The organism is Thomasclavelia sp., assembly GCF_047249845.1.
Lineage (GTDB): Bacteria > Bacillota_I > Bacilli_A > Erysipelotrichales > Coprobacillaceae > Thomasclavelia.
The window spans coordinates 1-57,671 of the sequence record NZ_JBKTWO010000010.1 but is presented as its reverse complement, the minus strand read 5'-3'; the positions used below and the strand labels follow the sequence as shown (position 1 = coordinate 57,671).

The window sequence follows — 57,671 nt, the reverse complement described above, 5'->3', positions numbered from 1 at the left end:
GGATGTTTGATTTGTGTGGATCGTTGTGGGTTTGTTGGTGCTGATGGTCCTACTCATCATGGAGTATTTGACATGGGTTTTTTAAATCCTTTGCCTAATGTTATTATTTGTACTCCAAGTAATGCAACAGATGCTAAAAGATTTATAAATACATATTTGGTAAATAATGATCATCCTTACATTTTAAGAATTCCTCGCGGTAATATTAAAGATGATAATGTTGGATTTAATGAACTGTTATCAATTGGTAAATGGTCAATTGAAAATATTGAAAACTATGATGTAACAATTATTTGTTATGGACAAAATGTAAATATGATTAGAGATTATTTTACTGACAAAGATATTAAAATTAGATTAGTGGATGCTTTGTTTATAAAACCAATGGATCTTGAGATGCTTGAGCAATTAGTTGATGATAAACCTCTAATTGTTTATGAAACAGAGTTGAAAATAAATTCTTTAGCAAGTAATATTGCGTATTATTATAGTCAAAAAGGGATATTGAAAAAAATTTATAGTTTTGGAGTAGATGATCACTTTTCGGTTCAAGGGAGTATTGAAGAAATTTTAAAAGATGAAGGCTTGGATATGGAATCATTTTATCATAATGTTAAGGAGATAATTGATGAAAAAAGAAAGAATTGATGTTTTATTAGTTGAGCAAGGCTTTTTTGATTCCCGCGAAAAAGCTAAACGAGCTATTATGGCAGGAATCGTTCATGATGATTATGATCGAATTGATAAGCCAGGAACTAAAATTCCAATTGATTCAAATTTATATGTTAAAGGAAATATTATGCCTTATGTATCACGTGGTGGATTGAAGTTAGAACGGGCGTTAAATGAATTTTCTTTAGAATTACATGATAAAATAATGGTTGATATTGGAAGTTCAACTGGTGGTTTTACAGATTGCGCTTTACAAAATGGTGCTAAATTGGTATATGCAGTTGATGTGGGGACTAATCAGCTGGTTTGGAAGCTTCGTAATGACCCGCGCGTTATTGTAAAAGAGCAGACAAATTTCCGTTATGCAACAAAGGAATTATTTGAGTATGGTTTACCTTCCTTTGCTACAATAGATGTATCATTTATTTCTTTAAAACATATTTTTAATGCTCTAAAAGATATTTTAAGCAATAATCATCAAGTTGTTGCTTTAATAAAACCGCAGTTTGAAGCTGGGCGTGAGGATGTTGGAAAGAACGGAATTATAAAAGATAAAGATGTACATTATCGAGTTATTAATAATGTTATAGAATTTGCTAAAGAAGATGGGTTTATTTTAGAAAAACTTACATATTCACCAATTACAGGTGGAGAAGGTAATATCGAGTTTTTAGGATTATTTGTTAAAAATGGTAAAGAAACTATGATTGATATTAACAATGTTGTTGAAGCTGCACATAATTGTTTTAAAGGGTAGGTGATAATATGTTAGAGAGTATTTATATTGAAAACTTTGCAATTATAGATCGTTTAGAAGTAAATTTCCATGATCATATGACGGTTTTAACTGGTGAAACAGGAGCTGGGAAATCTATTATTATTGATGCGATAGGACAATTAATGGGGAATCGTAGCCAAACAACATTAATTAAAAGTGGTTGTAATGAATCTTTTATTGAAGGAGTTTTTACGATTAATGATAATTCAGATGTTTTAAATAAGTTAAAGGAATATCGAATTGAATATGATGATAAACTAGTAGTATCTAAATCTTTTAATCGTGATAATAAAACAACTATCAAGATAAATTATCGTAATGTTTCTAAACTAGTTCTTCAATCTATTATGAGTGAATTAATTGATATTCATTCTCAATTTGAAACTCATAGTTTATTTGATTGTAATAATCATATAAATATTTTAGATAATTATATTGGAACACCAATTAATACTTTAAAACAAAAATATATCTTAATTTATCATGAATACAAAGAAATACTACAAACTTATCAAAAGACGATTAATGAAGAATTAAGTGATGAACAGCTTGAATATTATCAAAGTCAATTAGATGAAATCAATAGTATTGATCTTACATCGATAGATGAAGAACAGCTTGAGCTAGAGAAAAAACAATTATTAGATTATGAAAAAACGAGTGAAACAATTAATAATTATCGTCAATATATGAGTGGTGAGCGCGGTGCATTAACGTTATTAAATAATGCTATAAATGAATTAGAAAATCTCAGCGAACAACCTGACTATCAGCTGATTTATGAAAAAATCTATGATTTATATTACAATTTAATTGATCTAGATAATGAAGTAATTAGTGAATTTAATAGCAGTGATTTTGATGAATATCGTTTAAATGAAATTCAAGATATTTTATTTAAAATAAATCGTTTGAAGCGTAAATATGGCCAATCAATTCATGCTATTATGAATGCTAAAAATGATTTAGAAAATAAGATTTTAGCTTTTACTAATCGTGAATCATATATCGATGATTTAAAAAAACAATTAGATGAAACATTAAATAAAGCAAATATTCTTGCTGATGAGATAACAAAATTACGTAAGCAAAAAGCTGTTGAATTTACTGATAATGTAATGAATCAATTAAAATCTTTATATCTTGAAAAAGTTTGTTTTGAAATTGATTTTAAAACAAATGATTTACAAAAAAATGGTCAAGATATAGTTACATTTTTAATTGCAACTAATCTTGGACAAACTTTAAAACCATTAAATAAAGTTGCTTCTGGTGGTGAAATGTCAAGAATTATGTTAGCAATTAAAACATTATCATTGTCTTCTAGTTCAATTGAAACAATTATTTTTGATGAAGCTGATACTGGCGTGAGTGGTAAAGTTGCTGAAGCAATTGGTGCTAAAATGAAAATGATTGCAAAAAATCGACAAGTTTTATGTATCACACACTTAGCACAAGTTGCTGCATTTGCTAAAAATCATTATTTGATTGAGAAAACAAATATTGAAAATAATACTAATGTACATATTCGTGAGTTAAACGAAAATGATAGTGTTATGGAAATTGCAAAATTGATTTCTGGAAAAGATATTTCTAATGAATCAATTGAACATGCTAAAAAATTAAAAATGAGTTGTGAATAATTATAAGCATAGTGACCAAACTAGATTGTAACAAATGTTACAAGGAGGTTTCTATGCTTTTTAAAAAGCTAATCCTTTCCTTAGCTGTTGTTTTAGCCATTATCATTAATCCAATTGCTCTTTATGCAATATCTTTAGTACCTGGTGGTGATTCAATTGGAATTGATTTAAATTACCAAGGTGTTGTAATAACAGGTGGATATAAGATTAAAGCAGGAAATACAACTTATGATCCACTTGCAAAAGATTTTAAGGCTGGCGACATGATTGTTGAGATAAATGGTCAAAAAGTAGCTAGTATTGATGAATTAACTGAAATTATTAAAGATGGCGGTAGTGAAAAAACTGATTATGATTTAACTATAATCAGAAATGACGAAAAACTACATCGTAATTTACAAGTTGTTTATGAAAATCATGAATTTTCTACTGGCTTATATGTAAAAGATGCCATTAGTGGAGTAGGAACTTTAACATTCTATAACCCTGCGAGTAATACTTTTGGCGCTTTAGGACATGCAATGAGTGATACTAAACTTAGTAGTAGTGAATTAATTCAATCTGGTAATATTTTTGAAAGTAAAGTTACTAGTATAAAAAAAGCTACTTCTAATAGTTCTGGTAATAAAATTGCAGACATTTCTAATGTTGAAATAGGTAGTATAAACAGCCATAATCAATTCGGTATTTATGGAACTTATAATTATGATATTTCTAAAAGAGATGCGCTTGAAACGGCAAATATTGATGAAATCAAATTAGGAAAAGCATATTTTTTAACAGTATTAAATGGTCAAGAAATTCAAAAATGTGAGATTGAAATTACAAAGTTAAATGACCAAGATACAGTTAAAGAAAAGGGAATTGAATTTAAAGTAACTGATCAGAATGTTATTAACAAAGCAAATGGTATTGTTCAAGGGATGAGTGGGTCACCGATTATTCAAGATGATAAAATTATTGGTTGTGTTACCCATGTGTCCGGAAATAATCCCATGACAGGTTTTGGATTGTACATTGAGTGGATGCTTGAAATGGATAAACAAGGATAACAAAGGTGCCCAAAAGGCACCTTTTGTATTTTCATGTAGATGTTTTTTTAGTATAATAGATACATTGGAGGGATATTTGATGAAATTTATGTTAATTAAAAAGGCATTTAAAGAAAGTATTCCTGTGATGATGGGGTATTTGGTATTAGGGTTTGCTTTTGGAGTACTGCTTGTTAGTAAAGGGTATCCTATCTATTATTCATTTATTATGAGTGTTTTTATTTATGCTGGAAGTATGCAGTTTGTTACTATTTCTCTATTAACTGCAAAAAGTACAGTTTTAAATGCTTTTATAATGACATTGATGGTAAATGCAAGACATTTGGTTTATGGATTATCAATGTTAAATAGATTTAGTGGAATGAAAGCATTAAAACCATATATGATTTTTTCATTAACAGATGAGACTTTTTCATTATTAGTTAAAGATGATAAACAAAATAAATATATCAGTTTTTTTATTAGTCTATTTGACCAGTGCTATTGGGTCATTGGTTCCTTAATTGGGGCTAGTCTTGGAACAACAATATCATTTGATAGTAAAGGATTAGAGTTTTCAATGACTGCACTCTTTGTAGTAATTGTTATTGAGCAAATTAAAAATAATAAAAATCATTGGGCAACTATAATTGGGTTTGTTATTACTATAATTTCTTTATTAATCTTTGGTAAAGAAAATTTTGTGATTATATCTTTAATAGGAATAGTTTTGATTTTATTAATTAAAAGAAAAGATTTGGAGAATAAATATGAATAATGATTTGAAAATAATTATAGTTGTTGCTTTAGGTACCATTATAACGAGAGCTTTGCCTTTTATTGTTTTTAATGATCCTAAAAAGAAACCTATTATTGTAGATTATTTAGGTAAAGTATTACCATATTCAATCATGGCAATGCTAGTAGTGTATTGTTTGAAAGAAATTAATTTATTTAACTCAAATCATGGTTTACCAGAAATAATTGCTGTATCAATAACTGTGATCACACATTTATTAAAAGCTAATACATTATTATCTATTATTGTTGGAACAATAAGTTATATGATTTGTGTACAATTGATTTTTGTTTAGGAGGATTAATTAATGCAGATAATCTTTCATATAGATTTAAATGCTTTTTATGCTAGTGCTGAAATTTCACGTAATCCTGAGTTAGAAGGTAAGCCACTTGTTATTTCTGGAAAATCTAAACGGAGTATTATAACTACTGCTTCTTATGAAGCGCGAAAACTTGGAATTCATTCTGCAATGCCTTTGTTTCAGGCATATCAAAAATGTAAAAATTTAATTGTGTTACCAGCTGATTTCGAATTATATCATCGTTTGTCAAATGAATTTTTTAGTATTGTTTCTTCATATAGCGAGATGCTGGAGGTCGCAAGTATTGATGAATGTTATGTTGATGTTACAAAAATAATTCAAGATAAAAACTGTCATCCTGTTGAATTAGCAAGAAAGATACAAAATGATGTTTATGAACAATTAAATTTGAAATGTTCGATTGGAATCTCACCAAATAAATTTTTAGCAAAAATGGCTAGTGATATGAAAAAACCAATGGGAATCACTGTATTGACACGTTCAAATTTAAAAGAGCTAATGTGGCCTTTAGATATTAAAGATATGTTTGGGATTGGTAAAAAGACTCAGCCACGCTTAAGAGAAGTTGGAATTACAACAATTGCTGATATTGCAAATTATGATAACTATAATAAGTTAAGACAAATTATTGGAAAAAATGCTTTATTACTGTATCGCAAGGCTAATGGTATTGATAATAGAGTTGTTGATACTAAACATAATGAATTAAAATCTGTTGGGAATTCTACTACTTTGCCACATGATACATTAGACGAAATTGTTTTACAGGATACTTTAAAACAATTGGCTAGGCAGGTTTCTATGCGGGCAATAAAAAGGAATCTTATCTCTAATTCTATTTCTATTACGATTAAATATACTCGATTTGAAAGTATCAATCGACAAACTACGGTTAATTCTTATATTAATGATTATGAAAATATTCTTTCTACTGCAAAGATGCTTTTTGATGCACATTATGATGGACGTCCAGTACGTCTTTTAGGAATTAGTTTAAATAATACGATTAATAAGAAAAATTATAAAGAACAATTAAATATTTTTGATTCTATTGATAGTACTGAAAAAGATGAAAATTTACAAACTGTTATAGAAAATATTAATAGTAAATATGAAAAAATAATAATTTCTAAAGCTTCAGATATTTCTAAAAAAAATATTCAAAAAAAATACTTAAAATAAATGAATAAAATAATTTCTAGCTCATAAGTTATATAAACGGAGGACTACTTATGGGCATTTTAAATAAAATTTTTAAAAACGAAAAATTACTAATAAATATTTTTTCTTTTATTTTATTAGGATGTGGAATTATTTTTGGAATCATTTATTATTTTTATGGTAGTGAGAGTCTGATAGATATGTGTAAATATATATTTTTCTATAAAGATAACGAAATAACAAATAATTATAATTTATATATGATAATTACCGGTGTATACATATTTTTATCATTGCTAATCTCTACTAGTTTTTTAGGAATCATTTTTAATAGTTTTATTATTTTTTCAAAAGGAATGCAATTTACTTTAGCAACTATTTTTTATTTTACATTAAATGATTTTAATATAAGTATGTTTTTTTTAGGGTATATACCACAGTTATTAATTGAATTGATTCTAACATATGTGATTTCGATAATATCCCTTAGATTGTCTTTGAATTGTCTTACAATAACATTTATTACTAGAGAAGTTTTTAATAGTCGTAAAATTATTAATTATATTTTAGATTATGTTATTATAATTTTAATAATTGTAACTATTTCAATGGCTTTTAAGGTTTATGCACTTTAGTTACCTAATTAATCGTGATATAATAGCAATTAAATGAGGTGATAGTTAAATATGGTAATAATTGAAGCTATAAAAGAATATCGTCAATATTTAATCGTTGAAAAAGGACTTAGTAAAAATACAATTATTGCTTATATTAGAGATTTAGAAAAATTTTCTATTTATTTAAATGATAATTTTCAGATTACTCAAATAGATGATCTTTCTAAAGAACATATTCGTTTATATTTAAAAGAATTAGGGAAGACAAATGCTTCAACCTCTGTAGCAAGGAAGTTAGTTTCATTAAGAATGTTTTTTAATTTTTTAATAAAGGAAAAAATTATTGATATTAATATCATAAACAATTTTGATTTGCCTAAAGTAGATAAAAAATTACCTGTGGTATTAAGTATTACTGAGATGCAAGAAATTCTAGAAACTATAGAGATAAATGATCATATCAGTTGTCGTAATCGTTGTATGCTAGAATTAATGTATGCTACAGGACTACGAGTATCAGAATTAATAAATTTAAATGTTAGTTCTATAAATTTATTTATGGGATATATAAAGGTAATTGGGAAAGGGGATAAAGAGCGAATTGTTCCAATTGGTGAAATTGCTAAAAGAATTTTAGATATATATTTAAATAATTATCGTGATCAATTTATAAAAAAAGAATCTTCTCTACTATTTTTTAATAATCATGGGAATAAATTAAGTAGAGAGGAATTTTATATTATTTTAAGGCAAGTTATTGATAAAACTTCTATCAATAAAAAGATTTCACCACATACTATACGTCATAGTTTTGCAACTCATCTTTTAGAAAATGGAGCTGATTTGCGCTCAATTCAAGAGTTATTAGGGCATAGTGATATAAGTACAACAACTATTTATACACATATATCTAATCAAAAAATCAAAACAGAATATCAACAGTTTCATCCAAGAATGAGTAAAAAAAATGAAGGATGACATGAAATGTATTATTTGTAATAAAAGGAGGAAAAAATGAAATATAAGCGTATTTTTTTAATTGTATGTGATTCTTTAGGAATTGGTAATGCAAAAGATGCAAAATCATTTAATGACGAGGGTGCTAACACCTTACAACATATATGCGATTATTGTAATGGTTTAGACTTACCTAATTTAGAAGGATTAGGTTTAGGAAATTTAGGGAATTTTAAGGGTATTTTTCCATTAAAATCACAGTTAGGCTATACTCTTGCATTAAATGAAGTTTCTAATGGAAAGGATACTATGACTGGTCATTGGGAGATGATGGGGTTAAAAACAGAAAAACCATTTGTAACATTTACAGAAACTGGTTTTCCTAGTGAATTTATTAAATTATTTGAAGAAAAAACAGGGCGAAAGTGTGTTGGCAACAAAGCAGCTAGTGGTACTGAAATTCTTGATGAATATGGTGAACATCAAATAAAAACAGGTGATTGGATTGTATATACTTCAGCTGATTCAGTCTTTCAAATAGCGGCTAATGAAGAGATAATTCCACTTCAAGAATTATATGATGCATGTGAGATAGCACGTGAATTAGCCATGGATGAACGCTGGAAAGTAGGGCGAATAATTGCTCGACCATACATAGGTAAAAAAACAGGAGAATTTAAAAGAACATCTAATCGTCATGATTTAGCATTAGCACCTTTTGGCCCAACAGTTTTGGATACTTTAAAAGAATTTAAATATGATGTAATTGGAGTTGGGAAAATTCCTGATATTTTTGTTGATCAAGGCATTACAATGAAAGTAAAAACAGTAAGCAATCAAGATGGTATGAATAAAACTATTGAGTTGACAAAAAACGATTTTACAGGATTGTGTTTTGTTAATTTAGTTGACTTTGATGCTGTTTATGGACATCGAAGAGATCCTGATGGATATGGTAAAGCGATTAAAGAATTTGATAATCAATTGGAAGAATTAATGAGATATTTAAATCATGATGATCTACTAATGATTACTAGTGATCATGGTAATGATCCTACTTATAAAGGTACAGATCATACTCGTGAACAAGTACCTTTGTTAATTTATTCCAAAGAACTTATTAAGCCAAGGCAATTAGAAGAAATGGAATCTTTTGCAGTTATTGGAGCAACTATTGCTGATAACTTTAATATTCCTTTACCATCAATTGGATGTTCAATTTTAAATAAAATAATATAATGGAGAATTTTATGGAAGAAAATAGTAAACGATTAATAGTTATGTCAATTTTAGCATATGCAGTGGGAACTTTTATTCTCGCTGCAGGTCTGCTAACAAAAGCAACTTTAAGTATAACAATATTTTATCTTATTGCTATGGCACTGATAGTATGTGCGATGTTAGCGTTATTTAATAACTATAAAAAAGATAAGCATATTAAACTATATCTTTATTTATTAATGGTAGGTGTTGTTTTTGTTATTATAAATACTGCTGCTTTTTTTAATAATTTGTTTTTATAAAGGAAGTTTTAAACTTCTTTTTTTATTGTATAATCGAGTTTTAAACGTTCTTGAATCCTAAGATTATCAGCAACTAAAGCAATGAATTCTGAATTAGTAGGTTTAGATTTCTTTTTATTCGAAGTGGTTCTAATGATATTATTTATTTCAATACCTCCATCTTGATTCCAGGCAATTCCAATTGCATGACGAATTGCTTTTTCGACTCTAGAAGCAGTTGTGCTATATTGGCAAGCAATTTCTGGATATAATCTCTTTGTTATCTGTCCCAATAATTCAATATCATAGTATACTAGTAAGATAGCAGTTCTAAGATATAAATAACCTTTTATATGAGCAGGTATTCCGACATCCTTAAGTATTGTAGTTATTTCATTTTCCAACTTTACTTTTTTATATTTCTCGGAAGTTTGTCTAACATCAAGTTCTTTAATATTTATATTCATAATTGAATTAACTGTATAAATAAAAGATTGAATACTTATTGGTGCTTTAATACAATATGTAACATCTAAACTATCTAGCAATTCGTATATAACTGGATTATTAAAATGCGATATACAAATAACCTTTTCATATGCATGTTTATTTATCTCTTTTAATTTCTGTAATACACCAATGCCATCAACTTTAGAAAGCATCAAATCAATTATAAAAAGATTACATTTATTATATGATAAAAAATCTATACAGTTTTTTGCATTATCACTTATCCCTAAAATTTTATAATTCTTTAATAATTCTAAATGTTTGCTAATCAAATTAGCTAATTCTTTATTTTCCTCCAAAATATATACTGTATAGCAGTTTGTTTTAATCATCTTTATCCCTCCAAACACTGACAAAATCTATTATAAAGATACAAAAGTAGAAATAAAAGAAACTTTTTTTAATTAATAATATATTTATAAAATTAGAAAACTGATTTACTGATTATCTAAAATATTTCGTTATTTATAGCCGTTAGATAGCGTTTAATAGCGAATAATGGCGAATTTTATTAATTGTTAATATTTTTATATTGAAAGTTATGTATTAAAAAGATATGTTATTACTAAATAAAGGATAAAACAAAAATAACGAATAAATAAGTTAAGTTTTTTGTTATGGTTTATAACAATTCTGATAAATTTAATATTATTTAAATTAATAAATAAATTACATAATATACATTATGCGAAGTTGAATATGTGATAATAAATAGCAACACCTTATGGTGTTGCTATAGTTTATATCTTACCTTTTTTGATTTTTTCAGTTTCAAATGAATCATATAAATTAGTAACATATTCACCATTAAAGCACGCTAAACACAGGCTGCATTTATGTTCTTCTTTATTATAATGAATAGATTTATCAATTCCTTCTTCACTAATAAAGGCTAAAGAATCTGCCTCGATATATTCACATAGTTCTTCAGTAGATAATTTATTAGATATTAGCTCATCGATTGTTGACATATCCACACCATAGAAGCATGGCCATTTAATTGCAGGTGATGCAATTCTTACATGAACTTCTTTTGCTCCGGCTTCTTTTAACAAACGAACTATACGCTTTGAAGTTGTTCCTCTTACAATTGAATCATCAATCATAACAACCCTTTTATTTTTTACAATTGAAGAAACTGCAGAAAGCTTCATTCGTACACCTTGTTCCCTCATTTCTTGGGTCGGCTGGATAAAAGTTCGCCCTACATATTTATTTTTTATTAATCCCATTTCATAAGGAATACCAGATGCTTCAGAATAACCGATAGCAGCAGAAATTGATGAATCAGGAACACCAATTACTAAATCAGCATCTACTGGAGCCTCATTAAATAATTGTTTTCCAGAGAGTTTTCTAGTTGTATGAACATTAATCCCATCTAAATTACTATCAGGACGTGAAAAATATATATATTCCATAGCACATATTTTATCAACCACATCATTTGTATACAGCATTGATTTTAAATTACCATTTTTAACTCTAACTATTTCACCAGGTTCTAGATCACGTACAAATTTTGCTCCAACTACTTCAAATGCACATGTTTCTGATGAAAAAACATATGCTCCATTAGGTAACTGACCCATTGAGATGGGTCTTAATCCATATTTATCACGAGCTACATATAATGCATTTTCTATTAAAATCAAAAAGGCAAATGCTCCATCTAGACGATTCAAAGAGTTGCAAATTCGGTCAATCATCCTGCCCTCTTCGCGCATAATTAAATGTCCTAAGATTTCTGTATCAGAAGTACTAGAAAAAATACTACCTTTTTTTTCTAATTCGGCTTTTAAAAAATTTGCATTAACAATATTACCATTATGCGCAATTCCTAAAGAACCATTTAGAGTTCTAAATAGTAATGGCTGAACGTTAGCAATTCCGCCTCCACCAGCAGTAGAATAACGGACATGCCCAATTGCATAATCACCTTGCATCTTATTAATCTTTTCTTGATCAAAGACATCAGTGACTAATCCTTCACCTTTTTGAATTGATAAAGCATCTTTATCTTTAACGATAATTCCTGCTGCTTCTTGTCCTCGATGTTGCAAACTGTGTAAACCATAATAACACATCGCGGCAGCATGTTCATAGCCACAAACTGCAAAAACCCCACATTCTTCATGTAATTCTTGATCTTTTAATAACATTAATTGCTAACCTCCTTTAATTCCATTACATTTTATAATGCATTAGAGGTATAGTCAATATTTATAAGCATTCATTTATATAAAAATTATTATCTTGACAATTATTTTTTAAAAAATTTGACATCATTGTACATACAAATGTACAATCCCCTGCAATTATAGCTTTTAAGTCACTTTCGATAATTATTTTTTTATTAAAGGTTATAAAATGACCAATCATCATATCTAAATAATTTTGCTCTAAATATATAATTTCTGATATATTAATTGTTGTATCATCTTCATGATATATTGTATAACCAATTGAGTTGTTATTTAAATAAAATATTTCAATTTTTTCATCAAAAGCAACACTTCTAGGTATCAAATAATTTTGGTAATATTCAATACTTCTTTTTCGATAACCAGTATACATCTTACAAAATTGGTCATAAAGATTTAACAGTTTAGCACAATCATAATTTTTTGTGGTTTTAACTGAAAAATCATTTTCATATGAATCTCTATCAATTTCTGTTATCTTATGATAATAATTTTCAGAAAAACCAAATTGATAATATAATTCTGGATGATATGCTTGTAAGATTATTTTAGCATTTTGATATTTTGGAAGTGATAAGACATAGTTCATTAATTTTTTCATTAAACCTTGTTTTTGGTATGTTTTGTTAGTAGCTACCCCTAAAATAAAGTATATATCTTCCTCTTTTCCATCAAAAATAAGTGTATATGGGACAATTTGAAGCATCGATACTACTAAATCGTTATTCTTTAGCACATAGGTATTTTCTTTTTGATAACGGTTCATAAAATAGAAGTTTGTTGATTTTTCATCTTCGTCTTTAAAACTATTACGCCATAAATCTATAATATTGTATAAATCATTATCACTAGCTTGGGTAATAGTCTGATTATTTAAGATAATAGTATATTTTTTTAACAATTTTACTGGATGTAATGCTTTTTTTGCTTTACGTAATGATTCTAAGCCCATATCTTCTTCACGATTTACAAATTCATATTCTTTATAGTTTTGTTCTAAAAAGAATTTCCCAATTGCAACATATAAACCTCTAATATCTTTATTAGCTTTTTCAACATGTATTTGAACAGTACTATGCTTTAACGGAGAACCGATAATAAAGGCTTCTAATTTATTATCAATATAGATACATCCAGTTTTAATATTCAACTCATGGCGATGTACTAATAAATAAACTATTCCAATATATTCAGAAACTACACTTTCTTCAATTCTTCTAGAAAAATCCCACTTTTTTAGACATTGTAAAACATTATCAATATCTTCATCTTCAATTTCTTTATAAATGTAATTAGAATGTTCTTTAAGAAAAGCATTAAAGTGATTACGTCTTTTTTGCATCTTTTTACCAGATAAGGTTTCTAAAGAAACCTTACTATATATATAATCATCAAAATCTTCATCATGTAAATATAAAAATTTATCACCATATAATTCTTCAATTAATGCTTTAGATTTTTCTACTGCCAAATCAATTCTAAAAGTAAAATTATGTTTATTAGCGTATTCTAGCATATATTCTAAGGCATCCTGATAATACTCTGGTTTACAAAATGGCATAGCAAAAAACTTTTCATTCATATAAGTATGTAACATGATTAGATAGTTTTCTTTAATTTCATAAAAAATTTCATATTCATGATCCCACATCATCATTGTTACAAAATTAGAATTATAGCCCTCGTAGTTAGCATCATCTAAATATGTTTTAATTTTGTTGTAATCTTTCAATAATAATTTTTGCATATAACTCCTATTTATCTTCCTAGCATTGCATTAATAAACTGTTTAGCTGTTCTTCCTGAAAAACCACCATAACGAATTTCCCAGGTTAAAGCTTTTTGATGTAACTCTTCTTGAGAAATTTGAAGATTGTATTGTTTTGCTAAACCATCTACAATCTCAAGATAGTTTTGACGATTTGGATGAGTATATAATATTTTTACCCCAAATCTTGAACTTAATGATGTTTTTTCTTGTTTTGCATCATTTACATTAACTTCATCTTGATCTTGACGATCGCTCCAAGTCTGTTTAACTAAATGACGACGGTTACTAGTTGCATAAATTAAAATATTATCAGGCTTCTTTTCTAGTCCCCCTTCTATCACAGCCTTTAAATATTTATATTCTATTTCAAATTCTTCAAATGATAAATCATCCATAAATAGAATAAATTTATAATTTCGTGACTGTAGCTCCTGTATTATACTAGGTAAATACTTAAATTGATGTTTATAAATTTCTATCATCCGTAATCCATCTTTATAGTATTCGTTTAACAACGCTTTTATACTGCTTGATTTACCAGTTCCACTATCGCCATATAGAAGTACATTATTGGCTTTTTTTCCAGCTAAAAATGCTTCGGTATTTTGGGTAAGTTTTTGTTTTTGACTTTTATATCCAATTAATTGATCTAATCGTCCATTACCTATATGTATTATAGGACGAATTTCATTGTTTTCATAACGAAATGCTTTATTTAATCCAAATTTTCCTACACCATAAGTTATAAAAAACTTTTTTAAAGTATCATAAAATTCATCAACGTCTCTACAATTACTTAAGTTATCTTGTAGAGAGCTTGAAACCTCAAATAATTCTTGATTAATAATAGGTTTTGATGGAACAAAATTAGTAATTAAATTTTGTTGTAATGGCGGTAAACAACTAAAATCAGTATTAAACATTTTAAAGATTATTCTAAAGTCGTTTATAACAATAGCTCTTAAATTTATTGCAATGTCATGTTTTCTTTCTAATGCTAATGTAAAAGAATTTTCATTATTTATTAATAAATTTGTTAATAAACTATTAAACAAATTACCATATAAATTATATTTTTCAGCTAATCTTATTAATAAAGAAACAAAACAATTAGCATTATTTAAATTGTTATTTTTAATAATTTCATCATATAATTCAAAGCATATTTTAATATCCTCATTTTTATACAATGGATTAAAAACAATTAAGTCATTCATAATTATATTCCTTTCTAAATAATTAAAAAGACGAAAATTCGCCTTTTAATTTTTAAAACTATGTATAGGTGCTGGGATTCGTCCACCACGATTAATAAATTCGGCACAACCAAATTTATTTACTGGCATAATTGGCGCATAGCCTAATAATCCACCAAATTCTACTACTTCTCCTACTTCTTTACCTATTACAGGAATGATTCTAACTGCAGTAGTTTTTTGATTAATCATTCCAATAGCCATTTCATCAGCTATGATACCTGAAATAGTACTGGTTTCCACGTTTCCTGGAATTGCAATCATATCAAGACCAACTGAGCAGACACATGTCATAGCTTCTAATTTTTCAAGTGTTAATGCTCCTCTATTAACAGCATCAATCATTCCTTGATCTTCACTAACTGGAATAAATGCTCCACTTAATCCTCCAACATACGAAGAAGCCATAACGCCTCCCTTTTTAACTTGATCGTTTAATATAGCAAGAGCAGCAGTTGTACCAGGAGCACCAACACTATCTAACCCCATTCCCTCAAGACAATCAGCAATACTATCACCGATTGCAGGAGTAGGCGCTAGTGATAAATCAATAATGCCAAATGGGATTCCTAATTTTTCTGATGCTTCCAAAGCAACTAACTGACCAACTCGAGTAATCTTAAATGCTGTTTTTTTAATAATTTCGCATAATTCACCAAAATCTTTACCTTTGGCATTTTCAATAGCATTTTTAACTACACCTGGACCACTAACTCCAACATTAATAACTGCATCTGCTTCACTAACACCATGAAAAGCTCCAGCCATAAATGGATTATCATCAGGGGCATTACATAAAACAACTAGTTTAGCACACCCTATTGAATCATTATCTTTTGTTAAAGCTGCAGTTTCTTTGATTATTTCTCCCATCAATTTAACAGCATCCATATTAATACCTGTTTTGGTTGAACCGACATTAACAGAACTGCACACATTACTAGTTACTTTCATAGCTTCAGGAATAGATCTAATCAATAGTTCTTCTGCTTTCGTCATTCCTTTTGATACAACTGCACTATATCCACCAATAAAATTCACTCCAGTTTCATGAGCACATTTGTCTAAAACTTTAGCAATTTTAACAAAATCATTTGTTGTTTTACAAGCATTTGAACCAACAAAACCAATTGGTGTTACTGAAATTCGTTTATTAACAATAGGTATTCCGTATTTCATCTCAATCTGTTTACCTGTTGACACTAAATCTTTTGCTAAAGTTGTAATCTTTTTATAAATATTTTCGCATAAAACGTCAATATCATGATCCATACAATCTAATAAACTGATACCTAATGTAATAGTTCTTACATCAAGATTTTCTTGTTCAATCATTTTATTTGTTTCTGCTACTTCAAATAAATTAATCATTTTGCTAATTCTCCTTAAATACGATGCATTTTATTAAAAATGTCTTCGTGTTGTAATTTGATATTCACACCAATTTCTGCACCTAATTTATTTAATTCTTCACAGATAGTACCAAATTCATCAGTAATTGAACTTAATTCTACAATCATCATCATATTAAAATATTCCTGAATAATAGTTTGCGAAATATCTAAAATATTAACTTGTTTAGATGCTAAATATGTACATACATTAGCAATAATTCCAACCTGATCTTTACCTACTACTGTAATAATCCCCTTTTGCATACAATAACCTCCTAATTATTTAGGTTATTATAGCATAATTGTATACGACAAAAAAGAGCAAAATTAAATAAATTTCTAACCTAAGATATATTGTACTAAAAAAGAGACTGTAGTTCAGTCTCATATATTAATAGTAGATTGTTTATTCATTAATTTTTTAGCAAAATCGTAAACAGCTTTACCATCCATCATTCCATAATCTTTCATTTCGATTACATCAAAAGGAATTTTTTTACCTGTTTCTTCAATAGCTTTTTCTACTTCTGATTTGGCATATCTTACTTGTGGTCCAAGTAAGATACAGTCAACAGTACTAATAATTTTTTCACCTTCAGTAAAAGGTAAAGCAAAAATCTCTACTTCGTCTCCTAATTCCTGTGCTGCCTTGACCATTTTGGTTACTAATAAACTAGTAGACATTCCAGCTGCACATATTAACATAATTCTTGTTTTCATTCTCTTTTTCTCCTTTATTGCATACATATAAAAAGGGCATTATAAAAAAACGCCCGTTTTCCCATTTTTAGTTTAATTCAGCTTTATTAACCAATCATTTTCATTGCTGTATCGAATACAGCTTTACCATTCATTGTCCCGTAATCTCTCATATCAATAACATCTACAGGAATAGCCCCAGCTTTACGTCCAGCAGCTAGTTTTTCAATAGCAGCTTTTTGAAATCTAACTTGTGGCCCAAGTAAGATACAGTCAACTTCTTCTAATACTCTTGGAGCATCAGAAAAAGGTAAAGCGAAAATTTTACATTCAACACCAGCTTCTTTAGCAGCGCCTTCCATTTTTGTTACTAACAAGCTAGTAGACATACCAGCTGAACACACTAATAAAATAGTTTTCATATTAATATACACTCCTTTTTTCTACTTGTTATAATTTTACAACGAATATTGTTAGATGTAAACACTTTCTTAAATCTTTTTTTCCTTAATCAATTGATTTTAGGCCATCTTTCCACTATAATTTTAATAATATAATTTACTACTTTAGATATTGTTTTTTATTAAATAAAGTAATATATTTTGTTGATGTACTAAAATTATTAACAAAGGAAGTGAAATATATGCAGCTTTTGATCATAAGTGATACCCACTTACAAAATGATCTTTTAAAAAAAATAACTAATCACTATCCTGAGATGGATTATTATATCCACTGTGGGGATTCTTCGCTAGAAAAAAACGATCCGCTTTTAAAAAAGTATCTTGTTGTTAAAGGAAATCATGATAAACCAGGTGCATTTAATACAAATATAATTTTTAAAGTTGAAAATTACAATTGTCTAATTACTCATGGTAATAATTTTAATATTTATTATGGAACTGAAGAATTAGTATCATATATGAAAAAAAATAATCTTGATATTGCTTTTCATGGACATACTCATGTACCAGCTTACAGTATAGTTGATAATAAATTGATTATTAATCCTGGTAGTGTAATGATAAATCGCGGTAGTTATGGCTTTGGAACATATGCAGTTGTTAAAATTATTAGGAATTATGTTGATGTTAAATTTTATCATAGTATTACTTTTGAGGAGTGCGGTGAAGAAATATTAAATGAAGGAATATTGATGTTAGAAGAATTTAAAAAAATAATAAAATAAGGTGAAAAATTTTCACCTTATTTTTCTCTTTCTTCATTACGTTTGCGCTTATATTCAATAATGAACATGACTTCTTTTAAATCCTCATCCGGTAATTCTGTCAAAAGTCGAGCGATATTAGCAATATTATAATAATCATATTTTTTACCACTCATGATTTCTTCAACACTACGACCATACAAATTAGAAAAAATTCTAAGTTCACCAACTGTTATATCTCTTTTTCCATTTTCAATGTCAGAGATAGCAGAATGTGGCACTTTTAAATACTTAGCTACTTCTTTTTGTGTAAGGTGTTTGAAATTTCGATAGGACTTTAATCTGGCTGCTAAATCTTTATCTATCATCTCCATATACCTCCAATAAATAAATTTTAGCATTTTCCTTACTAATCTTCAATAAAATTTTGAATTTTTATAATTTATTTCGACAAAATATAATAATAATTTATAAATTTTGATAATTAATCATTATAATAACCACTTGTATACTTAACAAAAGTGGGTATTTGTCTATTTTTGCCAGATAAGATACATTTAAACTCATTAAAGATCATTCTTGATGTTTTAGCATCTTCATTTAAAAAAGATAAGAGGATATAATCAACTTTCAAATTATCAAGGTTTTTAATATAGATACAATTATTATTATAAATTAAATTATTACATAACTCGTCAGTTAGAATTTCAAATTTTTCACCTTTACGATCAACTAATTTGTAGTCCCCGTTTTTACACATGTTACATCCTATTTTCTTCTTTTTGTAGTAATGGTCACTAATTAAACAATGTTTTAAATGCATATTTATAGTTTTACCATAAGCTACCATAGTTATGTTTTGAGTAATATTAGTTAAATTGTTAATTTGTTTTTTACTCATTTCTAAAGATAAAATGGTATTATAATTTTTGAAATGTTCTAAGGCATAGCTATTATAAAGGTTAAATGTTGTATCTAAAATACAGTTTTTATCATTAAATATTTTTAAAGCACCATAATCACCAATTAAAATTTCATCTACTTCTTGATATATATCACTGTTTTTAAAATTCATTAATTGTTTTTCGTTATTTAAAAAATTAGTGAATGGAATAATTTTTTTCTGATGTTTTTTGGCTAATTGAATTGCTTCATTTAGATATTTTGATAAAGGGAAATAATATCCTATAATATCTTGATCAATTAAAGCCTTTAACTGTATTAGTGAGTGAACTTTGACATATATTCCTTTAATTGTTTTATTGCTAGAGATTTTACTATTTTCTATTATATTGGTATTATGTTTTTTAGCTGAGGTTAGTATAATAATTAAGTTATCAATTGCTTTTCGACGCATTTCATTGATTTCTTTGAGACTGAAAAAAGCATTTTGAGGAAATTCCACATTAATCTTGTCAGCTTTAAAAATTGTGTTTCCAAGTTTTGCTAATTGATTCTTGATACGTTCCTTTGTTAAAGGGGCATTAGTTGCAGCTTCAATTATTTGATTTGATTTAATTTCCACTATTTTATCTTGATAATAGATTTTAAGCGTTGGATAGTTATTTATTTGACCACTGAAATACATTGCAATTGGATTTTTAATCTGTTCTTTTTGATAGCTTATTTGTGCTTTTTCAATCAATTCAATATCAATTATTTTATAAACAGATTCACCTTTTTTTACAGGTGTATTCAATTCTATTTCCACAATACTATTTTTATAAGCTTGATTTACTAATTTTTGATTTAAGAATAGTTTGGTAATTGTTCTAATAAAATCAGTATTTTTAAAACTGATACGATCCCCTTGTTTTACTTTATTTAACAACTTTATTTTGACTATTTTTCTTTTTTTATCATAATCTACTACAGTTCCTAAATCAATCCCGCGATTACCTGGATAGTCTTTAGCCATAAAATCATTGTCATGCAACAAATAACCTTTTGTAAAACCACGATTAAACATTTGTTTCATTTCAATTATTCGATTAGTTACATCATTTAACTTTTGTTTTTTTAAATAAGTATCAATTGCTTCACGATATTGTTTTACAATAATAGCCACATATTCAGGGCGTTTCATTCTACCTTCTATTTTAAAAGATGTAATTCCAGCTTCAATTAAATCACCGATATTGTCTAGCGTGCATAAATCTTTAGGTGATAATAAATAGCTTGGTACATGATCAAGATTTTTTCCATCTTTTTCTAATTTATAAGCTAATCTACATGGTTGGCCACATGTTCCTTTATTACCACTTCTTTTAGCAATCATACTAGACATTAAACATTGACCAGAATATGACATACAAAGAGCGCCATGAACAAATACTTCTATATCTAAATCAGTATTATTACAAATATTTTTTATCTCTTCAATACTGTTTTCACGAGCTAAGACGATTCTATCAACTTCAAGTTCTTCAAAATATTTAACTGCAGGAAGATTGTAAATGCTTGTTTGAGTTGACATATGTATTTCAAAATCAGGAAAATATTTTTTCACAAAATACATTAAACCAATATCTTGAATGATTAGAGCATCAACGTTTATTTCTGCTAAAAACAAAAGATAATCTTTTAAATCTTCAAATTGATTATCTTCATATAGCGTATTAACTGTTACATATATTTTAACATTCCTTAAATGACCATAAATAACAGCTTTTTTTAATTCTTCACGGTTAAAATTAGTAGCGAAAGCTCGAGCGCTAAATTCATTTCCACCTAAATAAATTGCATTGGCACCATTTTGAACTGCTGCAATCAAGGCTTCATAACTACCAGCTGGAGCTAATAATTCTATCTCTTTCATCTATCTAATCCTTAATCAAAGCAACGCACATCATAGCTGAGGCTTTAGCTGCTTTTTTTAAATATTCATCAAATTGAACTGTTGAATCACCTTTACCAAAAATATCACTTAATGAACGAATGACAATAAATTTTGTTTTAAATTTATAACATGTTTGACCAATAGCAGCAGCTTCCATTTCACAACATCTAGCATTCTTAAAATTATCTTTTATATAATTAGCAGTTTTGTTATCAGCAACAAATTTATCTCCAGAAACAATTAAACCAATTTCATAATTAAGCTCTAATTTTTCTAAAAATGTTTTAGCTTTTTTTATTAAATTTTCATCAGCTTTGATTCGAGGTGGTAAACCAGGCACTTCACCTAGTATCCGGTTAGGAAATGCAGTAATATCAAAATCATATTGACACACTTCATTAGAAATAACAATATCACCAACTTCTTGTTCTAAACAAAGTCCTCCAGCAGAACCTATATTTATAACCATGTCAATTTGATAATTAGTTAATAATAAAGTGGTACAGATAGCAGCATTAACTTTTCCAACTCCACCTTGTAATAATACTACTTCCTTGTTTTCAATCATACCTTGATAAAAGATACAGTCAAGAATACTTTTTGTATCAGTAATGTGCATGTATTCTTTGATAGCAGCTACTTCTTCTTCCATTGCACCAATTATTCCAATCATTTACTTACCATCCCTTCTTTTATGACAGATAAAAATAATTCTTTGTGATTCATCGTAATATTTTTCAAATTCACCATAGTATTCAATATCATTAAATCCAACTTCTTTAAGCATTATTAAATATTCTTCAATGCTATAAGTTTGTTGAAGATGAATCTCTTTTATGTGTTCATTATTTTCTTTATCAATTATTTCTACAAAGTGTTCAACTTTTCCAATAGCAATTTTTTTAACTGACCACTTGAAATAAAAGTCATCTGCATCTTCTTCTTCAAAATAACCATCAAGAATATAATCCATTTTATAAAGACTATCCACATCAAAAATGAAAGTACCATTATATTTTAAAGATTCATAAACATTTTTAAAAGTTTGTAATACTTTTTTCTTACTTAAAACGTAATTGATTGAATCACAGAGACACAAGATCAAATCTACTTCTTTATCTGTTTTAAAGTCTGTCATATCAACACGTCCCAACATTAAATTAACATTTGCATCTAATGCTTTTAATCGTGCTACTTCTAACATATCTTTTGAAAGATCAGTTGCATATACCTCTTTATTATTTTTAGCGAGTCGAATGGCGATTTCTCCAGTACCACATCCAAGCTCTAAAACACTTTTAAAGTTAGCATGTTCATTAATAAAATTGTAATAATCAAGATAAAACTGTTCATCCATTAAACTATCATAATAATAAGCAAAATTTTCATATGACATTATTTTAAATACCCTGAAACATCAATTCTTGGCATATCAGACCATAGTTTTTCTAGATTATAGCTTTCTCTTTCATTCTCATCAAAGATATGCACAATTATATCACCATAATCCATTAATAACCATTTACTATTGCGACGCCCTTCTATTTTTTTAACCTCAAATCCATTTCTATCCATACTTTCTTCAACACTGTCTCTAAGAGCACTCATTAAGCGTTCATTAGTAGCTGAACAAATAACAAATGTATCAAAAATTGGACTGGCCATCTGCATATCAATGGCTACAATATCTTTTGCTAATTTATCATCTAAAGCTTTTGTAATAATTTCTAATTTATTCATTAATATCTCCTTTTACATATCTATTATAAATTTCAAAAAAACAATTATCTATTTTACGATTTTTTTTCATTGAAAAATCATAAAAATCTTTTAAACACAATTTAAATCCAGCGACAACATCACTTTTACATACAGCTATTTCTTTAGAAGAATCAAAATCACGACTTGGATCATATTTATCAGCCTCATATATGCACATATCTAATTTTGACATATTAATTGAAGCAGTTGTATGGTGTCTGATTGCTTGTAAAATTTCTGGATCATCAACTAAATATTCTGTTTTAGCTAAATGTGCTGATAGCCATTGATGCCAAATTGCTTCAGGTTTATCAATATAATTTGGAAAATATTGATTCATTAAAGATAAAGCTTGATCATGTGGCATTTCTTTAGCAATATCATGTAACATTCCAGCAACATATGCTTTTGTTTCATTTAAACCATTACTTTTAGCAATTTCTTTAGCTAGACTTGCCATACTTATAGTATGTAAGTATCTTTTGTTCGACATTTTAGTTTTAACGATTGTTTCCAAATAAATTCCATTAATTACAATATATTTTAAAACTTCAGGTAGTAAAGCATGAAGCTTTCCACTTCTTATATCACTACTTGCATCATCGCTTGCAATTAACTCTAATTTAATAAAATTAAATCTATTTAAATTTTCATTTATTTGATAACCAACTCGTTCAAATACTACTAATGATACTAATTCACTTATTTTTTTTGCATCTTTCCATTTATGAAATAGACTGGCCTGATCCATTCCCATAATAAAATATAGCTGTTCTTTAGGATAGATTGTTTTTAAATAATTTATTGTATCAATAGTATAATTTTTATCATTTCCATCTTGATCAATTTCATAACGACAAATTTCTACATTACGATAACGATGTAGCGCTATTTCCAGCATCTTTAAACGTTGTTCTTTAGTGGCTCCAACTGAATCTTTCCAAGGATTATTTGCCGTAGGAATAACTAATATTTTATCTAGTTGTAACTGTCTTAAGGCTTCCTCGATTACACGAATGTGGGAACGATGGATTGGGTCAAAACTCCCCCCAAAGATTCCAATTTTTATCATGGTAATTTGTATATTCCTTTTTCACTTGGGCGATACAATAAGATCGTTCTTCCTAGTATTTGAACAACATCTGCTTTTGTTTTCATACTGATTTCAATTGCAACCTCATTTTTTGATTCACTACAAGATTCTAAAATCTTTATTTTAATTAATTCATGAGCTTCTAATGCAGCATCAATTCCTTCGATTTGACTTTGATGGACACCATCTTTGCCAATTTGAAAAATAGCATTAAGATTATGACCTAATCCTCTTAAATATCTTTTTTGTTTACCTGTTAACATTTCAATGTTCCTTTCTAAATTAATGCTTCTCTAATAAATACCCCAACACCTTTAGGTACGTGAATTTTCACATTTCCATTAGGACAATTTACACTGACAAATCCTAAACCTGAAATTACAAGATCAACTTTATAATCAGGTAATCTAAAATCATAAGTATTCATTTCATTAATATTTTTAATTATTTCTATTTCGGGTTTTAGAGTTAAGTGGCGATTATAGAGATCATTACTTTTTTCTGTTTTAGTACGATGAATTTTTAATAATTTAGGAAAATAACATGTAAACGAACAACGCTTTCCTCTTATAAAATCCATTCTCGCCAAGCCTCCAAAATATAGAGTCTGTTTATCGTCTAATTGATAATTAATTGGTCTTAATTCACTTTTTGGTATAATTATTTTTAAATCATCAGTTTTTACTAAATGTGCCATCTGATGGGGATTGATTATACCTGGTGAATCATATAGATAACTTTGATCATCTAGTGGTATTTCAATTAGATCTAGTGTTGTACCAGGAAACTCACTAGTTGTAATCAAAGTATCATCACCTGTCCCATAATGTTTTAATAAGGCATTTATTAATGAAGACTTTCCAACATTTGTAACACCAACGATATAAACATTACGACCATGTCGATATTCATTGATTTTATCAATTAATAAATCTAAATTATAATTTTTTACTCCACTAGATAATAATACATCAATTGGTTTAATTCCAATTTCTTTTAATTGTCTACGTAACCAATGGATTATTTTAATATCTTTTAAAGATTTTGGCAAGACATCACGTTTATTTCCCACCACTAAAATATCATTGTTGTTTAAATGTCGTGGTAATCCACTTATTAAACTTCCATTAAAATCAAAAAGATCGATTAGATAAACAACTAAACAGTCATGATTTCCAATTTCTTGAAGAATATTTAAAAAATCATCACTAGTAAGATTAGTTTTTTGTAGTTCATGATAGTTCTTTAAACGAAAACATCGTTTGCATAAAACTTTATCATTATTCAAAGCATTTTTAGGTACAAAACCAATCTTTTTTTCATCATCGCTTTGAATTATGGCACCACAGCCAAAACATCTTATTTCTTCACTCATACATTCTCCTTTTTAAACTATACCCATTGTACCTTATTTTGTATTACTTTTAAAGTAAATAAAATGAACAATTTATAAATATTTTGTCCTAAAATAAAAGATTTACAATATATATGTATCAGGGGTGAAATTCATGTTTTCAACATTGTTATCATTATTAACTAATGGTTTTTTTCTATCATATATAAAATCAAAATCCTTTGAAATTCCTTTAACGCCGAAAGAAGAAGAAAAATATTTAGAATTATTTTTTAATGGCGATAAAGAAGCAAGAAATATTTTAATAGAAAGAAATCTACGTTTAGTTGCTCATATTGCTAAAAAATATGAAAATAATAAAGATTTACAAGAAGATTTAATTTCGATTGGAACGATTGGTTTGATTAAAGCTGTAGATAGTTATAAACAGAATCACAAAACAAAACTAGCTACTTATGCATCTAGGTGTATTGAAAATGAAATTTTAATGCATTTAAGAACAAATAAAAAAACAAACTTAGATGTTTCATTAAATGAAACGATTGGAATTGATAAAGATGGTAGTGAAATTGTACTTGGTGATATTATTGCAGCTAAACAAGAAGAATTCATAGATATAGTTGATAAAAAAGACACATTAGATAAATTTACTACTTATTTTAATATTTTAGAACCACGAGAAAAAGATACTTTAATTATGCGTTATGGCTTAAACAACACAAAAAAATATACCCAAAAAGAAATTGCTAAAAAATTAAATATTTCTCGTTCCTATGTATCTCGTCTTGAAAAAAGAGCACTTATAAAGTTATTAAAAGAGCATATGAAAGAAAAACCGTAAAATTAGTTTTACGGTTTAAAATTCATCTTCATTTAAAATATCTTCTAGACTAATTTTTTCATACTTAATAGATTTTGTTTTTTTAATTGATGAGACATTCTTTTTGGTTGGATTACTTTCAACTATAGGTTCATCAATTTCATCTAATAGTGTTTTTTCTTTAGGTTGTTCAAAAATTTCTGGTGAAACATTATTTGTTATTTGAGAATTATAATTATTAGTAGAAATTGCTTCATCCAAATAAATATCCTCAATAAATTCAATAGCAGTAAGTTTTGTAAAAGTAGTTGGTTTTTGTTCTAAAGAGGCATAATTATAATCGGTAGCTCTAAATTCAAAAGTAGTTTGATCATTTAAAGTTATGACTATTTTTTGTTGATTATCAATAACTATTGCTTTTTTTGTATATATGACTTTAGATTTAGGATTTTTGTATAATAGTGAGCCTTTTGTAGCACGATTACACGGAGTAATATCACCAATTTTAATTCGTTTTATTCCTGCATTTTCACTAACTATCATCAAAGAACTATTTATCATAGGATCAAAAATATTTAAACTTACCAGTTCGTCGTTTTTAAGACTGATAGCTTTGACACCTGAAGCTTTAACACCTACTATAGATACTTCTTGTTCTGAATACATCGCTCCATAACCAGCTTTAGTAGTCAAAATAACCCCTTGATTATTATCTGTTAATTTAACTCCAATTACTTTATCATCGTTTTTTAACCCCATGCATTTAAGCGGTTTAGAGTAACGAGAAACTTCAAAGTCTTTTAATAAAGTTCGTTTAATTTGCCCATTTTTAGTAGCTAACATTACATATAAAGGTAAATTAAAATCTTTTACTAAAATACTACCAATAATTTTTTCGTTTGAGCTAACTTTAACTAAATAACTAACATGTTTACCAGCATCTTTCCATTTGAACTCTTCTACTTTATGAACTGGTATAAATAAATAATTACCAGCATCAGTAAATAATAATAAATGATCTAATGTATTAGCTTGATATATTGATATTAAATAATCATTTTCTTTTTTACCAAAAGGTGTTCCTTCACTTGCTTTTATAGAACGGTTACTAATCCTTTTAATATAACCATCACGTGTGATAGAAATATTAATATCTTCTGATAATATCATAGCCTTTTCATCTATTTTAATTTCTTGAATTTCATCACGAATTTTTGATAATCGAGGCATTGGGTATTTTTTCTTAATTGACTTTAATTGATTAATAATAACTTTTCTTAAAACATCATCACTTTCTAAAATATCATTTAATGATGCAATTTTTTCATCTAATTCAGTATTTTCATTTTCCAATGTTACAATATCGGTATTAGTTAACCGATATAATTGTAACATAACAATTGCCTCAGCTTGTTTTTCACTAAAATCAAACTTAACTATTAAATTGTTTTTAGCATCGCTTTTATCTTTAGATTGACGAATAGTTTTTACAACATCATCTAAAATAGATATAGCTTTAATTAATCCTTCAACAATGTGTTTACGATCCCTTGCTTTATTTAAATCATAAATTGAACTTCTTGTAATTACATCTATTTGATGATCAATATAACCATCTAAGATATCAATGATTCCCATTAATACAGGTCGTTTATCTTTAATAGCAACCATATTATAATTATAATTTTTTTGCAAATCAGTATTTTTATATAAATAGTTTAATGTGTTTTGTACAGAAATATCTTTTTTTAAATCAACTACGATTCTAAGACCATTACGATCCGATTCATCACGCACCTCTATTATTCCATCAATACTGCGATTAAAACGAATTTCATCAATTTTTCTAACTAACTCAGCTTTATTTACTTCGTATGGGATTTCAGTGACAATGATCTTATTCATTGTTTTTTCTTCTAAAATCTCAGTTTTACTACGAACAATTACTTTTCCTCGTCCTGTTTTAAAGGCATTTAATATTCCCTGTTTTCCTTCAACGATCGCTCCAGTTGGAAAGTCAGGACCTTTGATAAATTCCATGATTTTTTCTAATGAACAATTGGAGTGTTTGATTCGATATATTGTTGCATCAATTACTTCTTCTAGATTATGAGGCGGAATATCTGTTGCATATCCTGCTGAGATACCAGTTGCCCCATTAACTAATAAATTTGGATAAGCAGCTGGTAAAACAGTTGGTTCATATTCAGTGTCATCAAAGTTCAGTGACATCAAAACCGTTTCTTTATCTAAATCTTTCAGTAATTCAACTGCAATTGCTGAAAGACGAGCTTCAGTATAACGCATTGCTGCAGCTGGATCATTATCAATAGAACCATTATTACCTTGCATGTCAACTAATGGAGCACGCATTTTCCAATCTTGTGATAATCGCACCATAGCATCATAAACAGAGGTATCTCCATGAGGATGGTAGTTACCAATTACATTACCAACTGTTTTAGCTGATTTACGATACGGTTTAGTATATAAATTGCCTTCTTTATACATTGAGTAAAGAATTCTTCGTTGTACAGGTTTTAAGCCATCACGAACATCTGGCAGAGCACGATCCTGGATAATATATTTAGAATATTTACCAAAGCGATCACCCATGATGGTTTCTAACGACATAATTATTTTTTTATCCACGCTTCATTTCTCCTTAATCAATTGTAAAATTATCTTCTAAAGTGAATTGAACATTTTGTTCGATCCATTCTCGTCGTGGTTCAACTCTATCTCCCATTAATACTGAGACTCGTCTTTCGACAATTGCAGCGTCATCTATAGATACTTGAATTAAAGTTCGGGTTTCAGGATTCATAGTAGTTTCCCATAGCTGATTAGCATTCATTTCTCCCAATCCTTTATAACGCTGAATATTATATCCACGGCCTATTTTCTTTTTTGCCTCTTCTAGTTCATCATCTTCCCATGCATAGATGGCGTCTTCTTTTTTACCATTTTTCTTAGATATTTTATATAAAGGTGGTAAAGCAATATATACTTTTCCGGCAGTTATTAGTTCTCTCATATAGCGATAGAAAAAAGTTAATAAAAGTATTTGAATATGAGCTCCATCAGTATCGGCATCTGTCATAATGATTACTTTACTGTAATTACTATCTTTTTCATTAAAATCAGCTCCAACGCCAGCACCAATCGTATTAATAATTGTAGCAATTTCTTCATTTTTTAAAATATCCGTCATCGCTGCTTTTTCTGTATTAACTACTTTACCTCGTAAAGGTAAAATTGCCTGATATTTACGATCACGTCCTTGTTTAGCGCTTCCGCCTGCTGAATCACCTTCGACTAAGTAAAGTTCTTTTCGCTTTTTATCCTTTGATTGGGCCGGAGCTAATTTACCACTTAAAATACGTTCTTGTTTAGAGCCCTTCCCTTTTCTTGCTGCTTCACGGGCTTTTCTGGCGGCATCACGAACTTGAGCGGCTTTGATCATCTTTTTAACTAAAGTATCAGCTATTTCTTTATTTTCTTCAAGATAAAAAGATAACTTTTCATATACGACATTATCAACTACATTACGAGCTTCAGGGGTACCTAGTTTAGATTTGGTTTGTCCTTCAAATTGTAGAAAATGTTCAGGTACTTTTATTGATATAATTGCAGAAAGACCTTCACGAACATCATTTCCTTCTAAATTTTTATCCTTTTCTTTTAATAGACCATACTTACGTGCATATTCGTTAAAGGTTCTTGTCAACGCAGATTTAAATCCAGTTTCATGCGTTCCCCCATCACCTGTTCTAACTAGATTAACAAAAGATAGTGTATTTTCTTGATAACCAGTTGTAAATTGCATTGCTACATCTACTTCAATTTCATTATTAGTACCTTCGATATTGATAATTGGATTTAATATTTCTTTTTCATAATTTAAATATTCAACAAATGCAGTTAAACCATTATCATATTGATAAGATACTTCTTTATTATTCCGTTCATCTTTTAAATCAATTTTAATTCCTTTTAATAAAAAGGCGCTCTCCATCAGTCTTTCACTAATCGTTGAAAAATTATACTCACAGACTGAAAAAATCTTTGCATTAGGTAAAAAATGAATTGTTGTACCCGTCTTGTTTGTTTTACCAATTATTTTTAATTCACCAATCTTACTTCCACCATCTTCAAATCTTTGTGACCATATTTTACCTTCACGATAAATAGTGACTTCTAACCATGATGATAAAGCATTAACTACAGATGCTCCTACACCATGAAGACCACCAGAGGTTTTATAGCCGCCATCCTCGTTAAATTTCCCTCCTGCATGCAAGATTGTTAAAATAACCTCTGTAGCTGGTCTTCCTGAGGCATGCATCCCTGTTGGCATCCCACGACCATGATCACTAACTTTAATACTATTATCTTTACAAATCGTTACTTGGATATTATCACCAAATCCTGAAAGAGCTTCATCAATTGCATTATCCACGATTTCCCATACTAAATGATGTAATCCCCTACTATCAGTTGAACCGATATACATCCCAGGTCTTTTTCTAACAGCTTCAAGTCCCTCTAGAATTTGGATATTTGATTCATTATAATTACTTTTAGCTACCATATAATCAATTGCCTCCTTTAATCACTTTTGTCATTATAACCAAATTATCGCTTTTTTTCAAAGGTTATTGTATTTTTAACTGTTTATTAAAAAATAATCATTTATAATTCTATCACATTTAATCTTTCATTAACGCAAGAAAGAGATAAAAAGATTGCTTTTTTAGGTTAATAATATATAATAAGTGACAGGTGATAAATATGATTTCAGTAATTTTAATAATTCTTGCATATCTTTATGGGTCAATACCTTTTGCATTGGTAATTGGGCGGCTTTTTTATAAAACAGATGTTAGAAACTATGGATCAGGAAATTTAGGGGGAACTAATACAGGGAGAGTTTTAGGAAAAAAAGCTGGTGTATTAGTTATTGTACTTGATGCTTCAAAAGCATTGTTAGTAATGTTTTTAACCAGATATCTTTGTTCACTATTATCATTAAATGAAGATATACCTTACATATGTGCTTTGTTCTGTGTAATTGGGCACTGTTATCCGATTTTTGCTAATTTCAAAGGTGGAAAAGCTGTTTCAACCGCTATTGGTTATTTTATGGCAGTGAATCCTTTAGGAGCTATACTTGCATTAGTAGTTTTCTTTATAGTATTGAAGATTAGTAAATATGTATCTCTATCATCGGTATTAGCTTCTTTATCTGTTTTAGTCGCCACACCATTTTTAAATATATCATTAATTGGTAAATTAGCTACTGCAGGAATAATCTTATTATTAGTTTACCGTCATCGTGAGAATTTAAAACGAGTTAAACAGGGAACTGAAAGCAAAATAAGCTGGATGTAAATAAAATAGTCATATCAAATTGATATGACTATTTTATTTACATCACTTTTCCATAGTAATGTATTATTTTTTATGTAAGTACTGATTTTTCCAGTATCCTTTAGCCAAGATAAATAAGAACGCACAGTACTTCCAATTAATACATATTGCTCATATGACATGATAAGTTGATAAATATCAAAAATTTTTTGTAATAAAATTTCAAATGTTATTGGTGTTTGACATAATTCTAAAATTTGATTAGTTATTTCAAAGACTTTCTTTTTATTTATACTTATAAGTTGAGTGATATTTGTTGAGGCATCAGCATGTGATAGAACAAATATTTTTGCTTGCATTTTTGCTACTTTATCAAGTGTTTTAATATAATTTTCTACATCATAAATAAAGGAAAGCTGATATTTATTTAAAGTTGCTTCACTGCTAAGACAATCGCCAAGAAACACTGTATCATCAGGTAAACGAAAACCAACCATATCAAAAAAATGTCCTGGCAGCAAAATTACTTCTATTTCATTTGGAAAATCAGGATCATTAAAATCACTAATTTCACTTGATTGAGCCATTAAAAATTTATGTTTTAAGTCTTTAAATGGATACCCTCCATATAAAAAAGCTGGTTCCAAAATTGGATACCTACTAAAACATGATTCAATTCCGTGAGCAAAAATCTTACAATTATAATATTGCTGAAGATAATGATTACCACCAATATGATCTGCATTTGAATGTGTATTAAGAATAGCTTTTAAATGCCAGTTATTTTGTTCTAATATTTTCTTAACTTTACGTCCAGCATCTTTATCATTGCCACTGTCAATTAGATAAACTTCATTATTATTAGCTAGATATACACCAATTTTAGCTGGACTTTGAATGTAATAACTTTTCTTTCCAACTTGAACTAATTCATACATAATCTCACCTCTTTATTTATAGCTGATAATTTCATCATTTTCCAAATGAGAGTCATCTCCAATATATTTGATATTAAACTTTTCACCATCATATTCAACTTCGCTTAGAGAACAACCACGAATAACATGTTGATTGATTTTAACTAAATCACTTGTTTTATATTCTAACATCAAACCATGTAAAATAATAAACAACATGCCATGTATAGTAACAAAAATAGTTTTATCGCTATTTTTTTGGTATATTTCATTAATAAAGTTTAATAATCTTTTTTGGACTTCTGCATATGATTCACCCTCAGGTAATCTTATATTATCATCAGGCTGGTTCCATAAAGCATCATATTGTTTATCTTTTAATAATTCACTTATATTCTTACCCTCATATGTTCCAAAATTCATTTCTTTTAAACGATCATCCAAAATAACATGATCAAATAATATTTCGCTTGTTTGTTTAGCACGATTAATTGGGCTGCTATAACAATAATCGATTGATATATCTCTAATTCTCTTTTTTAATAATAAAGCATCATTAATTCCCTCTTTTGTTAATGGTGAATCTTTCCATCCTTGAAGTTTCTTTTCTTGATTCCACAATGTTTTTGAATGTCTAGTAATAAATATTTTCATAAAGTAAAAATAAGGGTCTCCCCTTATTTGTATTGTGACATAACTGATGCCATAATTTTTCTAATTTGTGTCTCGCTAGGTTTGCGACCCATTTCCATATACATTGCACGAATCATTTTTTCATTGATTGGTGGATTTTTACGTAGTTGTTTTTTAAACATATAACGAGCTCCAAAGAAACCGATAATTGCCCCAATAATTACACCAATAATTATATTTAAGACCATAGTTATACCTCCAATTTTTTTACTTGCTCACTCATTATAACATAACTTTTAGAAATTTGATATAAAATATCTAAGAATATATTGGATTTTTTGGTTGCTTCAATAATTATGTAGTAGTCAAAAACAGAGCATGTGATTTTTTCTTTTGTTAGCTGATTGTTTATAATATGAGTGTTTCGTTCTCGTGAATAATCATAGCGTTCATTTAGTTTGTATTCAATGAAATCACTAACACCATCGTTATTATTAAAAAGACATTCCATTTGTTTAGTGAAAAAGACATTTTTAGGTTCTAATTCAATTATTTTTTCTTTGATTTCTGGATATTGTTCTAATAAATCTTCAACATTTGGATTTATTTTGTATATTTTATATGTATTCATTTTTATCACCCCTATCATCTTATCAAGATTAAATGATAGAAATTGTCATATTATGTTTAAAAACAAATAAAAAGTGATGAATTTTTTCATCACTTATAAAATCTCTTTGATATTTTTCACAACATTATCAACTGTAAATCCATAATTTTCAATTACGACATTAGCTGGTGCACTGGCTCCAAATGTATTTACTGACATCGTTTTACCATCTAGACCTACATATTTATGCCAACCGAAATCACTAGCCATTTCAATTGCTAAACGTGCTCTAGTCTTTTTAGGAAGAATTGTTTCTTTATATGAATCATCTTGTTTTTCGAATAATTCCATTGATGGCATAGAAACTACACGAACATCAATATTTTCATTTAATAAAACTGTTTTGGCTTCCATTGCTAAATTAACTTCACTACCTGAAGCAATAATGATCGCATCAAGCTTATTAACTTCTTTACCAATAATGTAAGCACCTTTACATACGCCTTCATACGAAGTATGTTCCATAGTATTGACGTTTTGTCTTGTTAGAATAATTGCAGTTGGATTTTTGCTTGACTCCATTGCAATCTTCCAAGAGGCAGCAGTTTCAATAGCATCAGCAGGTCTTAAAACCTGAACGTTTGGAATTGAGCGAAGCATCGCTAACTGTTCGACTGGTTGATGAGTTGGACCGTCTTCACCTACTGCGATTGAATCATGTGAAAGTGGAATAATAATAGGTAATTCCATTAAACAAGCCATTCTTAAAGCTGCTTTAAAATAGTCAGAGAATACTAAGAATCCTCCTGATGATACTTTTATTCCAGTATGTAAAGTGATACCATTCATCATTGCAACCATTGCAAATTCACGGATTCCAAAAACTAAATTACGCCCATCATAATTTTCAACACTAAATGAATTTTCACCAGCAATATCTGTTTTTGTTGAACAAGCTAAATCAGCTGTTCCAGACATAAACGTAGGGTTTTGTTTAGCTGCTTCTTGAATTAGCTGAAGAGAAGTATTTCTAGTAGCATCACTAAATCCAGGTGTATATTTTTTAGTGATTTCTTCAATATCTAAAGAGTATTCACCATTAATAGCTCTTTGCAGTTCTTTAGCTAATTCAGGATATTCATTTTCATATTCTTTGAATAAACGATTCCATTTATTAAAACGATTTTTACCCCTTTTAATACATGTATTGGTGAAATCATCATAGACTTCTTTTGGTACATAAAATTCTTCATGATCAAAACCATAAGATAATTTAGCATTTTTTCCATCTTCTTTACCTAATGGATTACCATGAACTTTATTTGTACCTTGATTACTAGAACCATAACCAATTACAGTATTAACAATAATTAAAGTTGGTTTATATAATTCTTTTTTTCCTTTACGAATAGCTTTTTGAATTTCGTTAATATCATTACCATCCTTAACATTGATTACTTGCCAACCAATTGCTTCATAGCGTTTTTTTACATCTTCACTAAATGACATTGACAAAGGTCCATCAAGAGTAACTTGATTAGCATCATATAAAACAATCAGCTTTCCAAGTGAAAGATGTCCAGCTAGTGATGCTGCTTCATAAGTCACACCCTCTTGCATATCTCCATCACCACATAAAGCAAATGTATAATGATCTACAATTTCATAACCTTCACGGTTATATTTAGTAGCTAAGAATTTTTCTGCTAATGCCATTCCGGCAGCCATAGGAATTCCTTGGCCAAGTGGACCAGATGAAGCGTCTACTCCATCAGTAAGATTACACTCTGGATGACCTGGGGTTATTGAATTCCACTGTCTGAAGTTTTTTAAGTCATCCATTGAAATTTGATAACCTGACAGGTGCAGCATTGTATATAACAAAGCTGAAGCATGTCCAGAAGCTAAAACAAAACGATCTCGATTAAACCATTTTGACTGCTTATGGTAAAAATTCATTTCTTTAGTAAATAGTGTGTAGACAGCTGGTGCTGAACCTAAAACCATACCTGGATGTCCAGAATTGGCTTTATTAATAGTATCGATACCTAATGCACGTATAGCTGCGATTGATAAAGTCGACGTTTCCATTTATTTCTAATTCTCCTTTTGCACATAAAAAACTTATCCTTATTATACACAAAAATGTCTAAATTTGAATAAGTTTCTATAAATATCTTTAATTTTTTGATTTTTCATCTCTTAATTTTTGAGGAGTTATGTCATTTCCTTTAGCATCAACTACTTTAATTCCCATCAATTGCTGTTTAAAACCACTTCTAAATGCTTTTAAATATTCTTGACGTAATTTTTCTTGTTCTTTTAATTCTAAAGCTGTAATTGTACCATCTTTTTTCTTTTTTGCTAATTCGTTGATTCTTGTAATCAATTTAGGATCTATACTACTCATTTTATTATTCTCCTTACATAAAAAAAGGTAGAGAGCTTTAGATATTTCCCTGTTAATTACAGGTGGGTACCTTTAAATTCACTTTAGGATCCCTATTCTATGATAGGTTTTCAACACCGTGATTTAGATCAGGTTCCCTTATCTATGATGTGGAAATTTATTTACTCTCTAACCAAAATTATTATAACACAAGCATGGCAAGTGTCAACAATTATTCATGTTTGTTATTTGACATAATTTTACTTTTTCTTAACTATACATGTACTTGTATATTCTAAGTCAAAATATTTAAACATTTCATAAATATCATCAAGGGTAATTTCAGCAATTTCATCAACCAAATTCAATGCATTAGTACCTTCAAAATAATAGCGGCTAAATAAATTAGCTATACTCTCTGGACCATTAAACAGATTAATAAATAAACCAATATTTTTCTTTTTGATTCTTTCAAAATCATCTTTAGATATTTCTATATCACCAAAATTCCTGATTAAATCATATAAATGCTCTTTCAAAGTTTGATAATCATCACAATCACAGCCAATTTGAATAAAAGCATAATCACGTTCTTGAGTAAAGTTAGCGCTAAAAGAATCATTTATTATTCCTTTATTAAGCCATTCATTATATAGCTTAGCACTTTTTGAAAATAATAAATCAAATAATAGGTTTATTGCTAATTCTCGTCTTATTTTTAACTTGGGATCATTTAAAATTTCATTTATTTTAATTGAAACAATGATTTTATTCATTTCTACATCCATTGTTAAGATTTCTTCTTTAGTCTTAATATTACAAGGTTCAATATTTTTTTGACAAACAATTTTTTTAGCCATTTTAAAATCTTTTTTAGCCTGGTTTTCCTTAATAACAGAAATTGCTTTATCAGCCTCAATATTTCCAACTACAAAAAGCATCATATTACTAGGATGATAGAAAGTATTATAACAAAGTTCTAACATATCTTTAGTGGTATTGTTTACGGTTTCTACAGTTCCTGCAATATCAACAGCTACAGGATGATTATTGTATAAATTTTGAATTGAACCAAAATAAACTCGCCAATCTGGATCATCATCATACATTTTAATTTCTTGACCAATAATACCTTTTTCTTTTTCAACACTATCAGTTGTAATTTCTAGTTTTTGAACAAAATCTAGTAATAATTCAATACATGGATATTCATTTGTAGTAGTACTAAATAAATAAGCAGTACGACTTGATGAAGTAAAAGCATTTGTGCTTGCACCAAGTTTGGCAAATTCATCTGAAGCATCACTACCATTCATATCAAACATTTTATGCTCAAGAAAATGAGCGATTCCATCTTCAACCTTGATCATCTCATCTTGATTAATTGGGACAAAAGTTGTATCAATAGCACCAAATTTTGTTGTAAATAAACCATAAGTTTTTTCAAAACCCGGTTTTGGAAGTAAGAATACTTCTAAACCATTATCCATTGTTTCATGATACAAAGTTTCTTTTAATGTTTCAAAATATAATTTTTCCATTATTTATCACTCCCTGTAAGCAAGAAGATAGTATCTAAATGTACCTTTTTACTTGCTGCGATTATTTCTTCCCTAGTAACTTTTAATATCTTATCAAGATATTCTTCATTAGATTCTTGTTTGCCTGTCAGATCACGATTATAAGCTAATGTGATCAAACTCATTGGTTCATCTTTAGTTTTAGTAAGTGAACTTTTTAACATTAATTTAGCTAAATTTATTTCATCATCACTAAAATCACCATTTTGAATATTCTTTAATTCTTCATCAATTAATTGCTTTGCTTTTTGATAATCACTACCTTCAATTCCTGCATTAACTGTCATGATCCCACTAAATGCACCATAACTAGACGATATATAATAACAAAGACTGTGTTTTTCTCTAACAACTTTAAATAATCTAGATTGTGAAAAGCCACCAAAAATCGCATTAAAAACAGTCATTGCATAAGTCATTTCATCTAAGAAATTACAATCTACTACATATCCTAAATTTAATTTAGATTGAGTAATCTCTTGTTTTTCAATTACCTCAAGTACTTCTGTTTTAGTGGAATTAAAATTGGTTACGACTGGAATTAATGTTGGATTTGTTGAAAAACTTAAATTTTCTTTAAATACATCAACAATACTTTCATCAACATCACCAACAACATATAAATTCTTTACATCTTCTTCAATTGATTGTAATAAATATTGATATAATTCTTCATTAGTAATTTTATCTAATTCTTCAATATATCCATTATTACTAATTGATAAAAATCCCCCCTCACCCATATTTTTAAATAACTGATTTAAACCATACATAAATTTATCATCATTTTGTACAATTAATCGTTCTCTTAATTCCTTTTTCTTTATATTAAAAGTTTGCTCATCAAATTTACCATTTTGAATATTAGGATGATAAAGAACATCATTAAATAATTTGATTTGCTGTTTTAATAGATCTTCTTGATACGGTAAAAAAGCTTCATTTATACACACACTTGAAATATTTAATACTTGACCTAGTCCTTTTGTTGCTAAATTAGTTCCAAAGTTCATTCCATATAAATCTTCTAGATGACTAGATAAGGCTTGAGTAGAGGGATATTTTTCAGTCCCTCCAGTTAACATGAATGCTAATAATGATCTTTTAGTTACATTTTCTTTGGTTAATCTATTTTCTAATTTTAATGACATCGTTATATTTTTAAACTTTTTGCTTGGAATTACATGTAATGTATATCCCGATAACTGATAACTTTTTTTCATATGACACTCCTTTTATAAATCTAATGTATATATTATACACTAAAAAACAGAAAATAAAATTAAAACAAGGATTTATTAAAATAAAAATCAAAGTATAATAAAACTTTGATTTTATCGTTTTGATTTATCAAATGGTTCACCTGCTGCTTTTGGAGCGGCAGAATTCTTAGATGTAAATGCTAATAATATCAATGTTGCAAGATAAGGAAAAATTCTAAAAATGATTCCTGGGATTCCTGAGTTTAATAAAAAAGGAATTGAAGCATATGTTACCGCTAAAGTTTTAGCAAAAGCAAAGAAAATTGCTGAAAGTGCGATTCGCCAAGGATTCCAGTTTCCAAATATCAAAACTGCTAACGCTAAAAAGCCATACCCTGCTACTGTACTTGAATATTCACTTGTAATAGGAATAACATAGACCAATCCACCTATTCCAGCTAAAACACCTGATAAAACAACTCCTAAATAGCGCATTTTATAAACATTGATTCCAGCTGCATCTGCTGCATGTGGGTTTTCACCACAAGTTCTAATTCTTAAACCAGTTTTAGTTTTATATAAAAAAACATATGTAAGAATTAGAATAATGATTCCAATAAAAGTGGATACATAAAAATCTTTAAAAAACATTTCTCCTATTATTGGAATATTTGATAAAAATGGAATTTCTTTAATTAAAAATTCATTTGTAAAAGGAATACTTTTAACACCACCAAATATTGTTTTAGCTATAAAGATTCCTAATGCTGGTGCAAATAAGTTTAAAGCAGTTCCTGAAATAGTTTGATCGGCTTTCATATTAACTGCTGCAAAAGCATGTAATAAAGCAAACAGTCCGCCAACGATTCCAGAAACTATCAGTGATATATAAAATAATAATTGTCCCTGTATCCAATCATTATTTTGTGCTATAAACATAAATAAAATCCCAAAAAAAGCTCCAAAAATCATAATTCCTTCTAAAGCAATATTAATAATACCAGAACGCTCACTAAATAATCCTCCTAATGCTACAATCAGCAAAGGAATAGAAAACATTAGGCTTTGTCTAAATAAAAAATAAAATAAATCCATTATTTTTCTCCTCCTTGTTTATAGCGTCGTTTTTTTTCTAAAAACAAACGAATAAATAAAGTAAAAGAACTAAAATAGATAATTGCAGCAACAATTATATCAATGATTTCAACGGCAATATGAACTGCTTGAACATAATTTCCTCCTAAATTAATATAAGCAATAAATAAAGCTGCAAAAATTACACCTAAAGGATTATTAAAACCTAATAACGCTACTGAAATTCCATTAAATCCTTCAGCTGCCAATACTTCTGCAGTACTAATTGTTCTACCAGTTCCTGCTAAATACACTAAAGCACCACCTAAACCTGCAAAAAAACCAGCTATCACCATTGCTAAAATTACACTTTTCTTTTCGTTCATCCCAGCATATTTACTTGCGTTAGAATTATACCCGGTAGCTTTTAACTCATAACCATATGTTGTTTTGTTCATTATAATATAGGCAATTATGCATATACCAATTGCAATAAATGTTCCAATATTAATACTAGAACCTCTAAAGATTCTATCCAACCCTAAATTAGGAATAGCTAAACTTTTAGAAATCGTATATGATTCAGCTCCTGTAGAATTATACATATATTGTTTAACCCCTTCAATTACTATTAACATCCCAATATAATTCATCATAATTCCTGAAATTACTTCATTTACATTACAATATGCTTTGAGGATTCCTGGTACACTAGCCCATAAGGATCCAGCTATTCCTCCTGCAAAAATTGCAAAAAACCAACGAATTGAATCTGGAATAAAAGTTAGATTAAAAGCTACAAACATTGAAACAAAAGCACCAATTATGTATTGTCCTGGAGTTCCAATATTAAATAAACCGCATTTAAACGCAAAAGCAACCGAAAGACCTGTCATCATAATAGGAACTGATAAATATAATACTTCCCCAACGCTTCTTATTCCTCGATAAAATCCCCCTCTTAATAAGATAGAAAAACCTTCCAAAGCTTGATTAGGAACAACTAAAAACATAATTAATAATCCAAAAATCAAACCACAACCAATAGCAATCAATGATGATATAAATGCTTTATACCATTCTTTATCTTTCATCATTTACACCTCGCTTAGAACCTGACATATATAATCCTAATTCTTCAACATTAGTTTTTTTAGGATCAAGATCACCAACTATTTGCCCTTCATACATTACTAAAATGCGATCACTGATATTCATAACTTCATCTATCTCTAAGCTTACTAATAAAATAGCATGTCCATGATTACGATATTGAATGAGTTGTTTATGAATAAATTCAATAGCCCCGACATCTAAACCTCGAGTTGGCTGGACAGCTATTAATATATCGCAATTACTATTAATTTCACGAGCAATAATAGCTTTTTGTTGATTACCCCCAGATAATCCGCGAGCTTTTGAATATACTCCTTGTCCTGAACGAACATCATAGTTTTTTATCAAAATCTGTGCTTGCTTGTATATATGATCAAAGTTCAAGAAACCCCATTTTTGATTATCTTTGGTAAAATAATTTTTTAAAATCATATTTTCTGCTAAATTATAATCAAGAACTAAACCATGTTTGTGACGATCTTCAGGGATATGTGCTATGCCTTCTAAATTTCTTTGCCGTATTGAACTAGTTGTAATATCTTTATTATTTAAAATAATTTTACCTTTATATCCATTTAACATTCCAGTAATAGCGTATATTAATTCACTTTGTCCATTTCCTTCTATTCCTGCTAAACAAACGATTTCATTACGTTTAACTTCAAAATTGATATTTGATAAAATCTTCTTGCTGACACCTTTTTTTGAATAATTAAGATTTTCTACTTTTAATACTATATCACCGGGCGCACAGATTTCTTTTTCGACAACAAAATTGACATCACGACCAACCATCATTTGTGATAATTGTTCTTTAGAAACTTCTTGGACATTAACAGTATTAATATATTTTCCTTTACGAATAACAGTACATCTATCAGCTACTATTTTAATTTCATTTAACTTATGAGTAATAAAGATAATTGACTTACCTTCCTTCACTAAACTTTTCATAATCTTTAAAAGTTCATCAATTTCTTGAGGTGTTAATACAGCGGTAGGTTCATCAAAAATCAGTATTTCATTATCTCGAAATAACATTTTTAAAATCTCAACTCTTTGTTGCATTCCAACTGTAATATCTTTAATTATAGCATCTGGATCAATATTTAAATTATACTGTTTTGATAGAGTTATAACTTGTTTACGAGCATTTTCTTTGATTAAAAATCCATTTTTACTCTCTTCAGTTCCTAAAATAATATTTTCAAGTACGCTAAAAGTTTCTACTAATTTAAAATGCTGGTGGACCATTCCAATCTTGAATCGATTAGCATCATTAGGATTATTGATTTTTACTAATTGATTGTTTATTTTAATACATCCTGAATCAGGCTGATATAAGCCAAATAAAATAGACATCAAAGTGGATTTACCAGCTCCATTTTCTCCTAATAAAGCATGAATCTCACCTTTTTTTAACTGTAAAGTTATATTGTCATTTGCTTTGATTCCTGGAAATTCTTTAGTAATATTTAACATCTCTATTACATATTCCATAAATCTACTCCTTTTATTTTTCTGTTTTTTATAAATAAAAAGCGAGTAACCCCGCTTTTATTTATCATATGTAATATTAACATTGGAAAGCTTTAACTTGGTTGGGTTTCCATTATCTTTATTATCATTATCAACTTCTGTTCTTGTTTTGATTTTTACACTGCCATTAGCTACTTTAGTAAAAATTTCATTATATGCATCTTCATTAAAATTACCTAGACGCTCAAAATCTTTTGGTAGTCCAATATATCCACCTGTTGCATCAAGAGTTTCAATTCCACCCTTAAATTTATCATTTTTGTAATCAACTAATTTATCATAGACTGTTTTATTAACATCTTTTAAAGCTGATGTGATTACTACCCCAGTACTATCATCATTTTGATTACTATCTACTCCTATCGCAAACTTTTCTGCCTCTTTAGCAGCAGGAAAGATAGAATTACAAATTCCTCCTCCACAAGAAAAAATAACTTCTAATCCACTATCATACCATTTAGCTGCTTTAGTTTTAACTGCCGGATCTTCACTAAAAGTTCCAGTATAAGTATACATCATATCAACCATGACATCTGATTGTATTGCAGCGTCATTTGCACCTTGAAGATATCCATATCCATAATTAATTACAGCTGGCAAAGCAATTCCACCCATGAATCCAAGTTTAGTAAAACCACCTTTTACTGCAGCATAGCCAGCTAGATATCCCGCTTGTACTTCATTGTATAAAGCGCAGTAAACATTATCTGTTGGTTTGACTTCTTTAGATTTTGTACTATCTTTTTCATCTGGAATTGTAGGTGTAGCATCGATTAAAATAAATTTAACTTCATCATATTCATCTTGCAATTCACCAATTGCATTACAAAATTTAAAACCTGGGCAAACGATTACTTTTGCCCCATTTAAAACCGCTTCATCAATTTGTGCTTTATAACCCGCATCATCAAAACTAGCTGGCTTATAATATTTATATGTGACATTCTTATCTTTACCAAACTTTTCAACTGCTTGCCAAGCTGATTGATTGAACGATTTATCATTTATATCACCAGCATCAGTAACTAGTGCAATTTCAAATTCTTCACTATTATTACCACATCCTACTAATAAAAACGAAAAAATAAGAAGCACTATTAATAATTTTTTCATCTTAAATTTTCCTCCTTGTAAACTAAGATTAATCATTTATCAAAATTATATCCATTTATCTCTTTAAATATACAATTTAAAAAGAAGATATCTATTCGATATCTTCTTCTTGATAACCACGTATATATACCTCTCGAGGTTTGGAACCGATTTGGGGACCAATCACTCCATCAGCTTCTAATTGGTCAATTATACGAGCAGCTTTATTATATCCAATTCTAAACTGTCTTTGTAGTAATGAAGTACTAGCTTTTTGGGCATTGATTACAAAACTGCGACACATTTCATATTCTTCATCTTCCTCTTCTTCCTTTGATGCTGCATTAGACGAGGTCGTATTTAATTTAACATTTATATATTTTTCATCATAATTAGCTTCTTGCTGATTAGCAGTGTGGTGAGAAATCGCACTAACTTCTTCATCAGATACAAAAGCTCCTTGGACCCTAATTGGTGAACTTGAGCCCATTGGAGAAAATAACATATCGCCTTTACCAAGTAATTTTTCAGCTCCAGATGTGTCTAAAATCGTTCTGGAATCAATTCCTGAAGAAACAGCAAAAGCAATTCTTGAAGGAATGTTAGCTTTAATAACCCCAGTAATAATATCTGTAGAAGGTCTTTGAGTTGCAACGATCAAATGAATTCCTGCTGCTCTTGCCATTTGAGCAATTCTCATAATACAATCTTCTACTTGTTTACTAGCAACCATCATCAAATCAGCAACTTCATCTAAAATAATGATGTGAAATGGCAAAACTTCAAGCTGTTCATCTAATGGTAAATCACCATTTTTTTTATGTACATAATTGTTATATCCTTCAATATTTCTAACATTAGCCCCTGCAAATAAATCATAACGACGTTCCATTTCTGCTACAACTTCTTGTAAAACAGCAGCAGCTTTTTTAGGATCAGTTACTACTGGAGCTAATAAATGAGGAATACCATTGTAATTAGTAAGTTCAACTTTTTTAGGATCAACTAAGATAAATTTAACTTCATCTGGTCTAGCACGCATTAAAATACTACAAATAATAGTATTTACGCACACTGATTTCCCACTTCCAGTTGCTCCTGCAATCAATAAATGTGGCATTTTGTTTAATTCCGCATATATAGTTTTCCCGCTAACATCTTTACCTAATGGTACTAACAGTTTATTTGTTTGTAATTCTTTAGGAATATCTTTAATAACCTCTTTAAATGTAACCATTGTAGCAACACTGTTAGGAATTTCAACCCCAACAGCAGGTTTACCAGGAATTGGTGCTTCTATGCGGATATCTTTTGCTGCTAAAGCTAATTTTATATCATCTTGTAATTGCATGATTTTATTAACCCTTGTTCCTGTTTCCAGTTTTAATTCATATTTAGTCACAGAAGGTCCAATAAAAATATCACTAATTGAGGCATTGACTCCAAATTCATGAAGAACATTAGTTAATGCTTCAGCTTTTTCTAATGCATTTCCTTTATTATCGCCTGATTTTTTGGAAACAGGATTTTTCAATAGTGATAAAGCTGGTAAACGATAATTTTTATTTATTTTTTGTTTTGGTTTTAAATTATCATTTTCGTGTATTTTGGGTTCTTTGTCTTTTATTTCAAGGGTCATTGATTTTTCATCAAACTCTAAAGCTGAAGAAAGGGTATCATCTTCTTCTAAATGAGCAGTATGGATTCTAGCTGATGTTTTCTTTTCAGGTTTTTCTTCATCCATTTCAAATATATCATCTGGAAAAAAAGCAATATCTCTTTTTTTAGTAAAGAAATCAATAAATTTACTAGTATTTTGTTGTTTTTCCTTTTTCTTCTTTTTTGAACCTTTTTTAGATCCGGTTTTTACTTTTTTATGATGATCTACATAAAATTTACTTCCTAGTAAAGTCATACTGATAAGAAGAATAAATCCGGCAGCTATAATAGCTCCTGTTTTATCAAACAGAGCACTAAACATCCCATATAAAATCGCACCAATAAAACCACCGCGATTGCATGGAGCAGTAGCAACATATTGGTTGATTACTTTCATTCCCGTAATATTGTCATCACTTAATGATGACATGAAAATTAGTATAGCTCCTGTTAATAAGTATAGGCCAATTGCATTGGGACCATTAAATCGTGGTAATTTAGCATAGTAAACTACATAAATGCTAATTATAATCAAAGCAATATATCCAATTCCTACAAAATTACCAAGTATGTATGTACATAAAAAATTCAACTGCTCTCCTATTGGACCTAGTTTCATTGCCGCTACAATAATTAGGAACAAACCAGTAGCAGCGATAATTCTAACTTTTAAATCTTCACTTAGCTGCTCTTGTTTTGATTTTTTTGACCGACTTGTTTTAGCCATGATTAACACTCCCTACTCTAACTCAATTATTATATCATAACAAATTAAGATATCAAAAGAAAAAGCAAGCTTAAACTTGCTTAAACTTCGATAATTATCGGCAAAATAACTGGTCGTTTTCCAGTTTCTTTACTAATAAATTTACTAGCTTTATCCTTAATTTCCTGACGTACTTCAACAGCTTCTAAGGTTGGATCACTTTTCATTTGTTCAGTACACTTTTCAGCAATATCAATTATTCCTTTAATTATATGTTCAGAATCCCTTAAATAAACAAAACCACGAGATTGAACATCAGTATTTGCAATAATTTCATGAGTTTTACTATCAATTGTTATTCCAATAATAACTACACCATCATTTGATAATTGAATTCGATCATCAATGACTTTATCACCAACATCGCCAACTCCAATTCCATCAATCATTACATCTTCAACTTCAATTGTATCACGATAATCTTCTAGCTTTCCATTTTTAAAAGTTAAAAATTCACCATTATCAATAATAGCAATATTCTCTGAAGGAATATCCATATTTTTAGCTACATCCATATTAGAAATAAAGTGTTGATACTCTCCCTTGATCGGGACAAAATAAGTTGGATTAAAAATTTGAATTATAACTTTAATATCTTCTTGAGATGCATGCATTGAATATAATTCTTTATTTTTTAAAACATGAATCTTTGAATCAGTTTTATATAGCTCATTAATAGCTTTATTGGCAATTTTTTCAGTTCCTGGAATTACTGGTGAAGCAACAATAAAAGTATCATTTTCATTAAGTTTTAAATACTCATCACCACCATCAATAATATCACTAATATCATGATAAATCCGTTGAGGTGTTCCACTTAATAAAACTACTAAATTATTATCAACTGATTTTTTTCCAATATCAGTTGAAAAAGCAATTAATTCTTTAGGAACTTGAATTACAGCTTTTTTCAAACGTTGACCGATTCTTACGATACTGTTAGTACTATCATATTTATCACGACCATAAAAAACAATTTTTCGCTTATATTTTTTTGTTAATTCTACAATTTCCTTTGTTCTAAAAATATTTTGGGCATATGATGAAATAATGATTCGCCCTTCACTGTCCTCGAATATATTATCAATTTTTTCTGTCAATTTATGCTTTGGTGATGTATATCCTGAATTTTTAGAATACGAAGATTCACATAATAATGCTAAAACACCTTTTTTTCCGATTTCCATCATTTTTTGAATATCACATCTAAATCCTTCTGGAGCTCCAAAATCAACAATGAATTCACCACTATATACAATATAGCCATCTCTTGTCCACAAAGCTACTCCAATACTTCCAGGTATTGAATGGGTAACTGGGAAAAATTCAACAGGAACACCAGCAATATCGATCGAATCATTTCGTTTAACTCTTACCAGTTGATAATTCACTTTAAAATTATTATGTTTTTTATGCCTTTTCATCATTTGATCAATTAAATCAGCAGTTAATGCTGGAGCATAGATTGGTGCATTTACAGCCTCTAATAAATACGGCAATGCAGCCATTACATCATCATGTCCATGGGTAATAATTATTGCTACGACTCGTCTGGCATTTTCTTTTAAGTAATCAAAACTAGGAATAATTATATCAACTCCTAATTTACTTATTTCTGGAAATCTAAATCCTGCATCTAAAATAAAAATCTGTTCTTTTATTTCAATGCAGTACATACTTTTACCCATCTCAGCCTGTCCGCCAAGTGGTAAAATTTTCACAACATCTTTTCTCATTTTTTCCTCCAATTTATTATTTATAGTATGTATAAAAACAATCTTTAATATATTAACACATCAAAGTATGGTTGGCTAATACTTTCTAAAAACATTGTAACAAAAATTGAACAAAAAGAGAAATAAATTAATATTTCTTTTTATAATGTATACAACTTTAATCATAGTATGAGCAATATAATTAAGTTTTAGCCATTATATATTAATCAATTTATTATCTTTAAAAAGTAATATTAATGGAGAAATAAATTAATATTTCTCCATTAATTTATTTAATTGTATCTCTAATTTATCATCTATCTTGACCAATGGTAAACGTAGCCTGTAGTTAATATAACCTTTTTTAGATAAAATATATTTTAAGCTGCTAGATATATTATCACGATAAAAATATTTAACTAATAAATTAAAATAATCACTATTTACTTCACTATCATTTAATAGACTAACTGACTGATAATCAATATTGCTTAAATCACTAATAATCCCATCATAGTTATGATGGATTTTTAAAACATTTTTATCATGAATGTATTTTTTAGCTGTTAATGAAGTATCAAGATCTTGTTCCGTTATTAATCCGCAGATATTTAAATGCTTTTGTAATAAAATTTTAATATCTTCAGTCTCTAAAATATTTCGGTGATAAAAATCAATGATAATTTTTTTGTCAGTAACTACTGAAATTAAATCAATGTGTTTATAAATACTAGCATTTGAATATCTAACCATACTAGGTACTTTAACAATATACCCAGTTAATCCTTTAATATCATTTAATTCATTAATTTGTTCAATTGCTTTTTTAGTACTTTCTTGCAAAATATAGACATATATCTCTAAATCATAATGATAACAGATATATCTAATTAAATGTTTAAGTTCAATCGGATTTAAAAACATCCCTTCACCAGTAAAACTCCCAATAATAAAACAATGATTTTTTTGAAATGCTAAACGTTTAATTAAAACATCTACAGCTTGATAATCGATAATTCCGTCTTCTTTAAAAGGTGTGATTAAATTAGTAAAAATTTTCATTTCTAATCACTTCTAACAATCAAATCATGCAATAAATTAATATCCTGTTTTTGCATCTTGACTTTAACATAATAACTGTCAATTTCTTTGTTTGAAGTAAGGGCAAATTTTTCTAAAAAATTCCGATAAATATCATCATTTTCAAGTTCACATCCAACAAAATGTACTTTTGTATAAGCATCAATTTTTGTATATTTAGTTTTTAATTTATGCAGGTTTTCTTCTAAAACAAGATAATCATTTTCATATTTATCAAATAAATAATTAACATCCTTTTTTGCTATCTCTTCATCGAAACGTATTAACCAATAATTAAAATCAATTGACATCGTTTTGATTTTTGTATCATCATGATTAATTAAAGTACCAATACTATCATTATAAATAGATCTTAAGTTGATCTTGAAACCATCTTTGTGATAACCTTCAAGTAATGCCTTATAGCAGATTATTCGAGCTTTATGCTTAGCTAAATCAAGAGCCTGGCGATATCCCACATGTTTGATCAAACGAGCATCATTGATATATTTTGGATCTCCAGTATAGATTCCACAAACATCACTGTAAATATATACTTCATCTAAATTCATTCTTTTAGCAATATAAACAGCACTATAATCGCTGTCCCCTTGTTGTAATATTCGTACATTTTTATATTTATCAATTCCTTGAAATCCAGGAATGATAATTACATCATATCTCTTAAAATATTCAATTATTTTTTTCTTATCAAAATCTACTAATCGATTACCTCTGATTTTTAAACCAGCCTGCAAGCTAGAAAGAGAAATTGCTTTAATATCTCTTTTTCTTAACTCACTTGATAAAACCACACTGCTGATAGTTTCACCACAGCTAACAATTCGACTATATTCATCATATGATAACTGCCAAGAAATTAGTTCTTTTAATGTGTCGGTTGCATAGGGCTCTGGATAGCGCCCCATTGCACTAACAACTACGATTAGTTTATAATTTGAATTTTTTTTTATGATTTTACATACTGCGTTTATTGAATCTTTATCACGTAAGGATGTACCACCAAACTTTAGTACTTTATACATCTTTAATCCCTTCAAACACTGGCTGAATCTGTTTATTATTTAGTGAACTAATCAACGTTTGAATAACCAGGTTTTCATCAAACAACATACTATTAGGTTTTTTTATATGATCATCTTGGTACATTGGCACTAAATAAAAATGTTTTGTATTTAAAATTTGCATAATATTTTTTCCTGAATTACTTAAAGCATCATTTGTTGCAATTGCTAGAACTACATTATGCTCATTTCTTAATGTCGATTTACATGCCATTGTTACAGCGTTATCATTGATTCCATATGCTAGTTTTGCAAGTGTATTTCCACTACATGGCATAACTAACATTAAATCTAATGGTATTTTAGGACCAAAAATTTCAGCATTTACGACATCACTAATAACTTTACGTTTGACTATTTTTTCTATTTCTGCAATCAATTCATCAGCCTGATCAAAACGAGTATCACAAGTTAATATTTTTTCACTGACAAAAATATACAAATCACATTCTTGTTTAACTAATTCTTTAATAACGACCATTGATTTTTTTAAAGAACAAAAAGATCCTGTAATTCCAATCCCAATTTTTTTATTTTTTAACATTTATATCAACTGCCCGTTTAATTGCCTTATATAAAGCAAAGGCACTACTTTGATAAGCATATTTAGTTGGTAATTGTTTTAATAAATGATAATTAGTATCTCTTTTACTATTTTCTAAACCATAAGGTTTAGATGCTACATCATAAATCTGACACTTTTCATCTTTTGTAGATAACATTTTATCTGTAATGATATTACTTGGAATCGTATTTATAATAAAATCATAACCTTCTAAAGTTAATTCATTTAAGCGGATATAACGATATCCTCTAGCGACTACTTCTTCATGATAATGATCATTGCGATTTGATACGGTAATTTTTGCATTAAAACGTTCCAACTTACTAGCAAGATCTTTTCCACAATGTCCATAACCTAAAATCAAGATATTTGAATTTGACAAACTAATATTATTATCAATTATCATGTATGCAATTAAAGCTTCATCACAAATATAAGTGTTTTCATTAACAAATTGTTCATCATGATATAAATAATCATATTTAAATCCTTTTAATTTACTTAAATAACATAAACGCTGATTCTTTAATAAAGTTAATACAGTTGAATCACAAGCAAAATCTACTTGTTCAAAACCTTTACCATCTTTTCCTAGATATATAATCTGACAAGATGATATAAACCTGCTATCATTTTCTATCTGATAACCATTTTTAACCATTAGCTTAGCTAAATATTTGCAACGATTATCAGTACCATTAATATAGACTAACATATTCCACCTCTACTATAAAATATGATAATTATCTAAGTTTGTTACAAGGTTGATAAAATTCATCAACCTTGTAAATTAAATCCCATTTCTTCAGTAATCAAGCCTAATATAATTTCTATCCGTTCCTGTAACATATCAACAGCCTGGTCAAGAATTAATTTTTCTTTTTTATCATGATCATAACTTTCTATCTCAAATACACACTTAACCACAAAAAAATGTTTTTCCCCTTCACCTACTTTAATCTGATAGTTAAGTACTAAGTTTCCTTTCTGACTATGACTATAACCTACCTCAATGCGTGCTTTTACATTTTTAGGTACATAGTTTTCTTTATCATTAATTACATTAGCATGAATACTTTTTAATTTAACTTCCATTTTAATTTCCTCCTTATTATTTTCTACATTAAAAAAAGTGATTTTTCTTTTATTATTTACATTCTTTTAGGATTTTATTAAAATAACCTCAACGGAGGTTAAAAAATGTACTACTTAATGCTTATTTATACTTTTTTATTATCATTAAAGACTTCTTGGACATATAATAATTTTACCTTCTTATCATATCAAAAAGATCTACGAATTCATTATCTTATTTGGGTTACGATCATGTCTTGTTTTTTACTATATAAAATATATAAACTGTTAAAAAATATTACCTATATAACCTTTTTTAATCAGTTATTGATATGTTTTAGTTTTTTAAGTATGTTAATAGGGTCATATTTGCCATATGACCCTATTTATGAAAATATAATTTCTACTTTACATATAATACTATCTTCTTTAGGCGCTTTATCATTATTAATAATTATTCAAATCTTAATAAATAGAATCATTTTAGTTGACTTAGATTTTTATAAAAAAATGACTACAATATATCGTAGTTTAATTTTGATGCTGGGAATGCTTATTATTATGTTTGGTTCGATTAATAGTATTGTGGAATTATTTTTTACTTTTACAGTACTTATTTCTTTAAATAAAATTGAAAAATATTTTAAATAAATTACTTAACAGTAACTATTCATATATTATGCTTTAAATAGAAGGTAATTAAAAAGAATCAAAATGATAGGTTTACTCTCAACTTAATTTGCTCATCAGTGATCTTATAAGAAAATTTCTTATTTAATAATTGGAGATTCTTGTGGCGTAGTCATTGTTTAAATTCATCGGTCAACTGTTTCATTTGACCTACATGATAGTTATTAATCCAATCTTTCACAATTTGGTTTACTTTTGTAAAAGTAATTATATTAGAACGTGATTGGCACTTTCATCCACCATTTTGTCTAATCAAGTTTCTGTTTGTACGCTCGAAAGAATCTCTATACTTCTTCTCTCACCTATATTATCACTAATAACGGCTTGTAATTCACTATACTTAGTGATAAACACCTGAGGTTGGTTTATCTCCGATTGAATTCATGCCATAATGAAAAATATCTTGTAACAATTTTTTGTTACAAGATATTTTTTTCTAAGTATTTATACTGCATACTATCTTTAATTTCTTCACTATTACCTTCAAGAGCATCTAATAGTGCATAAGCAAAAGCTAATGCGGCTGCAGGTCCTTTTCCTGTTATGATGTTGTTATCTTTTAAAACTAGAGCTTCTTGGTAATTAGCACTGTTTAATTGAGCATCGATTCCTGGAAAACAAGTAACTGTTTTTCCTTCAATAACTCCTGCTTTTTCTAATACGATTGGTCCAGCACAAATTGCACCAATAATTTTGTTAGCTTTATTAAATTTTTGTACGATCTTAATTACTTTTGGATCATCTCTTAAATTAGTAGCGCCAGGTAATCCACCAGGAATAACAATAGCATCATATGTTTCAATCGTGTCATCAAATATACGATCCATTGTTATTTTTATTTGATGAGAACTAACGACTTCTAGTTTGTCCATCCCAATCATTGTACATTCAATTTTTGCTCGGCGCATTACGTCTACTACTGATAATGCTTCTAATTCCTCAAAACCATCATGAAATAACACTGCTATTTTTTTCATCACAAAACCTCCTTGAATAGTATTTTACCATTATAAAGGCTAAATTGCATTATCTTAATGATTGAAAAATCAGTTATATCGTACTATAATGGCCTTGTTATTAAATAAATATTTAGTAATGACAAAGCATTAACTATCTAATTATTTAATGACGGAGATATTATATACACCGTATCATAGTGAACGGTAGTGGAGGAAAAAATGAAAAATAAAAAAACTAAAGATCTTGTTTTGTATGCAATGTTTATTGCAATTGAAATGTTACTGGTGTTTATTCCTTTTTTAGGGTATATCCCAATTGGTCCATTGCGTGCAACAACGTTACATATTCCAGTAATTATTGCTGGAATTATTTTAGGTAAAAAAGGCGGTAGCCTTATTGGACTTGTTTTTGGTTTAAGTAGTTTGTTCTATAATACAATTAATCCTACTGTGACTTCATTTGTTTTTTCACCATTTATTAGTGGGAATATTTTAAGTGCAGTTATTGCAATTTTACCTAGAGTACTGATTGGATTTATTGCAGGTTTAATTTTTGAACAGGTTTTAAAATATAATTGGAATAGATATTTAGGTATGATCATATCTAGTCTAGCTGGAGCTTTAACTAACACTATTTTAGTATTAAGTGGGATTTATTTGATTTTTGGTCATAGTTACGCTCAAGCAATTGGTCAGGATTTTAATGTGCTAATGGCTTATTTAATTGGAATTGTTACTAGTAGTGGAATACTAGAGGCGATTGTTGGAACTATTATCGCAATTCTTATCTGTCAGCCTTTATTAGTGCTTACAAAGAAAGGAAGTTAAAATGAAAACGATAGTTGTAGGAGTTAGTGGCAGCATTGCTGCGTATAAAGCTTGTGAATTAATAAGAACATTAAAAAAGAATAACTATGATGTTGAAGTAATTATGACACATAATGCGACTAAATTTATTAGTCCTCTTACTTTGGGATCTCTAATAAATAAGCCTGTATTAATTGATGATTTTGATAAAGATGGTTATAAAATAAAACATATCAGCTATGCAAAAAAAGCTGACTGTTTTGTTATTGTACCAGCAACTGCCAATATTATTGGTAAGATTGCAAATGGAATCTGTGATGATGTTTTGACATCAACATTTATTGCAGCTACTTGTCCAAAGTTGATTGCGCCAGCTATGAATGTTAATATGTATGATAATTTAGCAACCCAACGTAATATTGAAAGATGCAAAACATATGGTATAAAATTTGTTGAACCAGGCTATGGTTTATTAGCTTGTGGTGATACTGGTCGTGGAAAACTAGCTAATTTGAATCAAATTATGGCGATGATTGAGTATTGTTTATGTGATAAGCCTTTAAAAAATAAGCGGGTCCTAATAACCGCAGGACCAACTCAAGAAGCACTTGATCCAGTAAGATATATTACTAATCATTCTAGTGGTAAAATGGGCTATGCCTTAGCTAAAAGAGCATTTGAATTAGGAGCAAAGGTAACTTTAATAACTGGTCCTACTAATCTTGATCTCCCCTATGGTATAAAAGTTATCCAAATAAAATCAGCATCAGAAATGTTTGAAGCAGTTAAAATCAGATATAAAAAACAGGATTATATAATTAAAGCTGCAGCAGTTGGTGATTATCGTGTTAAAGAAATTGCTCAGGATAAAATTAAAAAGAAAAGTGATGTTTTGCAATTAGAATTAATAAAAAATGATGATATTCTAGCATATTTAGGTAAGCATAAGACAAATCAAATTATCTGTGGTTTTGCTATGGAAACAAAAAATCTTATTGATCATGCAAAAGAAAAATTTATTAAAAAGAATTGTGATTTATTAGTAGCTAATAATTTAAAGGAACCTGGGGCTGGTTTCAAAAATGATACAAATAAAGTAACATTTATTACAAAAGATAAAATCCAACAAATTGAATTAATGACAAAAAATGATTTAAGTGATCTAATTTTGCAAGAACTAATCAAAATTAAGGAGGAAAAACATGTTAATAGTAATTGATATAGGTAATACAAATATTACAATGGGTTTAGTTGATAAAAATCAAATAATTGATAATTATCGTTTAACGACAAAATTAGAACGTACTTCTGATGAATATGGATTTATGCTATTAAGTTTCTTAAACGCTTCAAATATTCTAGTAGATGAAATTGAAGATATCATTATTGCCTCAGTAGTACCTAAAATTATGTATTCTTTCACAAATTCTATTAAGAAATATTTTAATCGGGAGCCAATTATTATTGGACCAGGAATTAAAACGGGAATTAGAATAAAAATTGATAATCCTAAAGAATTAGGTGCTGATCGGCTCGTTGATGCTGCTGGTGCTTATTATATTCATGGTGGTCCGTGTTTAGTAATTGATTTTGGAACTGCTACTACATTTGATGTAGTTAATGAAGATGGTGATTTTCTTGGTGGAGCAACTGCTCCAGGAATTGGAATAAGTATTAATGCTTTATCTAGTCAAGCAGCAAAATTACCAGAAATCGAAATAAAAAAACCTAAATCTATTATCGCTAAAAATACTGTTACTAGTATGCAGGCTGGTATAATTTATGGGTACGTTGGTTTAACCGAAAATATTATTACTGAAATAAAAAAAGAATATGGACAAAATTTAACCGTTATTTCAACTGGTGGTTTAGGTCGAATAATTTATAATGAAACTGATTTAATAGATATTTATGATCCTGATTTAACATTTAAAGGATTAAAAATTATCTATGATAAATACAAAAAAAGTTTACAGATATAATTAAAAGTGGTGTTAGGGTTATTAACCAATACCACTTTTTTAGTACGCTAATTAAACATTTTCATAAACTGGGTTTATCAGCTTGATTTACTTTTGCGATTTTTCCAAACATTATACAAAATGTCTTTAAGAACTAACATCGCATCTAGTTCATTAAGCTGATATTCCTGCTTTAATTCATTCAACATAACATTGATTTTATAAGCATAATTCGAAATATTAACTTTTTCCTGATAGCTAAGAAGAATAGGGTATTTTTTCCCCCATGCATTTGTCCAGTTAATTTTTTCTTCTGTTTCTTCGTTAGTTTTGTCAATGGTGTCCTGTATTTCCTTTATATCAATATCAAAATCAATTAATTCATCTAATGATACATTATAAAGTATTGCCATTTTCTTTGATTGACGAATATCCGGGACAGTTTCATCCGTTTCCCATTTTGAAACAGTTTGTCTGCTAATCCCCAGCTTTTCAGCTACATCTTCTTGCGAAAGCCCGCATTTCTTCCTTGCTTGAAATAAACTATTTCCTAAATTCATTATAATTCCTCCTTATCTATTTGTGGTTTTATTATATTATTCAATAAGGACAACTTCTACCAACTAAAATTATCAAATCTGCTATTTTTCTTAACACAACGAAGATTTTACAGTTTCAAATCTTCAAAATACCGTTTTTTATTTATAGTAACTTTAGTAGCAATATATCTAAATCTGAATTTTCTTTGTTTACTCTTCTTGCATAAGAACCTACAATAATAATAGTCTCAATATGCAAAGTATTCCTTGCATATTTTTTAAGTTCGTTAAAAAAGTCTTCAAACAAAATATTATCATTTCTATAAATTCTAATATATTAAAATCAAGATATACTCTAATGGTATTGCCTAGTAATTGTTTAAATTACTACTGTTCTTTTAAATCTGTTATGGTTTAATCAAGTAATGTCGTTCCATAAGAATTATCAATAGCACAAAGCCATTTACCATCAATCTTTCGGTATACATAAGTTGCTCTACGATCCATACTATATTCAGATGTTTCTTTATTGTCAGCATCTAATAAAGTTTGAGATAAAACTAATACTGTATCCCCTGCTTCAATCATTAACATTTTTCCTTGTGTTGGAACAACACTATTTTTAAAATAGGCAGCAATTTTAATAAAAGCTTCTTTGATTGCTTCTTTTCCTTTTGCCTCTAAACCAGGTTTTACAACCAATACTGCATCATCAGTATAAAAATCCATTAAATCATCAAATCTTTCTTCTTTTATTGCCTTATCTGCTGCAGCTATCAATATATTTATTTCTGTATTCATATTTCACTTATCCTTTATTTTTTTAATTCTAATTTTGTACTATATAGATGTAGATGTTAGTTATATTCATCTACACTTACTTATATAATAA

At 28.4% G+C, this 57,671-nt stretch carries 59 protein-coding genes and 1 other RNA gene (1 of these 60 running past the window's edge); 18 read left to right on the top strand and 42 right to left on the bottom strand.

Annotated elements, in window-relative coordinates; translation table 11 throughout:
• The 11 genes from dxs to ACLR9T_RS04195 form a co-directional block, all read left to right on the top strand.
• Positions 1–648 carry the 3' end of a 1-deoxy-D-xylulose-5-phosphate synthase gene (gene dxs / locus ACLR9T_RS04245; protein WP_413108289.1) on the top strand. The gene continues 1,227 nt to the left of window position 1, outside the view, so 648 of the gene's 1,875 nt are visible here — the last part of the coding sequence; the start codon falls outside the window, past its left edge; it ends in the stop codon at positions 646–648.
• Positions 629–1,429, top strand: a complete 801-nt coding sequence (locus ACLR9T_RS04240; protein ID WP_413108288.1) for a TlyA family RNA methyltransferase — start codon at positions 629–631, stop codon at positions 1,427–1,429. Before dxs ends, ACLR9T_RS04240 begins: the two co-directional genes overlap by 20 nt.
• Positions 1,430–1,437: 8 nt before the next feature.
• Positions 1,438–3,093 (top strand): DNA repair protein RecN, encoded by a 1,656-nt coding sequence (recN, locus tag ACLR9T_RS04235; protein WP_413108287.1) that lies wholly within the window; start codon positions 1,438–1,440, stop codon positions 3,091–3,093.
• A gap of 53 nt (positions 3,094–3,146) precedes the next feature.
• A complete protein-coding gene (locus tag ACLR9T_RS04230; RefSeq protein ID WP_413108286.1) occupies positions 3,147–4,145 on the top strand; it encodes a SpoIVB peptidase S55 domain-containing protein in 999 nt (332 codons plus the stop codon).
• A 79-nt stretch (positions 4,146–4,224) separates the two neighbouring features.
• Positions 4,225–4,902 (top strand): AzlC family ABC transporter permease, encoded by a 678-nt coding sequence (locus ACLR9T_RS04225; protein ID WP_413108285.1) that lies wholly within the window; start codon positions 4,225–4,227, stop codon positions 4,900–4,902.
• The gene (locus tag ACLR9T_RS04220) at positions 4,895–5,218 is read left to right on the top strand and encodes a branched-chain amino acid transporter permease (RefSeq protein WP_413108284.1); all 324 of its coding nucleotides are present in this window, start codon (positions 4,895–4,897) and stop codon (positions 5,216–5,218) included. The genes ACLR9T_RS04225 and ACLR9T_RS04220 overlap by 8 nt, the downstream gene beginning before the upstream one ends.
• A gap of 12 nt (positions 5,219–5,230) precedes the next feature.
• Complete coding sequence (locus ACLR9T_RS04215; RefSeq protein WP_413108283.1) at positions 5,231–6,430, top strand: DNA polymerase IV; 1,200 nt, start codon at positions 5,231–5,233, stop codon at positions 6,428–6,430.
• Positions 6,431–6,480: 50 nt separating this feature from the next.
• Positions 6,481–7,044, top strand: coding sequence for a hypothetical protein (locus tag ACLR9T_RS04210; protein WP_413108282.1), 564 nt, complete (start codon positions 6,481–6,483; stop codon positions 7,042–7,044).
• 51 nt (positions 7,045–7,095) lie between these two features.
• Positions 7,096–8,004 (top strand): site-specific tyrosine recombinase XerD, encoded by a 909-nt coding sequence (xerD, locus tag ACLR9T_RS04205; RefSeq protein WP_413108281.1) that lies wholly within the window; start codon positions 7,096–7,098, stop codon positions 8,002–8,004.
• Positions 8,005–8,040: 36 nt separating this feature from the next.
• A complete protein-coding gene (locus ACLR9T_RS04200; RefSeq protein ID WP_413108280.1) occupies positions 8,041–9,222 on the top strand; it encodes a phosphopentomutase in 1,182 nt (393 codons plus the stop codon).
• 11 nt (positions 9,223–9,233) lie between these two features.
• The gene (locus ACLR9T_RS04195) at positions 9,234–9,506 is read left to right on the top strand and encodes a hypothetical protein (RefSeq protein ID WP_412239257.1); all 273 of its coding nucleotides are present in this window, start codon (positions 9,234–9,236) and stop codon (positions 9,504–9,506) included.
• A gap of 8 nt (positions 9,507–9,514) precedes the next feature.
• Here ACLR9T_RS04195 and spo0A read toward each other — a convergent pair whose 3' ends face one another.
• The 8 genes from spo0A to ACLR9T_RS04155 all read right to left on the bottom strand — a co-directional run bounded on the left by spo0A (position 9,515) and on the right by ACLR9T_RS04155 (position 17,741).
• Positions 9,515–10,327, bottom strand: coding sequence for a sporulation transcription factor Spo0A (gene spo0A, locus ACLR9T_RS04190; protein WP_412239254.1), 813 nt, complete (start codon positions 10,325–10,327; stop codon positions 9,515–9,517).
• Between the two features lie 408 nt (positions 10,328–10,735).
• A complete protein-coding gene (gene purF, locus ACLR9T_RS04185; RefSeq protein ID WP_413108279.1) occupies positions 10,736–12,157 on the bottom strand; it encodes an amidophosphoribosyltransferase in 1,422 nt (473 codons plus the stop codon).
• A 61-nt stretch (positions 12,158–12,218) separates the two neighbouring features.
• Positions 12,219–13,946, bottom strand: a complete 1,728-nt coding sequence (locus tag ACLR9T_RS04180) for a GNAT family N-acetyltransferase (protein ID WP_413108278.1) — start codon at positions 13,944–13,946, stop codon at positions 12,219–12,221.
• A gap of 11 nt (positions 13,947–13,957) precedes the next feature.
• Positions 13,958–15,187 (bottom strand): ATP-binding protein, encoded by a 1,230-nt coding sequence (locus ACLR9T_RS04175; protein WP_413108277.1) that lies wholly within the window; start codon positions 15,185–15,187, stop codon positions 13,958–13,960.
• 45 nt (positions 15,188–15,232) lie between these two features.
• Entirely contained in the window at positions 15,233–16,597 is a 1,365-nt protein-coding gene (locus ACLR9T_RS04170; RefSeq protein WP_413108276.1) for a PFL family protein, read from the bottom strand.
• A 14-nt stretch (positions 16,598–16,611) separates the two neighbouring features.
• A complete protein-coding gene (locus ACLR9T_RS04165; protein ID WP_413108275.1) occupies positions 16,612–16,884 on the bottom strand; it encodes an ACT domain-containing protein in 273 nt (90 codons plus the stop codon).
• A 120-nt stretch (positions 16,885–17,004) separates the two neighbouring features.
• Positions 17,005–17,340, bottom strand: a complete 336-nt coding sequence (locus ACLR9T_RS04160) for a PTS sugar transporter subunit IIB (protein WP_413108274.1) — start codon at positions 17,338–17,340, stop codon at positions 17,005–17,007.
• An 86-nt stretch (positions 17,341–17,426) separates the two neighbouring features.
• Positions 17,427–17,741: a PTS sugar transporter subunit IIB gene (locus ACLR9T_RS04155; protein WP_413108273.1), complete on the bottom strand. Its 315-nt coding sequence runs from the start codon at positions 17,739–17,741 to the stop codon at positions 17,427–17,429.
• A 221-nt stretch (positions 17,742–17,962) separates the two neighbouring features.
• On the opposite strand from ACLR9T_RS04155, the gene ACLR9T_RS04150 reads away from it, so the two are divergent.
• The gene (locus tag ACLR9T_RS04150) at positions 17,963–18,508 is read left to right on the top strand and encodes a metallophosphoesterase family protein (RefSeq protein ID WP_413108272.1); all 546 of its coding nucleotides are present in this window, start codon (positions 17,963–17,965) and stop codon (positions 18,506–18,508) included.
• Positions 18,509–18,525: 17 nt separating this feature from the next.
• On the opposite strand, the gene ACLR9T_RS04145 is transcribed toward ACLR9T_RS04150, so the two are convergent.
• The 8 genes from ACLR9T_RS04145 to yqeH all read right to left on the bottom strand — a co-directional run bounded on the left by ACLR9T_RS04145 (position 18,526) and on the right by yqeH (position 25,555).
• Positions 18,526–18,855: a helix-turn-helix domain-containing protein gene (locus tag ACLR9T_RS04145; RefSeq protein WP_092351262.1), complete on the bottom strand. Its 330-nt coding sequence runs from the start codon at positions 18,853–18,855 to the stop codon at positions 18,526–18,528.
• 116 nt (positions 18,856–18,971) lie between these two features.
• Positions 18,972–21,305, bottom strand: a complete 2,334-nt coding sequence (locus ACLR9T_RS04140) for a DUF3656 domain-containing U32 family peptidase (protein WP_413108271.1) — start codon at positions 21,303–21,305, stop codon at positions 18,972–18,974.
• Between the two features lie 4 nt (positions 21,306–21,309).
• Positions 21,310–21,999 carry a 5'-methylthioadenosine/adenosylhomocysteine nucleosidase gene (locus ACLR9T_RS04135; protein ID WP_413108270.1) on the bottom strand — a complete coding sequence of 230 codons (690 nt, stop codon included), beginning with the start codon at positions 21,997–21,999 and terminating at the stop codon, positions 21,310–21,312.
• Positions 22,000–22,722 (bottom strand): class I SAM-dependent DNA methyltransferase, encoded by a 723-nt coding sequence (locus tag ACLR9T_RS04130; protein WP_413108269.1) that lies wholly within the window; start codon positions 22,720–22,722, stop codon positions 22,000–22,002.
• Positions 22,722–23,066, bottom strand: coding sequence for a ribosome silencing factor (gene rsfS, locus ACLR9T_RS04125; protein WP_413108268.1), 345 nt, complete (start codon positions 23,064–23,066; stop codon positions 22,722–22,724). The genes ACLR9T_RS04130 and rsfS overlap by 1 nt, the downstream gene beginning before the upstream one ends.
• The gene (locus tag ACLR9T_RS04120) at positions 23,059–24,159 is read right to left on the bottom strand and encodes a nicotinate-nucleotide adenylyltransferase (RefSeq protein WP_413108267.1); all 1,101 of its coding nucleotides are present in this window, start codon (positions 24,157–24,159) and stop codon (positions 23,059–23,061) included. Before ACLR9T_RS04120 ends, rsfS begins: the two co-directional genes overlap by 8 nt.
• Positions 24,156–24,443, bottom strand: a complete 288-nt coding sequence (gene yhbY / locus ACLR9T_RS04115) for a ribosome assembly RNA-binding protein YhbY (RefSeq protein ID WP_413108266.1) — start codon at positions 24,441–24,443, stop codon at positions 24,156–24,158. Before yhbY ends, ACLR9T_RS04120 begins: the two co-directional genes overlap by 4 nt.
• Before the next feature lie 14 nt (positions 24,444–24,457).
• A complete protein-coding gene (gene yqeH / locus ACLR9T_RS04110; RefSeq protein WP_413108265.1) occupies positions 24,458–25,555 on the bottom strand; it encodes a ribosome biogenesis GTPase YqeH in 1,098 nt (365 codons plus the stop codon).
• A gap of 133 nt (positions 25,556–25,688) precedes the next feature.
• Between yqeH and sigK the strand changes: the two genes are divergently transcribed.
• On the top strand, positions 25,689–26,375 hold the full coding sequence (gene sigK / locus ACLR9T_RS04105; protein ID WP_413108264.1) for an RNA polymerase sporulation sigma factor SigK: 687 nt from the start codon (positions 25,689–25,691) through the stop codon (positions 26,373–26,375).
• Between the two features lie 15 nt (positions 26,376–26,390).
• On the opposite strand, the gene parC is transcribed toward sigK, so the two are convergent.
• Positions 26,391–29,006, bottom strand: coding sequence for a DNA topoisomerase IV subunit A (gene parC, locus ACLR9T_RS04100; RefSeq protein WP_413108263.1), 2,616 nt, complete (start codon positions 29,004–29,006; stop codon positions 26,391–26,393).
• Between the two features lie 13 nt (positions 29,007–29,019).
• Positions 29,020–30,948: a DNA topoisomerase IV subunit B gene (gene parE, locus ACLR9T_RS04095; RefSeq protein WP_413108262.1), complete on the bottom strand. Its 1,929-nt coding sequence runs from the start codon at positions 30,946–30,948 to the stop codon at positions 29,020–29,022.
• A gap of 200 nt (positions 30,949–31,148) precedes the next feature.
• Here parE and plsY point away from each other — a divergent pair, with 200 nt between their 5' ends.
• Positions 31,149–31,748, top strand: coding sequence for a glycerol-3-phosphate 1-O-acyltransferase PlsY (gene plsY, locus ACLR9T_RS04090; RefSeq protein ID WP_413108261.1), 600 nt, complete (start codon positions 31,149–31,151; stop codon positions 31,746–31,748).
• Positions 31,749–31,762: 14 nt separating this feature from the next.
• Here the strand turns inward: plsY and ACLR9T_RS04085 are convergent, their stop codons facing one another.
• The 20 genes from ACLR9T_RS04085 to ACLR9T_RS03990 form a co-directional block, all read right to left on the bottom strand.
• On the bottom strand, positions 31,763–32,665 hold the full coding sequence (locus tag ACLR9T_RS04085; RefSeq protein ID WP_413108260.1) for an MBL fold metallo-hydrolase: 903 nt from the start codon (positions 32,663–32,665) through the stop codon (positions 31,763–31,765).
• Between the two features lie 12 nt (positions 32,666–32,677).
• Complete coding sequence (locus tag ACLR9T_RS04080; protein ID WP_413108259.1) at positions 32,678–33,298, bottom strand: histidine phosphatase family protein; 621 nt, start codon at positions 33,296–33,298, stop codon at positions 32,678–32,680.
• 23 nt (positions 33,299–33,321) lie between these two features.
• A complete protein-coding gene (locus ACLR9T_RS04075) occupies positions 33,322–33,525 on the bottom strand; it encodes a YneF family protein (protein ID WP_092351236.1) in 204 nt (67 codons plus the stop codon).
• A 2-nt stretch (positions 33,526–33,527) separates the two neighbouring features.
• Positions 33,528–33,908 (bottom strand): DUF2522 domain-containing protein, encoded by a 381-nt coding sequence (locus ACLR9T_RS04070; RefSeq protein WP_413108258.1) that lies wholly within the window; start codon positions 33,906–33,908, stop codon positions 33,528–33,530.
• Between the two features lie 93 nt (positions 33,909–34,001).
• A complete protein-coding gene (tkt, locus tag ACLR9T_RS04065; protein ID WP_413108257.1) occupies positions 34,002–35,978 on the bottom strand; it encodes a transketolase in 1,977 nt (658 codons plus the stop codon).
• 88 nt (positions 35,979–36,066) lie between these two features.
• Positions 36,067–36,297, bottom strand: coding sequence for a DUF896 domain-containing protein (locus tag ACLR9T_RS04060; protein ID WP_413108256.1), 231 nt, complete (start codon positions 36,295–36,297; stop codon positions 36,067–36,069).
• A 22-nt stretch (positions 36,298–36,319) separates the two neighbouring features.
• A non-coding RNA gene (ssrS, locus tag ACLR9T_RS04055) (6S RNA) lies at positions 36,320–36,478 on the bottom strand.
• A 58-nt stretch (positions 36,479–36,536) separates the two neighbouring features.
• A complete protein-coding gene (gene yfmH, locus ACLR9T_RS04050; protein ID WP_413108255.1) occupies positions 36,537–37,817 on the bottom strand; it encodes an EF-P 5-aminopentanol modification-associated protein YfmH in 1,281 nt (426 codons plus the stop codon).
• Positions 37,817–39,079 (bottom strand): EF-P 5-aminopentanol modification-associated protein YfmF, encoded by a 1,263-nt coding sequence (gene yfmF / locus ACLR9T_RS04045; RefSeq protein ID WP_413108254.1) that lies wholly within the window; start codon positions 39,077–39,079, stop codon positions 37,817–37,819. The genes yfmH and yfmF overlap by 1 nt, the downstream gene beginning before the upstream one ends.
• Positions 39,080–39,190: 111 nt before the next feature.
• Positions 39,191–40,153 carry an ABC transporter permease gene (locus ACLR9T_RS04040; protein ID WP_413108253.1) on the bottom strand — a complete coding sequence of 321 codons (963 nt, stop codon included), beginning with the start codon at positions 40,151–40,153 and terminating at the stop codon, positions 39,191–39,193.
• Positions 40,153–41,226, bottom strand: coding sequence for an ABC transporter permease (locus ACLR9T_RS04035; protein WP_413108252.1), 1,074 nt, complete (start codon positions 41,224–41,226; stop codon positions 40,153–40,155). The genes ACLR9T_RS04040 and ACLR9T_RS04035 overlap by 1 nt, the downstream gene beginning before the upstream one ends.
• Positions 41,216–42,748: an ABC transporter ATP-binding protein gene (locus ACLR9T_RS04030; RefSeq protein ID WP_413108251.1), complete on the bottom strand. Its 1,533-nt coding sequence runs from the start codon at positions 42,746–42,748 to the stop codon at positions 41,216–41,218. The genes ACLR9T_RS04035 and ACLR9T_RS04030 overlap by 11 nt, the downstream gene beginning before the upstream one ends.
• Positions 42,749–42,805: 57 nt before the next feature.
• Positions 42,806–43,900, bottom strand: coding sequence for a BMP family lipoprotein (locus ACLR9T_RS04025; protein ID WP_413108250.1), 1,095 nt, complete (start codon positions 43,898–43,900; stop codon positions 42,806–42,808).
• 91 nt (positions 43,901–43,991) lie between these two features.
• Complete coding sequence (locus ACLR9T_RS04020; protein ID WP_413108249.1) at positions 43,992–46,265, bottom strand: DNA translocase FtsK; 2,274 nt, start codon at positions 46,263–46,265, stop codon at positions 43,992–43,994.
• A gap of 80 nt (positions 46,266–46,345) precedes the next feature.
• On the bottom strand, positions 46,346–48,040 hold the full coding sequence (locus tag ACLR9T_RS04015) for a ribonuclease J (RefSeq protein WP_413108248.1): 1,695 nt from the start codon (positions 48,038–48,040) through the stop codon (positions 46,346–46,348).
• Positions 48,041–48,289: 249 nt separating this feature from the next.
• On the bottom strand, positions 48,290–49,081 hold the full coding sequence (locus ACLR9T_RS04010; protein ID WP_413108247.1) for a dihydrodipicolinate synthase family protein: 792 nt from the start codon (positions 49,079–49,081) through the stop codon (positions 48,290–48,292).
• 2 nt (positions 49,082–49,083) lie between these two features.
• The gene (locus ACLR9T_RS04005; protein WP_413108246.1) at positions 49,084–50,145 is read right to left on the bottom strand and encodes an aspartate kinase; all 1,062 of its coding nucleotides are present in this window, start codon (positions 50,143–50,145) and stop codon (positions 49,084–49,086) included.
• Entirely contained in the window at positions 50,138–50,728 is a 591-nt protein-coding gene (locus ACLR9T_RS04000; protein WP_413108245.1) for a dipicolinate synthase subunit B, read from the bottom strand. Before ACLR9T_RS04000 ends, ACLR9T_RS04005 begins: the two co-directional genes overlap by 8 nt.
• Positions 50,715–51,464, bottom strand: a complete 750-nt coding sequence (locus ACLR9T_RS03995; protein WP_413108244.1) for an NAD(P)-dependent oxidoreductase — start codon at positions 51,462–51,464, stop codon at positions 50,715–50,717. Before ACLR9T_RS03995 ends, ACLR9T_RS04000 begins: the two co-directional genes overlap by 14 nt.
• Before the next feature lie 62 nt (positions 51,465–51,526).
• Positions 51,527–51,844, bottom strand: coding sequence for a hypothetical protein (locus ACLR9T_RS03990; RefSeq protein ID WP_413108243.1), 318 nt, complete (start codon positions 51,842–51,844; stop codon positions 51,527–51,529).
• Positions 51,845–51,949: 105 nt separating this feature from the next.
• Between ACLR9T_RS03990 and ACLR9T_RS03985 the strand changes: the two genes are divergently transcribed.
• On the top strand, positions 51,950–52,474 hold the full coding sequence (locus ACLR9T_RS03985; RefSeq protein WP_413108242.1) for a hypothetical protein: 525 nt from the start codon (positions 51,950–51,952) through the stop codon (positions 52,472–52,474).
• Between the two features lie 458 nt (positions 52,475–52,932).
• Here the strand turns inward: ACLR9T_RS03985 and ACLR9T_RS03980 are convergent, their stop codons facing one another.
• Complete coding sequence (locus ACLR9T_RS03980) at positions 52,933–53,490, bottom strand: DJ-1 family glyoxalase III (RefSeq protein WP_413108241.1); 558 nt, start codon at positions 53,488–53,490, stop codon at positions 52,933–52,935.
• 201 nt (positions 53,491–53,691) lie between these two features.
• Here ACLR9T_RS03980 and ACLR9T_RS03975 point away from each other — a divergent pair, with 201 nt between their 5' ends.
• The 3 genes from ACLR9T_RS03975 to ACLR9T_RS03965 are packed head-to-tail and all read left to right on the top strand — an operon-like array spanning position 53,692 to position 56,261.
• Positions 53,692–54,300, top strand: a complete 609-nt coding sequence (locus ACLR9T_RS03975) for an ECF transporter S component (RefSeq protein ID WP_413108240.1) — start codon at positions 53,692–53,694, stop codon at positions 54,298–54,300.
• 1 nt (position 54,301) lies between these two features.
• Positions 54,302–55,498, top strand: a complete 1,197-nt coding sequence (gene coaBC / locus ACLR9T_RS03970) for a bifunctional phosphopantothenoylcysteine decarboxylase/phosphopantothenate--cysteine ligase CoaBC (protein ID WP_413108239.1) — start codon at positions 54,302–54,304, stop codon at positions 55,496–55,498.
• On the top strand, positions 55,482–56,261 hold the full coding sequence (locus ACLR9T_RS03965) for a type III pantothenate kinase (RefSeq protein WP_413108238.1): 780 nt from the start codon (positions 55,482–55,484) through the stop codon (positions 56,259–56,261). The genes coaBC and ACLR9T_RS03965 overlap by 17 nt, the downstream gene beginning before the upstream one ends.
• 77 nt (positions 56,262–56,338) lie before the next feature.
• Here the strand turns inward: ACLR9T_RS03965 and ACLR9T_RS03960 are convergent, their stop codons facing one another.
• The 3 genes from ACLR9T_RS03960 to ACLR9T_RS03950 form a co-directional block, all read right to left on the bottom strand.
• Entirely contained in the window at positions 56,339–56,800 is a 462-nt protein-coding gene (locus ACLR9T_RS03960; protein WP_413108237.1) for a helix-turn-helix transcriptional regulator, read from the bottom strand.
• Positions 56,801–56,942: 142 nt separating this feature from the next.
• On the bottom strand, positions 56,943–57,086 hold the full coding sequence (locus ACLR9T_RS03955) for a nucleotidyltransferase domain-containing protein (RefSeq protein ID WP_413108236.1): 144 nt from the start codon (positions 57,084–57,086) through the stop codon (positions 56,943–56,945).
• A gap of 107 nt (positions 57,087–57,193) precedes the next feature.
• Positions 57,194–57,580 (bottom strand): YybH family protein, encoded by a 387-nt coding sequence (locus ACLR9T_RS03950; RefSeq protein WP_413108235.1) that lies wholly within the window; start codon positions 57,578–57,580, stop codon positions 57,194–57,196.
• Positions 57,581–57,671 lie beyond the last annotated feature (91 nt).

Bases quoted from the DNA above. Each gene is read 5' to 3' on its own strand.
- ACLR9T_RS04020 (WP_413108249.1), bottom strand. From the start codon at position 46,265: ATGGCTAAAACAAGTCGGTCAAAAAAATCAAAACAAGAGCAGCTAAGT.
- ACLR9T_RS04170 (WP_413108276.1), bottom strand. From the start codon at position 16,597: ATGATTAATTTATTTGAAGTAGCAGAAACAAATAAAATGATTGAACAA.
- ACLR9T_RS03995 (WP_413108244.1), bottom strand. From the start codon at position 51,464: ATGTTAGTCTATATTAATGGTACTGATAATCGTTGCAAATATTTAGCT.
- ACLR9T_RS04160 (WP_413108274.1), bottom strand. From the start codon at position 17,340: ATGAAAACAAGAATTATGTTAATATGTGCAGCTGGAATGTCTACTAGT.
- ACLR9T_RS04005 (WP_413108246.1), bottom strand. From the start codon at position 50,145: ATGTATAAAGTACTAAAGTTTGGTGGTACATCCTTACGTGATAAAGAT.
- ACLR9T_RS04085 (WP_413108260.1), bottom strand. From the start codon at position 32,665: ATGTATGAATTAGTTCAAGTTGGAAAGAAAAGTTATTACATTCAAAGT.
- ACLR9T_RS03990 (WP_413108243.1), bottom strand. From the start codon at position 51,844: ATGGAAGTTAAATTAAAAAGTATTCATGCTAATGTAATTAATGATAAA.
- xerD (WP_413108281.1), top strand. From the start codon at position 7,096: ATGGTAATAATTGAAGCTATAAAAGAATATCGTCAATATTTAATCGTT.
- ACLR9T_RS04200 (WP_413108280.1), top strand. From the start codon at position 8,041: ATGAAATATAAGCGTATTTTTTTAATTGTATGTGATTCTTTAGGAATT.
- ACLR9T_RS04215 (WP_413108283.1), top strand. From the start codon at position 5,231: ATGCAGATAATCTTTCATATAGATTTAAATGCTTTTTATGCTAGTGCT.
- ACLR9T_RS04140 (WP_413108271.1), bottom strand. From the start codon at position 21,305: ATGAAAGAGATAGAATTATTAGCTCCAGCTGGTAGTTATGAAGCCTTG.
- ACLR9T_RS04180 (WP_413108278.1), bottom strand. From the start codon at position 13,946: ATGCAAAAATTATTATTGAAAGATTACAACAAAATTAAAACATATTTA.
- coaBC (WP_413108239.1), top strand. From the start codon at position 54,302: ATGAAAACGATAGTTGTAGGAGTTAGTGGCAGCATTGCTGCGTATAAA.
- ACLR9T_RS04165 (WP_413108275.1), bottom strand. From the start codon at position 16,884: ATGCAAAAGGGGATTATTACAGTAGTAGGTAAAGATCAGGTTGGAATT.
- plsY (WP_413108261.1), top strand. From the start codon at position 31,149: ATGATTTCAGTAATTTTAATAATTCTTGCATATCTTTATGGGTCAATA.
- ACLR9T_RS04240 (WP_413108288.1), top strand. From the start codon at position 629: ATGAAAAAAGAAAGAATTGATGTTTTATTAGTTGAGCAAGGCTTTTTT.
- tkt (WP_413108257.1), bottom strand. From the start codon at position 35,978: ATGGAAACGTCGACTTTATCAATCGCAGCTATACGTGCATTAGGTATC.
- ACLR9T_RS03965 (WP_413108238.1), top strand. From the start codon at position 55,482: ATGTTAATAGTAATTGATATAGGTAATACAAATATTACAATGGGTTTA.
- ACLR9T_RS04035 (WP_413108252.1), bottom strand. From the start codon at position 41,226: ATGAAAGATAAAGAATGGTATAAAGCATTTATATCATCATTGATTGCT.
- ACLR9T_RS04130 (WP_413108269.1), bottom strand. From the start codon at position 22,722: ATGTCATATGAAAATTTTGCTTATTATTATGATAGTTTAATGGATGAA.
- ACLR9T_RS04220 (WP_413108284.1), top strand. From the start codon at position 4,895: ATGAATAATGATTTGAAAATAATTATAGTTGTTGCTTTAGGTACCATT.
- ACLR9T_RS04030 (WP_413108251.1), bottom strand. From the start codon at position 42,748: ATGGAATATGTAATAGAGATGTTAAATATTACTAAAGAATTTCCAGGA.
- ACLR9T_RS04040 (WP_413108253.1), bottom strand. From the start codon at position 40,153: ATGGATTTATTTTATTTTTTATTTAGACAAAGCCTAATGTTTTCTATT.
- ACLR9T_RS04225 (WP_413108285.1), top strand. From the start codon at position 4,225: ATGAAATTTATGTTAATTAAAAAGGCATTTAAAGAAAGTATTCCTGTG.
- ACLR9T_RS04175 (WP_413108277.1), bottom strand. From the start codon at position 15,187: ATGAATGACTTAATTGTTTTTAATCCATTGTATAAAAATGAGGATATT.
- yfmF (WP_413108254.1), bottom strand. From the start codon at position 39,079: ATGAAAAAAAGTTATCAGTTATCGGGATATACATTACATGTAATTCCA.
- ACLR9T_RS03960 (WP_413108237.1), bottom strand. From the start codon at position 56,800: ATGAATTTAGGAAATAGTTTATTTCAAGCAAGGAAGAAATGCGGGCTT.
- ACLR9T_RS04150 (WP_413108272.1), top strand. From the start codon at position 17,963: ATGCAGCTTTTGATCATAAGTGATACCCACTTACAAAATGATCTTTTA.
- yqeH (WP_413108265.1), bottom strand. From the start codon at position 25,555: ATGAGTGAAGAAATAAGATGTTTTGGCTGTGGTGCCATAATTCAAAGC.
- ACLR9T_RS04195 (WP_412239257.1), top strand. From the start codon at position 9,234: ATGGAAGAAAATAGTAAACGATTAATAGTTATGTCAATTTTAGCATAT.
- ACLR9T_RS03950 (WP_413108235.1), bottom strand. From the start codon at position 57,580: ATGAATACAGAAATAAATATATTGATAGCTGCAGCAGATAAGGCAATA.
- ACLR9T_RS04025 (WP_413108250.1), bottom strand. From the start codon at position 43,900: ATGAAAAAATTATTAATAGTGCTTCTTATTTTTTCGTTTTTATTAGTA.
- ACLR9T_RS04000 (WP_413108245.1), bottom strand. From the start codon at position 50,728: ATGTTAAAAAATAAAAAAATTGGGATTGGAATTACAGGATCTTTTTGT.
- yhbY (WP_413108266.1), bottom strand. From the start codon at position 24,443: ATGTTAACAGGTAAACAAAAAAGATATTTAAGAGGATTAGGTCATAAT.
- ACLR9T_RS04155 (WP_413108273.1), bottom strand. From the start codon at position 17,741: ATGAAAACTATTTTATTAGTGTGTTCAGCTGGTATGTCTACTAGCTTG.
- rsfS (WP_413108268.1), bottom strand. From the start codon at position 23,066: ATGAATAAATTAGAAATTATTACAAAAGCTTTAGATGATAAATTAGCA.
- yfmH (WP_413108255.1), bottom strand. From the start codon at position 37,817: ATGGAAAAATTATATTTTGAAACATTAAAAGAAACTTTGTATCATGAA.
- ACLR9T_RS04060 (WP_413108256.1), bottom strand. From the start codon at position 36,297: ATGAGTAGTATAGATCCTAAATTGATTACAAGAATCAACGAATTAGCA.
- ACLR9T_RS03985 (WP_413108242.1), top strand. From the start codon at position 51,950: ATGTACTACTTAATGCTTATTTATACTTTTTTATTATCATTAAAGACT.
- ACLR9T_RS04210 (WP_413108282.1), top strand. From the start codon at position 6,481: ATGGGCATTTTAAATAAAATTTTTAAAAACGAAAAATTACTAATAAAT.
- purF (WP_413108279.1), bottom strand. From the start codon at position 12,157: ATGTTATTAAAAGATCAAGAATTACATGAAGAATGTGGGGTTTTTGCA.
- spo0A (WP_412239254.1), bottom strand. From the start codon at position 10,327: ATGATTAAAACAAACTGCTATACAGTATATATTTTGGAGGAAAATAAA.
- ACLR9T_RS04135 (WP_413108270.1), bottom strand. From the start codon at position 21,999: ATGATTGGAATAATTGGTGCAATGGAAGAAGAAGTAGCTGCTATCAAA.
- ACLR9T_RS04010 (WP_413108247.1), bottom strand. From the start codon at position 49,081: ATGAAAATTTTTACTAATTTAATCACACCTTTTAAAGAAGACGGAATT.
- ACLR9T_RS04120 (WP_413108267.1), bottom strand. From the start codon at position 24,159: ATGATAAAAATTGGAATCTTTGGGGGGAGTTTTGACCCAATCCATCGT.
- sigK (WP_413108264.1), top strand. From the start codon at position 25,689: ATGTTTTCAACATTGTTATCATTATTAACTAATGGTTTTTTTCTATCA.
- recN (WP_413108287.1), top strand. From the start codon at position 1,438: ATGTTAGAGAGTATTTATATTGAAAACTTTGCAATTATAGATCGTTTA.
- parE (WP_413108262.1), bottom strand. From the start codon at position 30,948: ATGGTAGCTAAAAGTAATTATAATGAATCAAATATCCAAATTCTAGAG.
- ACLR9T_RS03980 (WP_413108241.1), bottom strand. From the start codon at position 53,490: ATGAAAAAAATAGCAGTGTTATTTCATGATGGTTTTGAGGAATTAGAA.
- ACLR9T_RS04145 (WP_092351262.1), bottom strand. From the start codon at position 18,855: ATGATAGATAAAGATTTAGCAGCCAGATTAAAGTCCTATCGAAATTTC.
- ACLR9T_RS04075 (WP_092351236.1), bottom strand. From the start codon at position 33,525: ATGGTCTTAAATATAATTATTGGTGTAATTATTGGGGCAATTATCGGT.
- ACLR9T_RS04015 (WP_413108248.1), bottom strand. From the start codon at position 48,040: ATGAGAAAAGATGTTGTGAAAATTTTACCACTTGGCGGACAGGCTGAG.
- ACLR9T_RS03975 (WP_413108240.1), top strand. From the start codon at position 53,692: ATGAAAAATAAAAAAACTAAAGATCTTGTTTTGTATGCAATGTTTATT.
- ACLR9T_RS04070 (WP_413108258.1), bottom strand. From the start codon at position 33,908: ATGAATACATATAAAATATACAAAATAAATCCAAATGTTGAAGATTTA.
- ACLR9T_RS04080 (WP_413108259.1), bottom strand. From the start codon at position 33,298: ATGAAAATATTTATTACTAGACATTCAAAAACATTGTGGAATCAAGAA.
- ACLR9T_RS04230 (WP_413108286.1), top strand. From the start codon at position 3,147: ATGCTTTTTAAAAAGCTAATCCTTTCCTTAGCTGTTGTTTTAGCCATT.